The following is a 54,155-nucleotide window of genomic DNA, read 5'->3' as shown; positions in this document are numbered from 1 at the left end:
GATGTTCTCGTCGAGCGGCACGGCCGAGCCGTCCCACATGTGGGAGTTGAACAGCGGCTCGCCGCCGGCCTTCACCTGCTCCTCGCTCGCCTCGAGCACCGGCAGCAGGAAGCCGTCGAGGGCCTCCTTCGGGCAGTGGTCGGTGTGCACGGCCACGGTGGTGGGATAGTTCTTGGCGACGGTGCGCACGTACTGCGCCATCGCGATCGCACCGGTGGCGCGGCCCTTGACGGTGTGGCCGGCGAAGTAGTCGGCGCCGCCCGTGGTGACCTGCAGGATGCCGTCGGATCCGGCCTCGGCCAGCCCCTGCAGCACGGCGTTGATGGTCTGCGAGCTCGACACGTTGATGGCGGGGTAGGCGAAGCCGCCCGCCTTCGCGCGGTCGAGCATCTCGGCGTACTGGTCGGGTGTGGCGACGGGCATGTCTGGCTCCTCCGGTCGACGTCTGTCGCGTCTCACTCTACTCAGCGGTGGCCCGCCAGACACCGTGCCGGTGAGGCCCGGGCGCGGCGTGAGACATGACAGGAACGAAAGAATCGACGATCCTTCGCGAGCCGCGCGCCCGCCGCTCCGGTCGTCGCCGCATGCGTCCGCATAGGCTCGCAGCATGCAGACCGCCGACGACATGATCCCGCTCCGTCCCGACCGCAACATCGCCCTCGAGCTCGTGCGCGCCACCGAGGCCGCGGCGATCCGCTCCGTGCCCTTCATCGGCCGCGGCGACAAGGAGGCGGCCGACGGCGCGGCGGTCGACGGCATGCGCGCGTTCCTCGCGACGGTCGACTTCGACGGCGTCGTGGTGATCGGCGAGGGCGAGAAGGACAACGCCCCCATGCTCTACAACGGCGAGCACGTGGGCACGGGCGAGGGGCGCGCCTACGACATCGCGGTCGATCCGATCGACGGCACCTCGCTGACGGCCGCTGGGCGTCAGAACGCGCTCTCGGTCATCGCGCTGTCGGACCGCGGCACCATGCTCGACGCGTCGAGCGTCTTCTACATGGACAAGCTCGTCACGGGTCCCGCGGGGGTGGGTGTCGTCGACATCCGGCTGCCGATCGGCGAGAACATCCGGCGGCTGGCCAAGGCGCTCGACAAGCCCGTGGACGAGATGGTCGTCTCGGTACTCAACCGCCCGCGGCACGAGAAGCTCATCGATGAGATCCGGGAGGCCGGCGCCGGCACGCGGCTCATGTCGGATGGCGACGTGGCCGGCGGCATCAACGCGGCGCGCCACAACGCGCGCACCGACATGTGCGTGGGGATCGGCGGCAGCCCGGAGGGGATCGTCACGGCGTGCGCCATCAAGGCGCTCGGCGGGCACATCCAGGGCCGGCTGTGGCCCCGCGATGATGACGAGCGGCAGAAGGGCATCGACGCGGGTCTGAAGATGGACCACGTCTACGAGGCGGACGAGCTCGTCCGTGGCAACAACACGCTCTTCGTCGCGACCGGCGTGACCGACGGCCAGCTCGTCGCCGGGGTGCGCCGCAGCGGCGACTACGTCTACACCGAGAGCGTGGTGCTGCGCAGCCACTCGGGCACGCTGCGTCGCGTCTCGTCGGAGCACCTCGTCTCGAAGTGGCTCTGAGCGCCGGGCGCACAGGGCCGGCGCGCCGGGCGATCGTGACGGGGCTGTGACGGCCCCCTCGCCTCCGACCGTGGCACAATCGAAGGAGGCGGTCGAGAAGGGGCATCGCGTCCGCGATGTCGAGCGCCGGGAGCAGACGGATATGGCGACGCAGAACTCATCAGGTCCCGTCACGGGCGCTCAGGCGGTCGTGAAAGACGCCGTCGACCCAGCACGTCGGCCCGACGTGCTGCTGCGGGTCCGGCGCGAGCCGGGCGAGGAGCTCAGCCCGTGGTGGAACATCGGGGCCTTCGTTGTGTTCTCCGTCGCCGTGGTGAGCCTGCTCAGCTTCATCCCCTGAGCCGGCCCGTCGCGGATCCGCGCTGGCGCTGGGCCCCTAGAGGCGCCCCCGCACGTCGCCGAGATCCGCGGCGATCGAGCCCGCCTCGACATCCGCGTCGAGGTCGAGCAGCTCGGGTGCCGTGAGGGGTCGCGGCGTCGCCTCGAGCGGCGCCGGCGCCTCGGCCTGGCCGAGTTTGGAGCCGTCGATGCCGGGGAAGCGCCGCGCGGTGACGAGCACGCGGTTCTCGAGTGAGCCGACGAGCTGGTTGTACGCCTCCACGGTGCGCTCGATCGCGCGGCGCATGCCGTTCGCGTGCGACGCGAGTGACCCCAGGCGGTCGTAGAGCTGGTTGCCGAGCTCGAAGAGCGTGCGCGCCTCCTGCGAGACCTCCTGCTGGGTCCACGAGTACGCGACCGTCTTGAGCACCGCCCAGAGGTTGACCGGCGAGGCGAGCGCGACGCGCTTGCCGAACGCGTACTCCAGCAGCGTCGGATCCTCCGACAGTGCGGCCGACAGCACCGCCTCGGACGGGATGAAGCACACGACGAACTCGGGCCCGGCGTCGAGGCCCGCCCAGTACGACTTCTTCGCGAGGGCGTCGACGTGGGCCCGCACGGCCCGCACGTGCTTCTGCAGCAGCGCCTGGCGTCGCGCGAGCTCGTCGGCGGCGGCGGCGTCCGGGATCGCCGCCGCGTCGAGGAAGGCATCGAGCGGGGCCTTCGCATCCACGGCGATCGAGGTGCCACCGGGCAGGCGCACGACCATGTCGGGGCGGCCCGCCCCTGCGTCGGAGGTGATCGACGCCTGCAGGTCGAAGTCGACGCGGTGCAGGAGGCCGGCGGCCTCGACGATGCGACGCAGCTGCGTCTCGCCCCACACCCCGCGCGATGTCGTCGAGCGCAGCGCGCCGGCGAGCGACTCGGTCGTCGCGCGCAGCTGCTCGTCGGCGGCCTGCGCGGCCCGCAGCTGCTCGGCCACCTGCCCGAACTGCTCCTGACGCGCGCTCTCCATGGCGTCGACGCGCTCCTGCATGCGCCGCAGGCTCTCCTGCACGGGCGACAGCGCGCGCAGCACGGCGGCCTCCTGCCGCGCCCGCTCGGCCTCCTGCGCCCGCTCCGCGCGGGCGTGCTCGACGGCGTCGCGCCGCAGGTCTTCCGCGCGTTCCAGCGCCAGCCGCAGCCCGGCGAGCTCGGCGTCCCTCGCCGCGAGTGCGGCCGACGCGCGGCCGTCCGCGTGTCCCGCCCGGGCGGCGCGAGCGAGCCAGCCGAGGGCCGCCCCGGCGAGCAGGGCCAGCGCCACGAGAACCACCGTCGTCGCATCCATGCGTCCCATCCTGAAGGGGGCCACCGACACCGCGGTGCCGCCGAGCCGCCGGCGGCGGCGACACGCCGAGGGGCACGCGCGCTCGCGGCGCGCCGCCGGGGCTGGGCGAGGGACGCGCTGAGAATGGAGCCGTGGGTGTGGACTTCTGCGCGATCGACTTCGAGACGGCCAACTCCTCGCCCGCGTCGGCGTGCCAGGTCGGCCTGGCGCGCGTGCGCGACGGCGCCGTGGTCGAGACGGCCTCGTGGCTCATCCGCCCCGTCTCCGGCCACGACGAGTTCAACGTGTGGAACACACGCATCCACGGCATCACGGCCGATCACGTGGCCGACGCGCGGGGATGGCGCGAGCAGTTCCCGCAGCTGTGCGACTTCGTCGGTGATGACGTGCTCGTCGCGCACAACGCGGGCTTCGACACGGGCGTGCTGCGCAAGGCGACCGCGGTCTGCGGCGACCCGTGCCCGGAGTACCGCTACCTGTGCTCGCTGCAGGTGGCGCGCCGGGTCTACGACCTGCCGTCCTACAAGCTGCCGCTCGCCGCCGAGGCGGCCGGCTTCACCGGCTTCACGCACCACGATGCCGCGGCCGACGCGCTCGCCTGCGCCCACATCGTCATCGACGCCGCGCGCCGCCATGAGGCGTCGGACCTCGACGACCTCGCCGTGCGCATCGGCGTGACCGTGCGCACGCTCGAGGCCGTCCTCGAACCCGTGGCCTGACCCGGATCCGGCCGCGCGGGCCGTGACGCGCGCTCAGTCGCCCGCGGTGTGCACGCCCTCCGCGGCGTCGGCCGCCCGTACCTGGCGTTTCACCCACGGCGCCAGCAGGAACAGCGCCGCCGCGAACACGACCGCGACGACACCCGTCCAGCCGAAGTAGGCGGTGTCGGGCACGTCCTGCGTGACCTGCACCACCTGCGCCGTGATCGCCGTCCCGGCCGCCGGTGCGAGGAACCACAGCCCCATCGCCTGCCCGCGGAACGCGCGCGGTGCGAGCAGCGTCGTGGCGGCGAGCCCGACGGGGGAGAGGAACAGCTCGCCGAGCGTCTGGATGACGTACACACCGATCAGCAGCAGCGCGGGCGTCCGGTCGCCGCCCGCCACGGCGGCGCCGGCGGAGAGCACGAGGAACGAGGCGCCCGCCAGCAGCAGGCCGATCGCGAACTTGTACGGCAGCGCCGGGCGGTCGTGCGTCTTCAGCCACAGCCAGGCGAAGACGGGGGAAAGGATGATGATCGACAGCGGGTTGATCGATTGGAAGAACTCCGGTTGCAGACCCAGGCCGAACACGTTGAGTTCGGTGCGCTCGGCGGCGTACGTGGTCAGAGTGGTGGCGGCCTGTTCGAAGATCATCCAGAAGAGCATGGCGGCCACGAACAGCGGGATGTAGGCGAGCAGGCGATGCCGCTCGGGGTCGGTGACCTTGGGGGAGCGGTACATGACGACGAACGCAGCGACGGGGGCGACGAACGCGGCGTACGAGAGGGCGTCGACGAGCGTGGTCATGCCGAATCCGCCCGTCACAAGCGCGGCGATGACGGTCAGCAGCGCGAAACCGGCCAGCACGATCGCGAACAGCCGGATGACCTTCGGCCACTCGTCGTGCGCGATGGGGTTGGGTGCCACGTCGCCGGCCCCGCCCAGCGCGCGCCGCCCGCCCACATAGAACGCCACCGCGATCGCCATGCCCACCGCCGCCACGAGGAAGCCGGCGTGGTACCCCCACAGCCCGCGCACGAAGCCGACGATGAACGGCGAGAAGAACGAGCCGATGTTGATGCCCATGTAGAAGATCGAGAACGCCGAGTCGCGGCGCTCGTCGTCACGCTCGTAGAGCTCGCCGACCATCGACGACACGTTCGCCTTGAGCAGGCCCGTGCCCACCGCCACCAGCGCAACACCGAGGAACGAGAACGCCGCGCCCGGTATGGCCAGCACGACGTGTCCGCTCGCGATGACGACACCGCCGTAGAGCACGGCGCGCCGCGCCCCGATGATCCGGTCCGCCAGCCACCCGCCCGCGATCGTCAGCAGGTACACCCCGGTGCCGTAGATCGCCACGAGCGCCTGCCCGATGGCGGTGTCCAGGCCGAGGCCGCCCTCCGCCATCTCGGAGGTGAGGTACAGCAGGAGGATGGCGCGCATGCCGTAGTAGCTGAAGCGCTCCCACAACTCGGTGGTGAAGAGGGTGAACAGCCCCAGCGGGTGCCCGAAGAAGCGCCGGTCGTTCCGCACGCGAACAGCCGCGGTCTCTCCCGACCCGATGGGATCGGGGCGTGCGTTGGGCGCCGGCTCGGCTGCGGTCATGCCGCGATGGTCCCACCGCGGTTCCGAATGCGCGAGGGGGTTGCCGGGCGGGTTTCGCCCCTCGCGCACGTGCGGCGGGGCTGCAGGCGCGCCCGCCTAGACTGGACTCCCGTGGCCCTCACCATCGGTATCGTCGGACTCCCCAACGTGGGCAAGTCCACGCTCTTCAACGCCCTGACCAAGAACACCGTGCTCGCGGCGAACTACCCGTTCGCGACGATCGAGCCGAACATCGGGGTGGTCGAGCTTCCCGATCCGCGCCTGGACCGTCTGGCCGAGATCTTCGGATCGCAGAAGATCCTGCCCGCGCCGGTGTCGTTCGTCGACATCGCCGGCATCGTCCGCGGCGCGAGCGAGGGCGAGGGTCTGGGCAACCAGTTCCTCGCCAACATCCGCGAGGCCGACGCGATCGCCCAGGTGGTGCGCGGGTTCTCCGACTCGGATGTCGTGCATGTCGACGGCAAGGTCGACCCCGCCAGCGACATGGAGACGATCAACACCGAGCTGATCCTCGCCGACCTGCAGACCCTCGAGAAGGCCCTGCCGCGCCTCGACAAGGAGGTCAAGGGCAAGAAGACCGACGCGTCGGTGCTCGACGCCGCCAAGGCCGCGAAGGACGTGCTTGACGCGGGCAAGACGCTGTTCCAGGCGGGCTTCGACGTCACGCCGATCAAGGAGCTGGGGCTGCTCACCGCCAAGCCCACCCTGTTCGTCTTCAACGTGGACGAGGGCGTGCTCACCGACGCCGACCGGATGGCGGAGCTGGCCGCGCTCGTGGCCCCGGCGAAGGCCGTCTTCCTCGACGCGAAGGTGGAGTCGGAGCTCATCGACCTCGACGCCGCCGAGGCGCTGGAGCTGCTCCAGTCGCTCGGGCAGGAGGAGTCGGGCCTCGACCAGCTCGCCCGCGTCGGCTTCGAGACGCTGGGCCTGCAGACCTACCTCACGGCCGGGCCCAAGGAGGCCCGCGCCTGGACGATCCGCAAGGGCTGGACCGCGCCGCAGGCCGCGGGCGTTATCCACACCGACTTCGAGCGCGGCTTCATCAAGGCCGAGATCGTCTCCTTCGCCGACCTCGACCGTTACGGCTCGATGAACGAGGCCAAGGCCGCCGGCCGCGTCCGCATGGAGGGCAAGGACTACGTCATGCAGGACGGCGACGTGGTGGAGTTCCGGTTCAACGTGTAGTTCCGGTTCGACATCTGGGGCCGGCCGTGCTTCCTGACAGAGCCAGTCACTCGGCTTGGGTGAACCCGTAGCGCGCTGGATTGGCAAGAACCGTGTCGACCGTGAACATGGCCTGTTCGTCGTTCAGCGCCACACGCTTCAGGACTGCGATTGCCCGCTCGCGATCGCCCGCTGTGATCGCTTGGTCCCACGCGCCAAGCAGATTGGCGGCGGCAAGGCGCTCGTTCACGGTCATCCCGCCGAAGTCCTCACGCTCGCTCGTCATGAAAGCAACCTACGCTCTCGGCACCGATCGCAACGCCAGAGGTTGCTCGGTACCGGAACGTCGTGGAGTTCCGCTCAACGTGTGAATCGAGGCTCTCGCTGGGCCGAGTGAGCGCGCTACGCTGGTCTCAGCGTCGCGTGCCGGTCGCAGTCCGTGTCAGGCATGGAGGCGTGGGACCCGAAGGAGACTGACGTTGATGACGTCACTTCCTTCGCTCTCGTGTGACTGAGGGCGAGAAGACCAGGCTGATGGCCTGGAGTGATGAGTTGCGCCACGTGCACGCGCGATTGCGCAAGGCCTTGGTGGTTACGCAGGAAGCGGTCGCAAGCGGCACACCCGCCCGGCCTGCGAGCCGAGACCTGTTGCTGTTCTGCCATGGCTTCTGCAGCGCTCTCACCGGGCATCACGTGGGTGAAGATGGCGAGCTGTTCCCTGCCATCGCTGCAGAGCACCCGGAACTGCGCGAGACGTTGCGGAAGCTGGAGCAGGATCACTCGATGATCGCGCACCTGGTGGGCGCGCTGCAGATGGCGATCGATGTCGGGTCGTCGCCAGAAGATCTTGCACGGCACCTCGAGGGCATTTCGGCGATCATGGAGAACCATTTCCGCTACGAAGAGCGGCAACTGCTCGCCGTGCTCGAGGCGCTCGCCCTCGATGTCGATCCGGGCCTAGTGCTGGGACCACTCTGAGACGTTATCTGGTGACGCGACGTGGTGGAGTTCCGCTTCAACGTGTGATTCGTGTCTGTCCTAGGCGCTCGCAACGCAGCACGCAGGAGGTGCTCGGCCCCGTAGGGTGAGACCGTGGTCGCCGATGTCATCGTTCTGACTGGTCCTCCGGGCGCAGGCAAGTCGACCACTGCACGCGAGCTTGCCCGCCAGTACGACCGTGCCGTGCATCTGCATACCGATGACTTCTGGGGGTACATCGCAGCCGGCGCGATTCCTCCTTACCTGCCGGAGTCCGAAGAGCAGAACCACACAGTGATGCGAGTGATCCGGGACGCGGCATTCGCATACGCCGAAGGCGGATTCGTCACCGTCGTCGATGGCATCGTGGGGCCGTGGATGGTCAACTACTTCGTGCCGATTGCGAACGGGCAAAAGATCCCGGCGGTTCACTACGTCGTGCTTCGGCCGGGGCGCGATGAGACGCTTCGGCGGGCACAGGGGCGGACGGCGCCGGATGCGTTGGTCGATGCCGAGGCCATCGACTCGATGTGGAAGCAGTTCGAGCACCTCGGGGACTACGAGCGCCACGTCATCGACACGACGGAGCAGTCGTCATCCGAGACAAGAAGCGCTGTGGCGAATGCCATCTCGAGTAAGAAGTGCCTGCTCCGTCCGCGACCTTCCTGAACGCCGCAACGGCGTGTCCGTGCCGACGAGTGGTTAGCGCCACTACGAGCTCTCGTATCGAGAAGCGGGCCCTGCGGCACCAGCTGGAGGACATCAAGCCGCTGCAGTCAGCCTGAGCGCCGCTTGTCGGTTGCGTGGTCGAAGTGTGCGCCCCGTCGGATGGACGTGAACACCGTGACCGCGCGCGTCGGCGGCATGACGGAGCGATCAGCGCAGCCGATCGATGTGAGGTGAGAGATGCTTCAGGACGGAGCGGTGCACGTCTTCATTGGCACTGATCACGGCGCCGTCGGCGAGGTGCAGCGGTTCCCCGTTCAGCGCGGTGATGACACAACCGGCAGCCGCAGCGATGGCGATCCCCGCTGCGAAGTGCAGGTCATCGCGAAGCGGTCCATCGGTGACGTAGGCGGCACGGCGACAGGCGGCCACCCACGCAACGCCCAGCGTCGAGGACAGGACGCGAGGTGCGAACTCGGACCGGAACGCAAGGTCGATCACGAGCTGGGCGCTTACCGATTGCTCGTGGCGCGGCCGGTCCGCGTTGATTTCCACCAATCGTGACGTGTCCGTCGGATGGAGCGGATGGTCCTCGCCGTCTCGTCGGACAAAGGCGCCCCGTCCTCCGTCAGTCCAAAACACCTCGCCCGACACGGGTTCCGCGGAGGCTGCCACGGAGGTTCTGTCGTCGACGACGAGTGCCACGTTCACAGCGGCAAGTGGGGTTGAAGCGGCGAAATTAAGGGTTCCGCAGAGCGGATCAACAAGCCACCGCCGAGCCGCACCGTCTGCTCCGGCGTGCCCGAGTTCCTCACCCAGGACAGCGTCATTTGGCCGATGCGCGTGCAGGACGGCCCGAATCGCCTTCTCGGAATCGATGTCGGCCCGAGTAGCGAAGTCCGTCGCCGACTTGGCGATCCGTTCTGGTTCGCGCCCGTACGCACGTCGAATGACCGCAGCGCCTGCCTCTGCCGCTGCGATGCAGGTCTGTGCGTCTGAGAGTCGCATGTGGCGACCGTACTTCGCCGGCCCAGACGGTGCGGCCGGACACGGCGTCACATCGGGATAACGAGACGCACCCAAGCCCGGCACGGCGAGGTGATCGTGACGTTGGTTCTCTGCGGAAGGAGGCCGGCGAGATCGAGGCCGCCGTGCTCACTCGTCCGTGACGGGGCGGCGTCCCATGATCAGGGCGAAGATCGCCCCGGACAGGTTGTGCCAGACCGAGAACACGGCGGCCGGCAGCGCCGCGAGCGGCGAGAAGTGCGCGGCGGCCAGCGAGGCGGCGAGCCCCGAGTTCTGCATGCCGACCTCGACGCTGATCGCCCGTCGCTCGCGCTGGGTCATGCGCAGTCCCCACGCGGCGAGGTAGCCGAGCAGCAGGCCGAAGCCGTTGTGCAGGAACACGGCGAGGAAGACGAGCAGGCCCGCCTCGACGATCTTGTCGGCGCTGCCCGCGACGACGGCCGCCACGATCAGGGCGATCGCGATCGTCGACAGCCACGGAAGCGCGGGCTGCGCGCGCTCGACCCAGGTGCGCAGCAGGAGCCGGACCACCAGGCCGGCGACGACCGGCAGCAGCACGGTCTGCAGGATCGACATCATCATCGACGCGAACGGCACGGCGAGGAACTGCCCGGCCAGCCACAGGGTCAGCAGCGGCGTGAGCACGGGCGCGAGGAGCGTCGAGCAGGTCGTGACCGTCACCGACAGCGCGGTGTCGCCGCGCGAGAGGTACGTGACGACGTTCGACGCCGTGCCGCCCGGGGCGCAGCCGACGAGGATCACGCCGGCGGCGAGCTCGGCGGGGAGCTGAAGCGCGAGAGCGATGAGCCACGCGGTGAGGGGCATGATGAGGTACTGCAGCACCACGCCGATCGCCACCATCCACGGGCGCTTCAGGATTCGCGTGAAGTCGGGGAGGGTGAGCGTCAGGCCCATCCCGAACATCACCACGCCGAGCAGCCACGGCACCGCCTGCCCCAGCGGAGCGACGGCGTCCGGCAGCACGAACCCGATGACACCGGCGACGATCACGAGAATGGGGAAGACCGTGACGGCGAGCCGTGCGGCGCGATCGGCAGTGGGGGAGGCGACGTCCGGGACGCTCCGGGTGGTGCTCATCATTCATGACTATCAGATCCCGGCCGCGCGACGCGCAATCTGCACACTTCGCGCGTCGCGGTCGCGCTGTCGTTGAGCGAAACGCACGAGTGTGGCGCGCCGAGCGCCGCCGCCGCGAGAATCGACCCGTGACCTCGATCCAGACCCTCAGCGACTCAGACCGCCGCGTGATCGCTCGTTGGGCGGCCGCGTGCGCGCAGCGCGTGCTGCCGCTCTTCGACGGCGACGCCGACGCGCGATCGCTGCTCGAGGACGCGATCGTTCGCACCCGCGCGTACAGCGAGGGGCGCGGAACGGCCGCCGAGGAGATCCGCAAACGACTGGTCGGCGTGAAGGCCGCCGGTGCGGCGATGACGCCCGCCGGGGCGGCTGCGGCGCGCGCCGCCGGGCAGGCCGCGGCCGTCGCACACATGGGCGCGCACGCCCTCGGCGCCGCTGCCTATGCGGCGAAGGCGGTCTCGCTGGCGGAGCCGGGGAGGCCCGAGGCGGTGCAGGCGGAGATCCGCTGGCAGCTGGCGGATCTGTCGGACGGGGAGCGCGAGGTGCTGCGGCGGCTGCCGCCGCTGGGCGCGGATGGTGCCGGTCCGCTCGGTGCGGGACTGCTCTCCCGCGGCATCCTTGGGGCGACGATCCAGCGGATTCAGGCGGCCGTGGGGTCCGCGTCCGTCCCGTCCTAGGGTGGCTCAGTCGTCGGCGACCGGTTGTTGCGGTGCGGCGGACGGCGAGGCGGGACGGTGCGATCAGGTCGGGCGGCGCTCCGTCGCCAGGCCGAGGCTGACCGCGCCCTCGCATGACTGCAGAGCGCCTGCGTAGCGTCCAGCGACGAAGAACGGCTTGTTGCACGACGGCTTCGTAACGCGTCCCGCGGCCTCCTTCACGAGCTTCAGATAAGCGCGGATCGAGGCTTCGTGGCGCCCTTGCTCGCGCGAGGCGTCCGCCATAAGCGCGCGGCGAATCCGGCTGTGTCGATGCCTGCAGGAGCGACTCGGCCTCACGGATGCCGCCCCGCAAGGCCTCCAAAGCGTCGCGCGCCTCGTCGTCGCGGTGGACGTCACGGAAACCCTCGATGTCGTCGATGACGGGAAGGAGTGATTCCGGGTTGGTCTGCCAGCCCGAGTCGACCACGCAGTCAGATGTCGGAGAAGTCGTTGCCCCACTGGATTTCTGTGACGATGTCGCCGTCGAGCGTGAAGAGGAAGTACTCCCGCCCCACCTCGCCCGGTCGCGTCAGTGACCGCGTGCCCTCGACGTCGCGCGGCTCGGAGCCGAGGTAGTCAAAGACGCCGTCGCCGTCCGCGTCCCACTGGTCCCATCCGCCGGCGGCCAGCACCTCCTGTCGCGACGCGCCGACGGCGAGCCCGGCCCGCGTCCGGATCGGCACCCCGCCCACCGCGGCCTCGTCGATGGAGAGGAAGGCATGGCCGGCCTCATCGACGCCCACGCTCACGCCGTCGAAGTGCGACAGCCTGTACCAGACGGCGTCGCCGTAGGGCTCCTTCACTTCCTCCACCTGCGGGTTCGCACCCGTCAGTGATTCGAAGAGTGAGACGACGCCGGCGCCGTCCTCGAAGCCGATCTCTCGCGTGGAGGACCCGTCGTCGTATTGAATGACGTCGAGTGAAACGATCAACTCGGCGTCGGCCGCGGGAAAAGACGGAGTCGGGGTCTCGGGGCGAGGTGTGGTGACGTTCGGGGAGTGGGCGGTGGATGGCGCGTCCGCGTCGGTCGGTGCGAGTGAAGCGCAACCAGTCAGTACAGTCGCGGCGGCCACGAGAAGCGGTGCGTACGGGCGCATGTGCTCAACGTACCGGCTCGGCACGCCGTGATCGACCAGGAGCCTCGGCGGCGCCCCGGCCGGACGGTTTCCGGTTTCCGTCTTCCGGCGCGCGGGCGATGATGGGGGAGGCTGGTGAGTGGTCGGCCACGCGGCGTGGTTGCCGTCTTTTCAACGCGTCGCCCCCGAGGAGACGGGCGGCGTCCACGTTCCCGTGGGGTCGATCGCCGCGTTGATCGCGCGGCTGATGGCACCGAGCTGGCGGACCTGTGCCTCGCTGAGCGGTTCGAAGACGAGCCTCTCGACGAGGGCGTGGTGTGCAGGCGTCGACTGCTGCAGCAGATCGTGTCCGTCGTCGGTGAGTATGGCGAGCGAGACGCGACCATCGTCAGGGTCGACCTCGCGCCGCACCAATCCCCTCTTCTCCAGGCGCGTGACCGCGCGGGACAGACGCGAGAGCGTGCAGTTCGCGTAGCCGGCGAGCGTGCTCATCCGCAGCGTACGGTCGGGCGCCGTACCGAGGGCGAACAACAGTCCGTGCTCGAAGTGGGTCAGGTCGCTGTCACGCTGCAGCTGGGCGTCGAGGGCCGCAGGCAACCGTTCGAGGAGCGTGGCGACGGCCGCCCACACCTCCAGGCGTGCGGCGTCAAGGCCGGCAGGCAGCGAAGGGTGTGTCATGAGTCGATCGTACCGTTGCTTGCTCAGGAAAGTAACGTGGTCTAGGGTTACTTGCCCAGGCAAGTATCGGTACGCGGGGCGCCGCCGCGGGAACGGACGAGATGGATCTGCAGCTCGAAGGAAAGACGGCATTCGTGAGCGGGTCGACGCAGGGGATCGGCTTCGCGATCGCCTCGGCGCTCGCCAAGGAGGGAGTGCGCGTGATCGTCAACGGACGCACGCGGGACCGAGTGGAGGAGGCCGTGGCGAGGTTGCGTGCGGCCCATCCCTTCGCCAACCATGGCGGTCTCGCGGCGGACTTCGCGCGGCCCGAGGACGTCGCCCGTCTGCTCGACGACCTGGAACCCGTCGACATTCTCGTGAACAACGTCGGCCTGTTCGGCTTGGCGGACTTCGACGCGATCCCAGACGAGGAGTGGGCACGGTACCTCGACGTCAACCTCATGAGCGGGGTGCGCCTGTCGCGCCGCATCCTCCCGGGGATGCTCGAGAGGGGATGGGGTCGAGTGCTGTTCATCAGCAGCGAGTCGGGAGTGAACGTCCCCGCCGATATGGTGCACTACGGCGTCACGAAGGCGGCGATGATCGCCCTCGGCAACGGCCTCTCGAAGCTCACGAAACGCACGGGTGTCACCGTCAACACGGTGCTGGGTGGGCCGACGTACTCCGACGGCGTCGCTGCCACGGTGGAGTCGATCGCCGACATGGAGTCCGCCCCCGTCGAGACGATCAAGGCGGCGATCATCGGCCAGAACGCGACCACGCTCCTCGAGCGCTTTCTCGAGCCCGACGAGGTGGCCCACCTCGTCACATACCTCGCGAGCCCCCGGGCATCCGCCACCAACGGTGCGGCCATACGTGCGGACGGCGGTGTCCTCACCGCCATGCTGTAACGCCCCGGACGAACGTGCCCCTGCTCGGATGGCGCACCCCACGCGGAACGCGCCGAAGCGCTGGAAGGGGAGGGGCGACGCGAGCGCTTCGGCGGGCGAGTTCGCGGGCGTGAGAGTACCGTGAGGCGCAGGAGGCGCCATGTCGAGCGAAGAGCACATTGAGCCGGGATCGCCGATCGACCTTGCGATCGAGCGCGCGCTGCGCGAGGCGCACCTGCGCGCCGGTGGGACGACGGAGACGGTGACGGCCGCCGTGGTCGAGGACCGCGAGCCGAGCGCGATCGATTCGGGTGATGGCGCCGACGCCGATTAGCGGGCTTGGGCGCGATAGCGTCGTGCCGTGAAGAAGATCGGCCTCATCGGCGGGATGAGCTGGGAGAGCTCTGCTCTCTACTACCGACTGATCAACGAGGGCGTGCGGGATCGCCTCGGCGGTCTGCACTCGGCGCGTTGCGTCATGGGGTCCGTGGACTTCGCCGAGATCGAGCGCATGCAGACCGCGGGCGAATGGGCGGCCGCAGGAGAGTTGCTCGCGCGAGAGGCGCGCTCGTTGGAGGCGGCCGGCGCCGAGCTCATCGTGCTCTGCACGAACACGATGCACAAGGTGTCGGGCCACATCGAGAACGCGGTCGGCGTCCCGTTCCTCCATCTCGTCGACGTCACCGGGGAGGCGATCCTGGAGGCCGGGCTGTCGAAGGTCCTGCTGCTCGGTACCCGCTTCACGATGGAGGAGGCGTTCTACCGCGAGCGGATGGACGCGAACGCGGTGCAGACCATCGTCCCCAACGCAGACGGGCGGGCGACGGTGAACCGGGTGATCTACGACGAGCTCGTGCTCGGCGTCGTGAGCGACGAGTCTCGGCAGGCGTTCCGCGGCATCATCGAGGACGGCGTCGCCGAGGGAGCCGAGGGCGTCATCCTCGGGTGCACCGAGATCGAGCTGCTGATCGGGGAGGAGGACGTGTCCGTCCCCGTCTTCGCCTCGACGACCCTGCACGCCGCCGCCGCGGTCGACTTCGCGCTCGCCGGGGGCCGGCGTCGCTGAACCCCTGACGGTCCGGGATGGGAAGCAGCGAACGAGCGCTGAACGAGACGAGGGGCCGGTGCCACGACACCAGCCCCTCGTCGTGTCCGCGGATCAGTCGTCGGTGTCGCGCGACTCGATCGCGAAGTCGGTGGTGAGGTCGAGCTCGACCGTGCGGCCGTCGCCCGTGAGCACGGTGACGTCGTACGGCGTGCGCCCGTCGTCGCTGCCGAGCTCGATGATCGTGCCCTCCGTGTCGGCGAGCGCCGCCTCCACGAGCGAGGTGATCGTGTCGGCGTCGAGCACGTGCTCGGGGGTGCGGTCGTCGCCGTCGGCCGCCTCCGTGGCGACGACCTCGGCGGTGCCGTCGGGCGTGACGCGCACCTCCGACTCGTCGCCCGCGGCGGTCTCGAGCTGCACCTCCCACGTGCCGTCGCGCTCGGCGTCGATGCTCACGACGTCGCCCTCGGCTGCGGCACGCGCCGCCTCGGCGATGTCGACGATCGCCGGCGCGGTGTCACTGCCGTAGGGCGTCGCAGCCGCGGCGGAGTCGTTCGAGTCGGCCCCGTCGCGGTCGTCACCGTCGCGGTCATCGTCCGCCGACCCCGCGTCGCCCTCCTGCGAGGAGCTGGCCACGTGATCGTCATCGTCGTCGTCGACGTCGGCGAGCGCCGCGCCGGCCGCGACGCCGCCGCCGGCGAGCAGCGCGGCGGCGACCACGCCGCCGGCGATCCACAGGCCGCGCTTGCGGCGCGGTTTCGTCGGTGCGGAAGCCCGCTCGACGGCGGGTTCGGTCGTCGCCGGAGTGGCCGGCTCGGGGCTGGCGTGAGTCTGGGGTGTGTTGTCGTGATCGCTCATGATCCGATGGTGCATCGAGGGTGCTGAAGCGGGTCTGAAGCGTCCTGAAGACCTCTTCAGGACGCCGCCGGGAGCGTCATGGTGAAACGCGCGCCGCCCCAGCGGGACTCGTCCACCGCCGCGGTGCCGCCGTGTGCCGTGGCGATCCCCTGCACGATCGCGAGGCCGAGCCCGCTCCCGCCGGCATCGCGCGCGCGGGCCTCGTCGAGGCGCACGAAGCGCTCGAACACCCGCTCACGTTCGGCCGCCGGGATGCCCGATCCGTCATCCTCCACCGTCAACACCACCCGGCCGCCGTGCTGTCGGGTCGAGATCGCGATGCGACCCGCCGCGTGCCGGGAGGCGTTGTCGCAGAGGTTCCGCAGCAGCTGGGCCATCAGCCGCCCGCTCCCGGTCACGCGCGCCGCCCCGATGCCGGACGCGTCGACGTGAAGGCCCTGCGCGCGCAGTCGCGCGGCCTCGGCGAGAGCCAGGTCGTCGACATCGACGGTCTCCGCCGCCTCCTCGGCGCCCTCGCTGAGGCGGGCGAGCAGCAGCAGCGCGTCGACGATGCCCTGCAGGCGCAGCCCCTCCTCGTGCACGACCTCGGCCAGCTCGGTCACCGACGTGATCCCGGGGTGCGCCTGGGCGAGCTCCGCGTGCTGACGGATCGTCGCGAGCGGCGAACGCAGCTCGTGAGAGGCGTCAGAGACGAAGGCACGCTGCGCCCGCGCGGAGCGGTCCAGCCGATCCAGCATGGCGTTCATCGTGCGTGCGAGCGCCGCGATCTCGTCGGAGGATTCGGGCACGGGCACCCGCCGTTCCAGGTGCTCGGCGGTGATGCCGTCGACCTCGCGGCGGATTCGCGTGACGGGGCGCAGCGCACGCCCCGTGACGATCCAGGTTGTCGCGGCGACGAGCGCGACGACGACGGGCACGGCGACGGCGAGCATGACCGCGACCGTGGCGAGGGTTTCGAGTTCGTCGTCGATCGGAATGCCCACGACGACGTGGCCGGCGCCACCCGTGCCGCCCCCGCTCTCGACGCTCTCGGAGACGAGCAGCACGGCGTCGTCGTCGAGCATCACGACCGCGGGATCATCGACCGGCGGCAGCCGCAGGCCTTGCGCGTCTTCTGCGGCGGCGAGCACGGTGCCGGCACCGTCCACGACCTGCACGAGCTCGTCGTCCAGCCCCGACACTGCGTCGACGCCGTCCGACTCGACCGCCGAGACGAGCTGCTCGGCGCGGGTCTCCGCGCCACGCTCCGCCGTCGCGAGCACGTTCCCACGCAAGACGAAGAAGAACGCGACCGCGCCCACGGCCAGCGCCACCGCCACCACGATCGTCGCGCCGAGCGTCGTTCGCGCGCGCACCGACCCCCATGCCCGTTTAGCCGCCATCGGCCGCCAGACGATAGCCGACCCCGCGGATCGTCTCGATCGCCGCCCGGTCGAAGGGCCGGTCGAGCTTGCGGCGCAGATGACCCACGTACACCTCGACGATGTTCGGATCTCCCTCGAAGTCGTCGTTCCAGACCCCGGCGATCAGGTCGCGCTTGGACACGACGTCGCCCCGATGCCGGATGAGGTGCTCGAGCACGGCGAACTCGCGCGCCGTGACGGGGATCTCGGTGTCGCCGCGCCAGACGCGATGAGAGGCGGGGTCGACGCGCAGGTCGCCCGCCTCGTGTACGACGGGCCGCTCGACCGCGCCGCGGCGGATCAGGGCGCGCAGCCGCGCGACGAGCACCGCGAACGAGAAGGGCTTCGTCACGTAGTCGTCGGCCCCGTTCTCGAACGCCTCCAGCTGATCCCACTCGCCGTCCTTCGCCGTGAGCATGAGCACGGGCGTCCAATTGCCCTCGGCGCGCAGGGCCGCGCAGACCTTCCAGCCGCTCATGCCCGGCATCATCAGATCGAGCGCGATCGCGTCGTACGCCGTCTCGCGTGCGCGCCACAGCCCATCCACGCCGTTGTGTGCGACGTCCACGGCGAATCCCTCGGCCTCGAGACCGCGCCGCACGCCCTCCGCGAGACGCTCCTCGTCATCGACCACCAGGATCCGCATGCGCCCAGTGTGGCGGAGAAGCGCTGAACCCGGGCTGAAGCACGTGTGATGCGTCGCGCGGATCCGGCGCGGGGGTGACCGCGGCGGGCCGCGAATGCGACGATACGAACGCGCAGTCCCCAGGCGGGCGGGGGCGAGGAGAAGGCGAGGCGACGTGATGAGGCGATACGAACCGGGTCCGAGGCAGTTCCTCTTGGGCGACGGCGGCGGCCGGGAGCAGCAGTGCTCCGCCGACGACGCCCAGCAGGCGTATGACGCCTTCCGTGCCTTCTTCGATGAGCTGCGGGCCGACGGGGCGACGATGCTCTCGATCGAGGATCCGGCCGCGGAGGAGGGGCTCGCGCTGATGCTCGGCAGCGGAGTCGCCGTGCGGATCCGCGGAGGTGAGGACGCGCGGACCGAATACTCGCGTGTGGAACCAGCGAACCGGTTCGGCGCCTTCGCCATGCGGTTCTTCGAGGGCGGCTTCGACGGGCTGTCGTTCCTCGGGGAGTGGTACGCCGAGGCCGCGGAGCTCGACGCCTCGCCGGAGGATCGCGGCGAGCGGCGCGCCGCCGCCGCCTCGACCGAACGCGAGGCGCTCGACGAGGTCCTCGCCATCTGGCACGATGCTGGATACATCGACCCGAGCGATCGGTACTACGTGTTCTTCGACAGTCACACGCTGGCGGAGCCGCGGGCGGATCGCGCGGCGCTCCTGACGCTGATCGAGAAGCTCGGCCTGCAGCGCGTCGACCCGCCGGCCGGCGCGACCGAGGGCGAGGTGTGGGTGCTCCGCGACCCCCGGATCGACGCGGAGCTCGAGAGCCGGTCCTGACAGCCGTCGGCACCGAGCGGCACCGCGGGCCGTTGTGTCGCCGCGGGTTCGCGGCCACGATGTGCTCATGGGCACCCTCAGTTTCACCGCGACCGTCTCGCTCGACGGCTACGTGGCCGACGCGAGCGGCGACTTCGGGTGGTCGACTCCGAGCGATGAGGTCTTCCGCTTCCACGTCGAGCGGATGTCGGCGGTGTCGACGGAGGTGCTGGGCCGGCGCACCTACGAGCTGATGCGGTACTGGCTCACCGATCCGGACGACGGGTCGTGGAGCCCCGACGAGCACGAGTTCGCGCGGCGGTGGAGAGGGCTGGACCGGGTGGCCGCGTCCTCGACGCTGGAGCAGGGCGCCGTCGCCGCCGATGGCGCTCGCCTCGTCCGGCGGCTCGGACTCGCCGAGCTGGAGCAGATCGTGCACGATGCCGCGGGCGAGGTCGAGATCTTCGGACCCACGACGGCCGCCGCCGCGATCCGGGCGGGCGTGGTCAACGACTACCGGTTCTTCATCGTCCCGCAGACGATCGGCGGGGGCGTGAGCGCGCTGCCCGAGGGGGCGCAGCTGGATCTTCGCCTCGTCGAGCACCGGGTGTTCGCCAACGGCACCATCTACGCGCACTACACCTCGCCGGCCGCAGCCGACGCGTGGCGGACGCGATCAACCCGATGAGCGCAGGCCGCGGAGTGCCGCTTGGGGCCGATGGTGCCAGCGACGATCGCTGCTCGTCGTCCGAAGGGCAGCGAGCCTCTGAACCAGCGGCATGTGCGCCGCCGGTACCCGCAGCACGCCGTGGAGCAGCGTGAACGCGAGAAGGGCGATGAAGCCCGAGAGGAGCTTGTCCACGATCGACGTGACCACGTTGGCGGCAAACACCGAGGCCACGAACGGGACCTGCAGCGCCTCCAGGGAAAGCACCGCCTGCTCGGACGCGTGGCCGTGCCCGCCGTGGAACGCCGCGACGACGATGGGGGCCGCGACGAGAGAGCATGCGAGGGCCGTGAGCACGTTCAGCGAGACGAAGCGGGAGAGGCTGGCTCCCAGGTCGAGGCGACGGACGGCGTAGCCCCACACGAGAGCGCCGATCACGTTCACGGGAGTGAATGGGAGGGTGTGGAGATCTCCCGTGAGAAACCCCAGGCTGTTCGTCGCGACGGCGACCGCGGCGCCGTGCCAGGGCCCGAGGACGAGAGAGGCGATCGCCGTGCCCACCATGTCGAGGTAGACGGTGAGCCGAAAGAGCCCCGCGACAAAGAGGCCGAGGAGGTTCACGGCCACCGCGCACAGCAGGAACAGCAGCATGGCGGCGGAGGGGAGCGCCGCGGGGCCGCGATCGGCGAGGTCGGGGGCGGAAGGCAGCTGTGTCGCGGCGTCACCGGCGCCTCGACGGTGGGCTTCAGCCGCCCTGCGCGCTGCCTGGCTGCGCCGCACCCACGCTTGCGCCTCCTCGTCCGACGCGCCCAGGCAGAGCACGATGTCGCGCAGCAGGTCGGCGTCGAGCCGCGCTCTGCCGGTGCGGAACGCGTTGTACACCGTCGAGCGCGCCGGGGCGGCCGCTGCGGGGCGGATCCCGCGCTCCAGCCGGCGTTCCGTGATGCGACGCACGAGTTCGGCGTAGGAGACCGGACCGGCCTGCTCCCGGAGCGTCTGCAGGTCGCGGGCGATCTCATCGAAGGGGCCGGGGGACATGAGCTCCGAAGCGGTCCCGGGCTGCCTCTCGCGCGTCATCATTCCCCTCCCGTATCGGTGGCACGCCCACTGTCTGATCGCGATGCTCAGACTACTGAAGCTGCCGCGCTGTCCAGAGTTGTTCCAAAACGGCGGAGGGCCACCGCCCGACGCGCGGTTCGGCGCGTCGGGCGGCCACGATTGGTGGAATGCAGCATTCACCGATCTACACCACCGAACCCATGGTGACGCGCGCGCTCGCCGCCGAGATCCGCCACGACGCTTCGCGATTCCTCGAGCTTCTTTATGCTCGCAGCGGCGAGGCCACCTTCGGGCGGCTGCAGACGGTGACCTGTGAGGCCGAACAGAACATCGATGTGAAGCTGGAGTTCGACCGAGAAGGATCCAGCCCGTACAGGGTCGGCATCGAGGGCGCCTATCTCGCCAAGGGTTATACGGACGGCTGGGCCATCGGGCCGAAGACCGAGAAGGTCGGCGTGGAGGGCCTCGACGAACTCGCGCGGATCACGGCGGAGGTCTTCGACCGCTGGTATGCCGCTGAGACGGCCCGATGACCCCCCGCACCCGGCGCCGTCCGTTCGTGCTCGTCCTTCGAGTCGCGCTGTCCGCGGCGATCGCGCTGACGACGGTGATCCTCGACCAGCTCTGGATGAGGGCGGGGGACGGCATGGCGGTCCCCGGAGTGATCGTGGGCTCCGCCACGACCGTGCTTCTCCTGGTGGGGCCTCCTTTGCTCTGGAGCCTCGTCCCCTATCTGCTCCTGGTGGCCATCAACGTGCTCATGACGTTGCTGTTTGCGGGGATTGTCGCCGGCACCCCCGCGGCGGGCATGGGCACTGTGGTCGCACTGCAGTGGGTATGGGCTGCCCTCGGCCTGGCACTGCTCGTCGTCGTGCCGCTCGAGCGGCGCCAGCGCGAGAACGCGCGCTGGGACGCCTATGCCGATCAGCTGATGCACGAGCGCGCGGCGGCGGAGCAGGAGGCCGTCACGAGGGCGCGGCGTGCGGAGCTCGCATACGCCGCGGAGGTCGAGCGCCTCAAGAACGCGACCGAGAGGGCGAGTGCGCCGGGGGAGATGACCGGCTACGAGCCTCGAGTCCTCGAAGCGATCACGCTCGTGCGACCTGCGCACATGCACGGCGAGCCCGGTGCGGGGCTGAGCGGCTCAGGCTTCGAGGAAGCGCGCGTGAAGCGGGGTCAGGAGGGGGAGCTGAACCTCGCCAAGGCGCTCCAGATGCGCGGACTGCACGAGCGCTTCGCCTCGTTCTGGTCGGTGCACATGCCCGACGAAGCGATCGGGGCGAGCGCGGTCTTCCAGACCGACGTCGACTGCGTCCTCGCGACCGGCTCGACGCTCTGGCTGGTGGATGTGAAGAACTACCGCCAAGGAGGCGTCATCTGGAGGGTGGACCACCAAGCGGACGGAACCCCGTTCTTGTGCGCCATCGACCGGCAGACCGGGGGCTATGTCGGCCCCCGCGCTCGCGAGATGAGCCACAACATGCGGATGGCCGCGGAGCGATTCGCGACGCGCTTGAAGCGGTCGGGGCTGAGCCTCGACGTGAAGCCGGTCGTGGTGATGATGCCGCAGGATGACGGCTTGGGAACGATCGAGGACATCTTCTATCCCGGTGGCATCCCCGCGGTCGGCCTGCCGGTGCTGCTCGAATGGCTGAGCGCGGAACCCGCCTTCCAGCCGGAAGGCGATGAAGGCACTCTGCTGACCGCGATCCTCTCCTCGTTGCTGAAGGAGGAAACAGGATCCGCCATCATCCCCGACAGCTTCATGGGGCGGGACGCGGCCAACGCCGAGTACGCGAGGATCTTTGATAACGAGCGTCACGAGGGTGATCCCGGCGTCTCGTGACCCTAATGCGGGCCCACCGGAGCCTCGTGCGCCTCGTAGCATCGTGCAAGTGAAGGACGAAGTGCTGATCCGGCACTCACGCGGCGAAGAGGAGTACCCCGCGCTCGTGGAGATCTGGCGAAGCGCCGTCATCGCCACCCATGATTTCCTCGCCAAGGAGCACTTCGCGGCGATCGAGCGGCGCCTGGCGAAGGACTACCTGCCCCACGTGAGCCTGGTGGTCGCCGAGCGTGACGGGGCGCCGGTGGGGTTCGCCGGCACGGACGAGGGCAAGCTCGAGATGCTGTTCGTCCACGCGCAGAGCCGCGGCGCGGGAATCGGTCGGATGCTGCTGAAGCACGTCATCGCGGAGAACGGCGTGAACGCCGTGGACGTCAACGAACAGAACGAGCAGGCGGTGGGCTTCTATGCCCATGCAGGCTTCGCCGTGACGGGCAGGAGCGCCGTGGACGGCGAAGGCTGGCCGTACCCCCTGTTGCACATGCGTCTCACCGGTCGCGCCGACGGATGACCGTGCAGAGCGTCCGAGGCCTCAGCGCTGCGGGAGCGGCGGCCGCGCCCCGGGGGTGATCCGCCGCAGACAGGCGAGACTCACCGCCTCATCGACGCTGACGAGTTCCCAGCCCCGACCCTCCAGCACCTCGACGGCCGACAGCACGGTATCCATCATCTGGTTCCGGTACCGCGCCACGAGTTCCTTGCTGTGCCAGACGACCACATAGCGGAACGGGTACCCGTCGCCCGTCCAGCGACCCTCGAGCACGTCCTTGGCCGGGATCATCCGTGCCGGGCGCTTCTCATTCGCCATGGTCCCGACCCTATCGGCCGCTACCGCCGCGCACACGCATGCAACCGCGGGGTGCGCGTGCTCAGCGGCTCTCGCTCGCCGGCAGCGAGGCCTCGCGCACGCGGCGCTCCATCCGCTGGGCCGCGACGATGAGCTCCTCGGGGCCGACGATGCGGAAGGCGGCGTCGAAGCGCAGGATCGAGGCCAGCAGGCCCGTCCACGACCAGGATCCGGTCCTCACGCGGGTGCTGCCGGGACCGATCGGCTCGACCTCGCCGTCGTGGATCCAGGGGGTTACGTGCCGCGCCGGCAGATCGATCTCCACGGTCCCCACGCACGGCCACGCATCAGCGTTCGTCGCGCCCTTGAAGCGCGCGGACACGAACGATCGCGGATCGCCCGTCGGCACCGGACGCGACGCGAACGCGGGTCCGATGGGGCGGCGCGGCGCGAGGCAATCCAGACGGAAGATGCGCCAGTCCTCCCGGTCGAGGTCCCACGCGACCAGGTACCAGCGTCCGCCCTGGGCGACGAGTCCGTGCGGCTCGGTGCGGCGCGGCGGTCCGTCCGCTTCGCCGTAATCGAAGCGCAGGGTCATGCCGCGCCGCACGGCCTCGCTCACCGCTTCGAGCACCTCGGCGGCAACCGACGGCGGGGGTGCGTTGTCCTCGAAGCGGACGCCGTCGATGCGGTGCCGCAGGTGCGACGGCATGACCTGCTGCACGGTGGCGAGGGCACGCTGCGCGGCTTCCTCGATGCCGACACCGGTCGCCGCGGCGCTGCGCAGCGCGATCGCGATGGCGACGGCCTGCTCGTCGTCGAAGCGCAGCGGCGGCAGTTCGGCGCCGGCCTGCAGCCGGTAGCCACCGTCCGGCCCCTTCAGCGCGTGGATCCGGTAGCCGAGTTCGCGCAGCCGGTCCACGTCCCGCCGCACCGTTCGCGTCGTGACGCCCAGCCGGTCGGCTAGCGTCCGGCCCGGCCAGTCGCGCGGCACCTGGAGCAGCGACAGCAGCGTGAGCATGCGGGCGGTGGTCTCCATGACCCCAGTCTCTCGCAGTAGAGGACTTCCGCTGTCCTCTACCTTCGCGATGATCGCGAGGACGGCGAGACGCGCCGGACCGATCACGAGGAGCGACACACATGTCCCTTTCCACCACCACCCACCTCAACCTGCCCGGCACGGCGCGCGAGGCGCTCACCTTCTATCAGGGCGTCTTCGGCGGGCACATCCACGTCACCACCTACGGCGAGCTCGGCATGCCGCAGGACGCTCCCGACGCCGGCAAGGTCGTCTTCGGCTCGGTGCAGGCCGACAACGGCTTCCGCGTGATGGCGTACGACATCCCCGGCCGCTCGGAGCCCTTCGCCGGCCGCACCACCCGCGAGCACGGGATGACCCACACGGAGGCCCCCTTCTTCCTGTCCGTGCGCGCCGACTCGCTCGACGAGGCGCGCGGGTACTGGGACAAGCTCGCGGACGGCGCGACGATCATCGAGCCGCTCGCGGCGTCGGAGTGGAGCGCGGGCTTCGGCATGCTGACCGACGCGTTCGGCGTCACCTGGAGCGTCGACGTCGCCTCGAGTCGCGCCGCCTGACGCGACGGCCAGGAGCTCCGAGCGCGCCTCGGGGCTCCTGCCTCGCTCGACGCTGTAGCCTCGCGGCGTGAGTGGCGCGCAGGATGACAACCTTCGCGGGGAGCGGCGGCAGGGGATCCTGCTGACCGTCATCGGGCTGGCCTTCGTCGGCATGGGCGCCCTGCTGATGGTCGGCGGCGACACCTTGTTGGGCCTGATGTCGGTCGTCCTGTTCGGGGGCTGCGCGCTCGTCGGGTTCGCGCAGGCGGTGCGGCCAGGGGCCGGGCTACCCGCCTGGGTGGGCATCGCCGGATCGATCTGCTTCGCCGTGACGGGGCTGCTGCTGATCGTCGGGCACCTTGCCGCCGCGCCCCTGCTCGAGCCCGGCGGCGGCATGGCGCTGCCCGCCGGCATCCTCGCTCTCGGATTCTTCGGGCCGGGCGCGGTCGTGCTCATCGTCCGCGATGTGCGCCGGCGCCGGAAGCGCTGAAGGCGGATCAGGTCTGGCGCACGGCGGCGGCGGACGCCCCGCGCCAGGGGGCGCCGTGACCCGGCAGCACCCACGACGCCGGGTCGGGGTGAGCCGCTCGAGCGACGGATCGGCGCGGGCGGCAACGCAGGTGATCGCCTCGCTCCGCTGAGCGAACGTGGAGGCTCCCGGGCTGAGCGCATCCGCGACGGGTGCGGGAGGATGAGGGGATGACCGGACCCTTCCGCGGCCTCAGCGCGTTCCCGCTCACACCGTTGCGCGACGACCGCGTGGACGAGGTCGCCTTCGCGGGGCTCGTGGAGCGCCTCGCGGCATCCGACGTCGATTCCATCACGGCGCTCGGCTCCACCGGGGCGTACGCGTACCTCGACACGGACGAGCGTTCCCGCGCGGCACGGATCGCCGTGGAGCGGGCGGGGGACAAGCCGGTGTTCGTGGGCGTCGGAGCGCTGCGGACCTCGCACGTGCTGCGCAACGTCGCCGCGGCGGAGGACGCCGGAGCGGCGGGCGTGTTGCTTGCGCCGATGACGTACCTGCCCCTCACGGACGACGACGTGTTCGAGCTGTTCCGCGCCGTCTCCGAGCGCACGACGCTGCCCGTCATCGTCTACGACAATCCCAGCACCACTCGGTTCACCTTCACGAACGAGCTGTACGGGCGCATCGCGCAGCTGCCCGGGATCGCGTCGATCAAGATCCCCGGCGTGCCGACGGAGCCGTTCGCGGCGCGGGCGCACGTGGCGACGATCCGGGCCGTGCTCCCGCCGCACGTGACGGTCGGGGTCTCGGGCGACGCGTCCGCCGCGGGCGGCCTGCTCGCCGGATGCGACGCCTGGTACTCGGTCATCGCCGGCACCCTGCCCGAGGCGGCGCTGCGCATCTCCGACGCCGCGGCGGGCGACGACGCGGAGGCGGCGCGCGCCGAGTCCGACCGGCTCGCGCCGCTGTGGGAGCTGTTCGGCAGGCACGGCGGCAGCCTCCGGGTGATCGCCGCGATCGCCGAGCACCGGGGGCTCGTGCCGCCCGGGTGCCTTCCGTTGCCGATCCGTGGGCTGTCCGGGGAGGATCTCGCGGAGGTCATCCGAGTCGCCGACGCTCTCGGGCTGCGCTGACGCGCGGCCACGCGGCGGGGATGCCCGCGGCGCGGGTGACAGGATGGGCGGGGGCGCTCAGGCGCGGCGCGTCGCCGCCGCGGCCCGAAACTCGCTGCCCGCCCGCACTCGCTGTCGATGGAGGAATCCGATGACCCTTGCCCTGACGAACGCGCACGTGATCCCCGTGGTGGGGGAGCCCTACGACGGCACGATCGTGGTGGGTGACGATGGTCGTATCGCCGCGGCGGGGGCGGACGTCGCGGTCCCCGAGGGCGCGGAGGTGCTCGACCTGAGTGGCGCGACCGTCACGCCGGGGCTCGTCGACGCGCACGTGCACCTCGGCGTGCACCCGGAGGGCGATGGCCCCGGCGCGAGCGACACGAACGAGATGACCGGCCCGAACCAGGCGGCCGTGCGCACCATCGATGCGATCGATCCGTTCGACGAGGGCTTCGACGTCGCCCTCGCCGGCGGCGTGACCACCGTGGGCGTGAACCCCGGTTCGGGCAACCCGATCGGCGGCCAGGCCACCGTGCTGCGCACCCACGGGCGGATCGTCGACCGCATGGTGCTGCGCGCGCCCGCCGGCGTGAAGTCCGCCCTCGGCGAGAACCCGAAGCGTGTCTACGGCGAGAAGAAGCAGACGCCCTCCACGCGCCTCGGCAACGCCAAGATCATCCGCGAGGCGTTCGTCGCCGCCCAGAACTACATGCGCAAGCACGAGGCCGCGGAGGAGGGCAAGCCCGCCGAGGTCGACCTCACGCACGAGGCGCTCGCCGCGGTACTGCGCGGCGAGATCCCGTGGCGCCAGCACGCCCACCGGGCCGACGACATCGTCACGGCCGTGCGGCTGGCCGACGAGTTCGGCTACCGGCTCGTGATCGACCACGGCACCGAGGCGCATGTCGTAGCCGACTACCTCGCCGAACGGGGCGTGCCCGTGCTCATCGGTCCGCTCTTCACGACGAAGTCGAAGATGGAGCTGCGTGGCCGCTCGATCGCGAACCCCGGCAAGCTCGCCCAGGCGGGTGTCGAGATCTCGATCATCACCGACCACCCGGTCATCCCCATCAACTTCCTCGTGCACCAGGCGTCGCTCGCCGTGCGCGAAGGGCTCGACGAGCGCACGGCGATCGAGGCGATCACGATCAATCCGGCGCGTGTGCTCGGCGTGGATGCGGAGGTCGGATCGATCGAGCCGGGTAAGCGTGCGGACCTCGTGGTGTGGAACGGCGAGCCGCTCGACGTCATGGCGCGGCCCGCGCGCGTCCTGATCGACGGGCGCACCGTCTACGAGTACGACCGCGCCGCGCGCACCGAGAGCGTCGCGCCCCGCCACGCGGCCTGAGGGACTCGCTGTCACGTCGCTCAAGACGCTTGAACGTGCGACGAGCACCTGCGTAGCGTCGGCGGCATGACGACACTCACCTTCTCGACCGTGCTGGAAGCCTACGGCCCGGCTGCCGCCATCATCCTCACCGACCAGCAGGTCGCGCACCTCGGCGGGGCGAGGAACGCGCCGGTCGTCGTCACCATCGGCGACCGCACGGCCCGCCTGCGCCTCGCGAGGATGGGCGTCGACAACCTCATCGGTCTGAGCAAGGCCGCGCGTGCGGAGCTGGACGTCGAGATCGGCGACGCCGTGGAGGTCGTCATCGAGCTCGACACGGCCGAGCGCACCGTGGACGTGCCGGACGCGCTGCGCACCGCGCTCGCCGCCGACGCGGACCTGCAGCGGCGCTTCGATGCGCTGTCGTACTCCCGTCGGAAGGAGTTGGCCCGGTCCGTGGCCGACGCCAAGCAGGACGCGACGCGCGAGCGCCGCGTGCAGAAGGCGCTGGACGAGCTCCGCGGCTGAGACGACGACACGCCACCGCGTCTTCGCGCCGGCGCGTCGCCCCCTCGGGCACCGCCGCCCTGCCGGTTGTCGCCCGCGGTGTCAACCGGATGCGGCGGTCGCGGGGCGCGACGTATCGTGGGCCGCCGTTGATGGTCGTCGTGCCCGGTGCACTCCCGCGACGCGACGCGAAGCCGGCGGGCACGACCGCCGATCTACGGAAGGACGCGAATGAGTCACGACGCTCCCGACACCGGCACGATCGCCGGACGCCGGACGATCCGGAAGGCGATCGCCGCATCCGGCGTCGGAAACGCCACGGAGTGGTTCGACTACGGGATCTACTCGGTCTCCGTGGCGTACATCACGGCGAACTTCTTCCCCGGCGGCACGGTGTGGGCCCTCGCGACGTTCGCCATCTCGTTCCTCGTCCGCCCACTCGGTGGCCTCGTCTGGGGACCCCTCGGCGACCGGCTCGGCCGCAAGCGCATCCTCTCGCTGACGATCCTGCTGATGGCCGCCGGCACCTTCGCGATCGGCATCCTTCCCACGTACGACGCGATCGGCTGGTGGGCGCCGGCGCTGCTCATCTTCCTTCGGATGGTGCAGGGCTTCTCGACGGGAGGGGAGTACGGCGGCGCGGCGACGTTCATGGCCGAATACTCGCCCGACCGGCAGCGCGGCTTCTTCGGCAGCTTCCTGGAGTTCGGCACCCTGCTGGGCTTCGTGCTCGGCACGGCGCTCGTGCTGCTCCTGCAGATCGTGCTCGGCGAGGCCGCCATGTACGACTGGGGATGGCGCATTCCGTTCCTCATCGCCGGCCCGCTGGGGCTGGTCGGCCTCTACCTGCGCAGCCGGCTCGAGGAGACCCCCGTCTTCCAGGAGCTGAGCGACAACGACGAGCAGGAGCACAGCGCGGCGGCGACGTTCCGTGACCTCCTGCACTACTGGCGCCCGCTGCTCGCCATGGGCGGGCTCGTGATCGCGCTGAACGTGGCCAACTACACGCTCATCAGCTACTCGCCCACGTATCTCGAAGCTCAGCTGGGGATGGACGCCGACGCGGCGCTCGGGCTCATCCTCGTCGGGGAGCTGCTCATGATGGTGCTCATCCCGTTCGCCGGCACGCTGTCCGACCGCATCGGGCGCAAGCCGGTGTGGGCCATCTCGATGGCCGGCCTGTTCGTCGCGGCCGTGCCGCTGTACTTGCTGATCGGAACGGGCTTCCTCGGGGCGCTCATCGGCTTCGCCGCCCTCGGGGCGCTGTACGTGCTGCAGCTCGGCACCATCTCGGCGACGTTCCCGGCGATGTTCCCCACGCAGGTGCGTTACGCCGGGTTCGCGATCACCTACAACGTCTCCACCGCCCTGTTCGGCGGCACGGCGCCGCTGTTCAATGAGGCTCTCATCGAGGCGACGGGCAACCTGCTCATCCCCGCTTTCTCGATGATGGCCGCCTGCGCGGTGGGACTGATCGCCCTCATCTTCGTACGCGAGACGGCGAACGCCTCGCTGCGCGGCACGGATCTGCCCATCGCTCCGGGCGCGCGCCCCTGACTCCGGTGCCGGCCGCGCCGAGACGCGCGGCCGGTACCGACCCCGGCGGCGGATTGCAAGCCCTGGCGTCGCCCGGTGCCACGGGCGTAGCGTCGCGGCATGGCACTGGACACCATGCTCGCGGCAGACATCGAACAGCAGCTCAAGGCCATGGACGAGACCGAACGCGCGCAGTTCACGCTCGACCTCGTCGAGCTGGTGCATCGCTACGCGTCCTCCGGCGCGATGGGGGAGGCGCGCCTCGACGACAGCGAGGCCCGCGGTCTTGGTGAGGTCGTCGAGGCGGCGCGCCGTCACCTCGACGTGATGCGCCAGTCGCCCACGGACTGAGGGTCAGTCGCCGGCGTCGTCGCGCTCGCGGCGCACGCGCCGGCCCGAGACGCTCGCCGGTCGGAAGCGCAGGTGCAGCTCTCGCGTGCCGCCGGCCCACGGGATGACACGCGTCGGATCCTCGATGGCCGACACCTGGTCGGGGTCCATCGCCTCCACCGAGCCGTGCATGAGCACGCTCCAGCCCACGCCGCGGTTGCCGTCCTGGTGATCCACCTGGAACGACACGGGACCGTCGGCATGGGGCAGCGTGCTGAGGACACCGTCTGCGGTCGTGCGCACGACGATGTCGCTCCCGTGCAGCTGGTAGTTGACGGGAATGATCTGGATCTGGTCGTCGTGCAGGAAGCCGAACCGGCCGACCGACGCGACCGACAGCAGGTCGAGGCTCGCCTGCTCGCTCAGTGTGATGATCATCTGCGCCTCCTTCGCCGCGGACCACATCCCTCACTGCCCGCTCGTGCTCTCGCTGGTGGGTGTGCGAGCCCGGACGCGCCGGGGCTCGTGGCCGACGATACGCCAGCACGCGCGACGACGGCCGCCGATTCACGGGGAGTCGGCGGCCGTCGTTGACACATCAGGCGTGCTGCTCGGCGTGCTTGCCCTCGGCGATCTCCTCGACCGTCTTGGCGCAGAACGCAGGCAGATCATCGGGGGTGCGGCTCGAGACCAGACCCGCGTCGACGACGACCTCCTCGTCGACCCAGTTCGCACCGGCGTTCTGCAGGTCGGTGCGCAGGCTGGGGTAGCTGGTGATCGTGCGGTCGCGCACGACGTCGGCCTCCACGAGGATCCACGCGCCGTGGCAGATGACCGACACGGGCTTGTGCTCGGTGAAGAAGGATCGTGCGAACTCCACCGAGGCGCCGTCCATGCGCAGGTGGTCGGCGTTCACGACGCCGCCGGGCAGCACGAGGGCGTCGAAGTCGGCGCTCGATGCCTGTGAGACGGGCAGATCGACCGCCTGCGAGTGTCCGTTCTTCCCGCTGATCTCGCCGTCGGCGGGGGAGACGAGCACCGCCTCGGCGCCGTTCTCGGTGACGGCCTCCCACGGGCTGGTCAGCTCGCTGTCCTCGTATCCGTCGGTCAGCAGGAACGCGACGCGCTTACCGGTGAGTTCGGCCATGGTGCCTCCTCGTATCGTCGTTATGGGGTCACCGGCGACGTTACGGAGGAGGCGTCGCGGCGTCACGGGGGTTGCGTGCGCCCACGACCGTCGCTAGTTCGCGCCCGCCGAACAGCCGTCGCCGAGGCGGCGGTGTGGGCGCCACGATGAGTGCCAGCGTCCGCTCCCGGCGTTGAGTGGCGCGTGTGGGGGCTGAGTGCCGCGCCGACTGGCCTAGCCTGGCGCGATGGCATTCGAGCACCAGCACGGCGCCGACGACGACGCGACCTACGCGGCGCGGCGCCACACGGCTCCCGAGACGCCCGTCCTTCCGGCGCCCCTCACCCTGCTCGGCGGCTCCCGCGGCGCCGGCGTGTGTGCGAACGGGGTATGCGAAATCCCCGAGGGCTGACGAGAGTCGGCCCCCGGGGATCTGCGGATGGGATCAGTGCCCGGCGGGTGCGGCCGGCCCCTCCTGATCCGCAGGCTTGCGGATGAGGAACGACAGCGCCACGGCCACGATCGCGACGATCGCCGCCACGAGGAACGCCCCGCGGGCCCCCGGCGCGCCCGCGGTGGCCGCGTCCAGCCCCTCGGCCTCACCGGCGTGCAGCGCCGTGGAGTAGATCGAGATGAGCAGCGCGGTGCCGGTGGCGCCGGCCACCTGCTGCAGCGTGTTCAGCGCGGCGGACCCGTGCGAGTAGAACCGGCGCTCGAGCGAACCGAGAGACGCGGAGAAGAGCGGCGTGAAGGACGCCGCCAGACCGAGCGACATCGCCGTCTGCACCGCGATGAGCACCCACACGGGCGTGTGGGCCCCGAGCGTCGAGTACACGAACATCACGACGGCGATCGCGATGGTGCCCGGGACGAGCAGCGTCTTCGGGCCCCGCGCGTCGTAGATCCGGCCCATGAGGGGGCCGAGCAGACCCATCAGCAGTGAGCCGGGCAGGAGCACCAGGCCTGCCTGCAGCGAGTCCAGCCCCGCCACGTTCTGCAGGTACAGCGGCAGCAGCGAGAACGTGCCGAACATCGAGAACGCGACGACGGCCATCACCACGACGGCGACCACGAAGTTGCGCGACGTGAAGACCCTCAGGTCGAGCAGCGCGTCGTCCTTGCGCTGCAGCACCAGCTGACGCCACACGAACACGGCCAGCGCCGCGGCGCCGACCGCCATGACGACCCAGCCGATCGCCGCCGAACCGGCCGCGCTCTCGCCGTGGCCGCCGAACTGGCTGAGGCCGAAGACGATGCCGCCGAAGGCGAGCGCCGACAGGACGATCGACAGCACGTCGATGGGCGCGTGCGTGGTCTCGCCGAGGTTGAGCATCCACTTGGCGCCCAGCGCCAGGGCGATGATCGCGATCGGCAGCACGATGGCGAACAACCAGCGCCAGCTGAGGGTCTCGAGCACCGCGCCCGACAGGGTGGGGCCGATGGCGGGCGCCAACGAGATGACGAGGCCGACGCGGCCCATCATGCGGCCGCGGGAGTGCGGCGGCACGACGTTCATCATCGTGGTCATGAGCAGCGGCATCATCACGCCGGTGCCGGCTGCCTGCACGACGCGACCGATGAGGAGCACGGTGAAGCCCGGCGTGACGAGGCAGATGAGCGTGCCGAGCGTGAACGAGATCATCGCCGCGAGGAACACCTGGCGCGTGGTGAAGCGCACGAGCATGAAGCCCGTCGTGGGGATGACGACGGCCATGGTGAGCATGAAGGCGCTCGTCATCCACTGGCCGAGCTCGGGCGGCAGGCCCAGGTCCTCGTTCAGGTGGGGGATGGCGATGCCCATCGTCGTCTCGTTGAGGATCGCGACGAAGGCGGCGACGAGCAGCAGCCAGATCACCCGCATCCCGCGCGGGTCGATGGTGTCGGGCGCCTGAACGGCGCGAACGGTTCCGGTATCAGTCGTCAAGGAGTACTCCGTGCTGAAGAAGACAAGTCGCCCCGGGCCAGAGGATCCCAGACTCGTCCTCTCGCGGGCGACGATCAACCCTAACGGTGACTCGATCCGCCCGATTCCCGTTGTGCGAACATTTCACGTGCTCGTCAACTCGGTGGCCCCGTCGCACTCAGCGACGGCGTCGCACGCCGGCCCTAGTCTGAGCGGGTGAGCATGGGACGAGGCATGGGCGGCGCGCGCGGCATGCGCGGGGTCGACGAGGCGGCGCTGCGCCGGCAGAATGCCGAGGCGCCGAAGGTGCCCGACCTGGGCCGGCGGGTGGTGGCGCTGTTCGCGCCGTATCGCGGCCGCATCGCCGTCACGGCGCTGCTCGTGGTGGTGGGAGCGGCTCTCGGGGTCGTCCCGCCGCTGATCATCGAGCGCGTGTTCGACGAGGCGCTCTTCCCGCCGCAGGGCGGCGTGCAGATGGACCTGCTCGGCCGGCTCGTGGCGCTCATCATCGGCCTGTACGTGCTGAGCGCCATGGTCGGGGTGGTGCAGACGTGGTTCACCTCCAACGTGGGCAACCGGGTGACGGGCGACCTCCGGGTGCGCATGTTCGAGCACCTGCAGTCGATGGAGCTCGGCTTCTTCACCCGTACGAAGACGGGCGTCATCCAGTCTCGCCTGCAGAACGACGTGGGCGGCGTCTCGGGCGTGCTCACCAGCACGTTCACGAGCATCCTCGGCAACACCGTCACGGTGATCGCCTCGCTCGTGGCCATGCTCCTCATCGACTGGCGCCTCACGCTCATCGCGCTCGTCATCCTGCCGCCGCTGGTGATCGTGCAGCGGCGAGTGGGTCAGGTGCGTGCTCGGATCGCCTCGGAGACGCAGCAGTCGCTGTCGGAGCTGACGGCGATCACGCAGGAGACGCTGAGCGTGTCGGGCATCCTGCTGTCGAAGTCGTTCAATCGACAGCGTTCGGAATCGGCGCGGTACGCCACCGAGAACGCCAACCAGATCCGGCTGCAGGTGCGGCAGGCGATGAGCGGTCAGGGTTTCTTCGCGGTCGTGCACGTGCTCATGGCGTCGGTGCCGGCTGTCATCTACCTCGTCGCGGGCGTGATCATGCTCGGCGACCCGGGGGCGATCACCGCCGGCGCGGTCGTGGCGTTCACCACCGTGCAGGCGCGGCTGCTGCAGCCGCTCACGAGCCTCATGCGCGTCGCCCTCGATGTGCAGACCTCGGCCGCGCTGTTCGCCCGCATCTTCGAGTACCTCGACCTGCAGCCCGCCATCACCGACGCCCCCGGCGCGATCTCGGTGGCGCAGGCGCCCGGTCCGCTGGGGCGGATCGAGTTCCGGGACGTCACGTTCCGCTACCCCGACGCCGCCGGCGACTCGCGACCCACGCTCGACGGCGTCAGCTTCACGGCGGAGCCCGGCCAGCAGGTCGCGTTCGTCGGCCCCAGCGGCGCCGGCAAGACGACCGTGCTGTACCTGACGCCGCGGCTGTACGAGGCGTCCTCCGGCTCGGTGCTGTTCGCGGGGGCCGACGTGCGCACGCTGCGCCAGGAGTCGATCATCGACCACGTCGGCATCGTGTCGCAGGAGACCTACCTCTTCCATGCGACGATCCGCGAGAACCTGAGGTACGCGAAACCTGACGCCACGGACGACGAGATCGAGCAGGCGTGCCGCCAGGCCAACATCCACCACGTCATCGCCGGATTCGAGCGAGGCTACGACACGGTGGTGGGCGAGCGCGGCTACCGCCTCTCGGGCGGCGAGAAGCAGCGCATCGCCATCGCGCGCGTGCTGCTGAAGGACCCGCCCGTGCTCCTGCTCGACGAGGCCACGAGCGCGCTCGACACGGTGTCGGAGCGGATCGTGCAGGAGGCGCTCGAGGCCGCCGCCCGCGGCCGCACCACGCTGTCGATCGCGCACCGCCTGTCCACCGTCATCGACGCCGACGTCATCCACGTGGTCGAGGGCGGCCGGATCGTCGAATCCGGCACGCACTCGGAGCTGCTCGCGCGGGGCGGTCTCTACGCCGAGCTCGCCGCCGAGCAGCTCGCCTCCACGCGGGTGCTGGAGGCCGAGGAGGAGATCGACGGCCGCCGGGCCTGATCAGGGCAGCAGCAAGGCCACCTCGCGGCGGAAGTCCTCCAGCTCGGCCGCGTACGCGGGGTCGGGATGGTCGAGCGCATGCCCGCCGAGGCGGGGCACATCCATGGTGAGGATCGTGCGGGCACGCGCGAGCACGGCCGCCTGCGGGCCGCGACGGCGAAGCACCTCGAGCCCGGTCCGCATCGCGGCCAGGACGGCGCGCAGAACGTCGATGCGTGCCTCGCCCTGCGTGATCGACGATCCGTCGGCACGCACGCGCCACTGGACGACGGGATCCGCGACGGTGTCGATCCACCGCGCGCTCGTGTACAACTCCTGGGCAATCAGCTGGTCTTCGTACAGGCCCGCGGGGAACCGCACGTCGCCCCACATCTGCGATCGAGACACCTTCGACCACGCGACGATGTTGTTGACCACCTCCGGATGCTGCTCGAGCGTGACGCGGCGGCGCGACGGGGCCGTCGACGCGGCGACCCAGGGCTGTACGTCGCCGAGGAGGTAGCCCTCGGTGCCTGGCCGCAGCCGTCGGTAGGCGCCCACCGCGAGGTCGCTGCCGCTGTTCTCCAGCGATCCCACCAGCAGGGCCAGGGCGCGGGGCTCCATGACGTCGTCGGCGTCCAGAAAGCCCACGTACGGGGTGTCGACGAGTTCCAGGCCGCTGTTGCGCGCCGCGCCCAAGCCGCGCCGCGAGGTGTGGTGCACGGCCGTGAAGCGCGTATCCCACGCCGCGAAGCGGTCGAAGACGGTGCCCGTGCCGTCGTCCGAACCGTCGTCGACGAGGATCGCCCGCCAGTCCTCGCGCGTCTGGGCGTGCAGCGACGTCAGCGCCTCCTCCGCGTACCGGGCGACGTTCCAGCCCGCCACGATGACGGTGACGACCGGGCTCACGTCGGGGGACCGGTCTCGGCCAGTGCCACCTCGGCGTTGTAGCGGAACAGGCGTGCGGGGCGGTGCTTGCCGGTCCGGAACGACTCGGTGGGCACGAGCGCCTCCGAGCCCTCGATGAGGCGGCGGAAGTTGGACGGGTCGAGCCGGCGCCCCAGCACGGCCTCGTACACCTCGCGCAGCTCGCTCAGCGTGAACTCGTCGGGCAGCAGACCCGCCGCGATGCGGCTGTACGCCACCTTGTTGCGCAGCCGCCAGAGGGCGTAGGCGATGATCCGGTCGTGGTCGAACGCGAGCGTCGGGAGGTCGTCCACATCGAACCAGGCGACGTTCTCGGGCGCCGGGCGCGTGGACAGCTGGGCATCCACGAGGTCCTGGCGCAGCAGGGCCCAGTACGCGATCGAGACGACGCGCGTGGGGGAGCGGTCGACCTCGCCGAACGCGTACAGCTGCTCGAGGTAGCTCGCGCTGAGGCCGGTGGTCTCGTCGAGCGTGCGCGCGGCGGCGTCGTCGAGGCCCTCGTCCTCGCGCAGCCAGCCGCCCGGAACCGCCCAGTGGTTGAGGAACGGGCCGCGCGTGCGCCGCACGAGCGGCAGCATGAGCGCATCGGGGGCGTCGGGACGCGACCGCAGCGAGAAGATCACGGTCGAGACGGCGACGCGGATACCCTCACTCACGATACGAGGGTATCCGCGTCGGCGAATCGGACCGGACGGCCCGGGATCACTCCGCCGGGATGACGAGACCGTCGTAGGTCTCCTCGATCCACTCCTTCGTCTCGTCCGAGGTGAGCAGCTCGTAGAGCTTCTCGACCCGCGGGTCGTCCTGCAGCTCCGGGCGGGTGGCGAGGATGTTGAAGTACGCGCTGTCCTGGCCCTCGCTCAGCAGCTGCAGGTCGCTGGAGATGCCGGCTGCCGAGGCGAAGTTGAAGTTGACCACCGCAGCGTCCATCTGCTGCAGCGCGGCGGGCAGGGTGGCGGCGTCGATCTCGCTGAACTCGAAGCCCTTCGGGTTCGCCGTGATGTCGCTGATCGTCGTCGGCGCATCGGTGGTCTCGATCAGGCCGGCCGAGGCGAGCAGCAGGAGCGCGCGCGACTCGTTCGACGCGTCATTCGGCAGCGCGATCGTGGCCCCTTCGGGAAGGTCCTCGAGCGACTCGAAGGTCTCCGAGTACAGCGCCAGCGGCGGCAGGTAGACGGGACCGACGTTGACGAGGTCGTCACCGGCGTCCTCGTTGTAGAGGTCGAGGAACGGCCCGTGCTGGAACAGGTTGGCATCGTTCGCGCCCTGCGACAGCGCCGGGTTCGGCGTGTTGTAGTCGCTGTACTCCTGGATCTCGATCGTGAGGCCCTCGGCGGGAGCCAGCTCGTCGGCGACGAACTGCAGCAGCTCGCCGGCAGGCACGGCGGTCGCGCCGACCGAGATGCTGCCGAGGCCCTCTCCCTCGGCCTCGGAGGATCCGCCGCAGGCCGTCAGGCCCAGGGCGAGTGCGGCGACGCCGGCGACGGCGCCCGCGGAACGGATGAATCGGGACATGGTGGTGCCTTTCGGTGGGCGGGAACGGAGGATCAGGACGCGGCCTGCGCCGCGACGGCGGCGCGACCGGCGGAGCGCTCGTGGTCGAGGCGCTTGGCGAGCCACTCGCCGAGCGTCTGCAGCCCCTGCACGAGCACGACGAGCACGATGACGACGCAGATGATGTACTCGGTGCTGTAGCGCTGGTGGCCGTAGCGCACGGCGAGGTCGCCGAGCCCGCCGGCGCCGATGGTGCCGGCGATCGCCGAGAAGTTGATGATCGAGACGACGGTCGTGGCGAAGCCGCGGATCATCGCCGGCAGCGACTCGGGAACGAGCACCTTGGTCAGGATCTGCCAGCGGGTGCAGCCCAGCGCCTCGGCCGCCTCGATGCGGCCATCCGGCACCTCGCGCAGCGCGATCTCGGCCAGCCGCGCGAAGAACGGGATGGCGGAGATCGACAGCGGCACGATGGCCGCCGTCGAGCCGAAAGACGTCCCCAGCAGCAGGAACGTGAACGGAATCAGCGCGATCATCAGGATGAGGAACGGGATCGAGCGCGTGATGTTCACGACGACCGAGAGCACGAGGTTGATGGTCCGGCCGAGTGCGCGGCTGCCGAAGGGCCGCTCGAGCACGCCGCCACGATCGGTGGTCACGAGAAGCACTCCCAGCACGAGACCGAGCACGAAGGTGACCACCATCGTCGCGCCGACCATGTAGAGCGTCTCGAGCGTCGCCTTCCAGAGGTTGGCGAACAGCGTGGGCCAGAAGTCCGGCGATGTCACATCGATCACGCGGCGACCTCCTCGACGACGATGCCCTGGTCGCGCAGCAAGGCGATCGCCCGTGCCACGTCGGCGCCCTGGGGCAGCTCGAGGCGGGTGCGCCCCGACTGCACGCCGCCGATCGTCTCGATCGCCGCGCCCAGCAGACCGATGTCCAGTCCCTGTTCGCGTGCGAGCCGCGCGATCACCGGATCATGGGCGGTGAGCTCGGTGAAGGTCAGGTCCAGCACCGTCGAACCGGGCGTGACGGGGGCCTCTCCGAGCGGGAACAGCTGCCGCGCGATGACCGACCCGGGCGTGCGCAGGAGCTCTCGCAGCTGGCCGGACTCGACGATGCGGCCGCGCTGCATGAGAGCCGCCGACGTGCAGATCTGCTTCACGACGTCCATCTCGTGCGTGATGAGCAGGATCGTCAGCCCCAGCTCGCGGTTGAGTCGCTGCAGCAGGGCGAGGATGCTCGCGGTGGTCTCGGGGTCGAGCGCGCTGGTGGCCTCATCGCTGAGCAGCACCTTCGGGTTCGTCGCCAGTGCGCGCGCGATGCCCACGCGCTGCTTCTGACCGCCCGACAGCTGCGCCGGGTAGTGGCCGGCGCGGTCGGCCAGGCCCACGAGATCGAGGATCTCGGCGACGCGCGCCCGGCGCGCGGCCCGGCCCAGCCCCTGCGCCTCGAGCGCGAGCGAGACGTTGCCGGCCACCGTGCGGCGCGAGAGCAGGTTGAAGTGCTGGAAGATCATGCCGATCCCGTGCCGCGCCGCGCGCAGGGAGGCGCCGCTGAGGCCGGTGATGGGGGTGCCGTCGACCTGAACCGTACCCGAATCGGGCCTCTCGAGGCCGTTCACGGCGCGGATGAGCGTGGACTTGCCGGCGCCGGAGGTGCCGACCACGCCGAAGATCTCGCCGCGCTCGACGGTCAGCGAGACGTCATCGAGCGCGCGCGTGGGGCCGTAGCTCTTGACGAGGTGGGAGATGGTGATCATGTGCCTGTTCAGGCGGCGCGACGACGCCGGCGGCGTCCCCGCACCGCCGTGGTGTCGTCCGTCCTCCATTCTCACGGATGCACCGCGTGGGCCGGACCGCTGTGACCTTCTGTGACAAGAACGACCCGTATTGCGGGTGCCAACCCGGTATGTAGGATGGGGCGAAACGCACCCTCATCTCAAGGACGAGAGACATGGCTGATTGGCAGATCCTCACCGTGACGGCCGTCGCGATCCTCGCGGTCGTGCTCCTGATCGTGAAACTCCGCGTGAACCCCGTGGTCGCGCTCGTACTCGGCGCCGCGGGCCTCGGCCTGATGTCGGGGCTGGGCGTGACCGACACCATCGACACCGTCATGCACGGCTTCGGCGACATCCTCTTCGAGGTCGGCCTGCTCATCGGCTGGGGCGTGCTGATGGGCGCGCTGCTGAACGAGATGGGCGCGATCCAGCGGCTCGTGGCCGTGCTGTTCCGCGCGTTCGGCAAGCGCGGCGTGCCGTACGCCTTCGGCGTCACGCTCGGCACCGCCCTGCAGTCGATCTTCCTCGACGTGCTGCTCGTCATGAGCGCGCCCCTCGCCAAGCGCATCGCGCCGCGTCTCGGCCGCAACGGCGTCGGCAAGCTCTCCGCCGCGATGGCCATCGGCCTGGAGTGCGGCATCGTGCTCATGGTGCCCGGCGTGGCGGCCGTCTCGCTCGCCGGGCTGCTCAAGGTGCCGCTCGGCATCATGCTGCTGTGCGGCCTGCTCGTCATCGTCCCGACGATCCTCGCGGCCATCTTCACGATGAACGTGCTCTTCGACCGCGGCTTCTGGAAGCCCGAGAAGGACGAGCAGCCCCGCGACGACGACGGGCAGGACGAGGCGCTCGCCGAGGCGGGCGCAGAGCCGGCCTCGGCCAACGGCAGCCGCCCCCTCCCGATCGCCACGAGCACCGGCGGGGTCAGCCAGCTCACCAAGGTCGGCATGCTGCCGCGAGCCGGCGTGCGGCGCCAGCGGGACGGCGAGGCCCCGCTCGTCCTCCTGTTCGCGCCCATGCTGTTGTCGCTCGTCCTCATCGCGGGCGGAGCCCTGCTCGAGATGGCCGGCGTCGTGCACCCCGTCGTGGAGTTCCTTTCCGCGCCGGTGATCGCGCTGCTCATCGGTCTGCTCGGCACGAGCGTGGTCGCCCGCTACACGGTCGGCGGCGAGCGGGTGGAGAAGGGGCTGGCCACCGGTTTCCGTGAGTCGGGCCAGATCCTGCTGCTCACCGGCGCCGGGGGATCGCTTGCCGCCATCGTGGGCACGTCGGGCATGGGCGACCTGCTCGGCCGGTACTTCACCGCCTCGACGGTGGCGCCGCTCATCGTGGTGTGGGCCGTGGCGGCCGTGCTGCACGTCGCGGTCGGGTCGGTCTCGATCTCGGCCATCACGGCCGCCGGTATCCTCGCCCCGATCGCAGGCCAGATCGGCCTCAACCCCGTGCTCATCGCGCTGGCGGCCGGGGCCGGGTCGCTGTTCCTCGTGCACGTGACGTCGAACACGTTCTGGCTGCTGCAGTCGATGCTCGGCCAGACGACCGCCGGCACGTTCAAGACGTGTTCCATCGGCGTCTCCGTCGCGAGCGTCTACGCCCTCGTCTTCACGCTCATCCTCGGCATCTTCATCTAGAAGGACGGATCATGACCGATCGCACCGACCTGCCTCTCGCCGGCGTCCGCGTCGTCGAGCTCGGCAACTACATCGCCGCACCCACCGCGGGCCGCATGCTCGCCGACTTCGGCGCGGAGGTCATCAAGATCGAACGCCCCGGCACGGGCGACGAGCTGCGCAACTGGCGGCTCCACCGCGGCACGACGTCCATGCTGTACCGCACGATCAACCGCAACAAGAAGTCCGTCGTGCTCGACCTGCGCTCCGAGGACGGGCGCGAGGCCGTGCTGGAACTCGTGCGCCGCAGCGACATCGTGCTCGAGAACTTCCGGCCCGGGACGCTCGAGAAGTGGGGGATCGGGCCCGACGTGCTCGAGCAGGCGAACCCCGACCTCGTCCTGGTCCGGATCTCGGCGTTCGGGCAGACCGGCCCGATGTCGTCGCGCCCCGGCTTCGCCGCCGTCGCCGAGGCGTACGGCGGCTTCCGCGAGCTCGTGGGCGACCCGGATCGTCCGCCCGTGCGCGTGGGCGTCTCCATCGGCGACTCCATCGCCGGAATGCAGGCGGCGTTCGGTGCGTGCATGATGCTCTTCGCGCGCCAGCGCGGCCGTGACGGGGGCATCGCGAGGCGCACCGTCGACGTGGCGCTGAACGAGGCGATGTTCTCGGTGATGGAATCGCTCGTGCCCGACTATTCGGCGTTCGGCGACCTGCGCACGCGCACGGGCGGCCGGATGCAGGGCATCGCCCCGTCGAACGCATACACCTGCGGCGACGGCAAGTCGGTCGTGATCGCCGGCAACGGCGACGGCATCTTCGCCCGGTACATGCGGGCCATCGGGCGCGAGGACCTGGCCGAACGACCCGACCTGCGCAGCAACGCCGGGCGCTGGGAGGCGCGCGACGAGCTCGACGACGCGATCGGACGGTGGTGCGCGCAGCGTCCGGCCGCGCAGGCGCTCGAGGTCCTCGAGGCGGCGGGCGTGCCGGCCGGACCGATCTACACCGCCGAGGACCTCGTCGCCGACGAGCAACTGCGCTCGCGTCGCATGCTCCAGTCGTTCGACGTCTCCACGGGCGACGAGGTGATCCCCGATGTCGACTTTCCCGGCGTCACGCCGGTGCTCGGCGACGGACCGGTGGAGATCGCTCACCTGGGACCGGACCTCGGCGAGCACACGGACGAGGTGCTGGCGTGGCTGGAGTCGGAGCGAGAGGCCGAGCGCGTGGCGGGGGTGGCGCGATGACCGTGCGGTTGCGGGACGTGACGCTGCGCGACGGCCTGCAGCTGACGGGAGGCATGATGCCGACGGACGAGAAGGTCCGTCTCGTCCGTGAGCTCTTCGCGGCCGGCATCAGCGACATCGAGGTCGGATCGATGGCGCGTCCCGATCTCGTCCCACCCCTGGCGAACACCCTCGAGGTGGTCGCTCAGCTCACGCCGGAGGAACGGGAGCGCTGTTGGGTGTGGGTGGCCACGCCACGTAACGTGCAGCGGGCGGTGGACGCGGGCGTCACCCGCATGCAGTACTGCCTCTCGGTCTCGGACGCGCACAACACGGCGAACGTCGGGCGCACCACGGAGCAGTCCATGGCGGCGCTGCCGGAGGCGCTGGACATCGCCGGCGCCGCCGGGGCGGAGCTGCAGCTGTGCCTCGCCACGTCGTTCACCTGCCCGTTCGAGGGCGCGGTGGACCCCGAGCGCACGCTGGCGCTCGTGCGTGACCCGCGCGCCGAGCGCTGCACCGACACGGTGATCTGCGACACGCTGGGTCAGGCCGATCCGCGCACGGTGTCGGAGCTCGTCGCGGCCGCCGCCGCCGCACGCCCCGGGCACGGGGTCGTGTATCACGGCCACGACACGTGGGGACTGGGCGTGGCGAACACGCTGGCGGCGATCGACGCGGGAGCCACGATGGTCGACGGCGCGCTCGGCGGGCTCGGCGGCTGCCCGTTCGCCCCCGGCGCGGCCGGCAACACCTCGACCGAGGACATCCTGTTCGCCCTGAAGCCCGACTGGCTCACCCCCGAGCGCTTCGGCGACATCGTCGCGCTGGGGGAGCGGGTGACCAGCGCGCTCGGGGAGCGCAGCACGTCGCGCTCGGCCGCCGGTGCGCGGTCGACGGCGAAGGCGTTCGAGTGGGTGATCCCCGACTGAGGCCGCCTCAGCGCTCGTCGGGGTGGCGGCCTCCCATGGTGCGGGTGAGCCGCTCCGCGTGCTCGAGCAGGTAGGGCACCCAGTCCTCCAGCACCTCCCGGCCCATGCGGGCCGTGGGACCCATGATCGTGAGGGCGCCGAAGAGGTCGCCCTGCGCCGTGAAGATGGGGGCCGACAGCCCGCTGGAACCGGACTGTCGCTCGCCCGTCGTCATGGCGTAACCCTGGTCGAGCGTCTCCCGCACGACCCGCAGGAGCTCGTCGGGATCGGTGATGGTGTCGCTCGTCAGCGGCTCGAGTCCCCGCCGCAGCGCCTCGTCCACGAGGCCGGGCGTGAAGGCCAGCAGCACGCGCCCCGCCGAGCCGGCGTGCAGCGGCATCACCTGGCCGACGCGCATCGCGCGCCGGACGATCTCGCGGGTCTCCGCGAGCGCCACGCACACGCGGTGACCCTGCGACTCGCGGAACACCCCGACCGTCTCGCCGATCTCGTCGCGCATCTCGGTGAGCACGGGACGCATGATCTCGATGGCGTCGATGCCCTGCGTCGCGGGAGCGGCCCAGTACGACATGCGCACGCCGACGCGGTAGCCGCCGGCCGTGCGGTCCAGGAAGCCCTGGTCGACGAGGTTCGCCACGAGCCGCTGAGCGGTCGAGGCGGGAAGGCCCGTCCGCTCGCGGATCTGCGCCAGCGTGAGCTCCGGCTCGGCGAGACCGAAGGCGTCGAGGATGGCGGTGATCTTCGTCAGCACGAGCAGGTGCTGACCGCGCGGCTCCGGGGTCGTCATGGTCCCATCCTGCCGCGCGGCGACCCTTCCGCGACCGCGCCGGCCCGCGCAGCGCCCCCGCGGCGGTGTGCGGCCCGGCGTCATCTCCTCGAAACCTTCGTGCCGCTAGCATGGAGCCACAACCGAACACGGGCCCCACGACCTGTCGCGGGAGAGCTCCGGTCATGCACCGGGCACCGAAGGAGCAAGCCTCCCCGCCAATCTCTCAGGTACGCGTACCGCGCAGGCCGGGCCACTCTGGAAAGCGGAGCCCATGCTCCCGCCGACGGTGAAAGACGGGCGCGCCCGTCGAAACTCTCAGGCCGATGACAGAGGGGGAGTTCGCACGCCGCCGACCGGCGCGTGCCGGACTCAGGGAGCCCCCGATGGACGATTCCGCGGCACCACCGGCTGTACCCCCGCGCGAGAGCCCGCTGCGTGCCGAGCACGAAGCGCTCGGGGCGAGCTTCACCGACTTCGGCGGCTGGATGATGCCGGTGCGGTACGGGTCGGACCTCGCCGAGCACCACGCGGTCCGCACCGCCGCCGGACTGTTCGACATCTCGCACATGGGGGAGATCGTGGTGGCCGGTCCGCGGGCCGGCGCTCTCCTCGATCTCGCGCTCGCCGGCCGGCTCTCGACGCTTGCGGTCGGGCGTGCGAAGTACACGATGATCCTCGCCGAGGACGGCGGGATCGTCGACGACCTCATCGTCTACCGACTCGCGGACGACAGGTTCCTCGTCGTCGCCAATGCCGGCAACCGTGAGGTCGTCGCCGACACGCTTCAGGAGCGGGTCGGCGCGTTTTCGGCGTCCTCCGCCGTCACGGTGGAGGACGTCTCCGACCAGTACGCGCTTGTCGCGGTGCAGGGCCCGGCGGCCCAGGCGATCCTGGAGGCCACCCCGGGCATCGCCGAGCTCGGCACGCCGTGGGGGCAGCAGCGGTACTACGCGTGGACCGACGCCTCCTTCGACGGCGCGCCGCTGCTGATCGCGCGCACGGGCTACACGGGCGAGGACGGCTTCGAGCTGATGATCCCCGTCGGCCGTGCCGCCGCTCTGTGGAAGGCGCTGCGGGCCGCGGGCGAGCGGCACGGCCTGGTGCCCGCCGGCCTCGCCGCGCGCGACACCCTGCGCCTCGAGGCGGGCATGCCGCTGTACGGTCACGAGCTCACCCGCGACGTCGTGCCGGCCCAGGCCGGGCTCGGCCGCGTCATCCCGACCGACAAGACCGGCTTCGTCGGCGAGGCCGCGAAGGACCCGCGCCCCGAGGCGCCCGTGCTCGTCGGTCTCACCATGGAGGGCCGCCGCGCCGGGCGCGCCGGCTACGCCGTGCACCGCGGCGACGAGCGCGTCGGCGAGCTCACGAGCGGTGCCCTCAGCCCCACCCTCGGCCACCCCATCGCCCTGGCGTACGTCCGGCCGGACGCCGCCTCCGCCACCGACCTGACCATCGACGTCCGCGGCACGCGCGTCCCCGCCGTCGCTGCCGCCCTGCCCTTCTACCGGAGGAACTCATGACCGACCTCGCCGCCCTCACGTACACCGCCGAGCACGAGTGGGTCGCCGTCGACGGCGACATCGCCACGATCGGCATCACCGACTACGCCGCCGAGCAACTGGGCGACGTCGTCTACGTCGACCTTCCCGCGGCCAACGCCACGCTCACGGCCGGCCAGGTGATGGGCGAGATCGAGTCGACCAAGTCGGTCTCCGAGCTGTACGCGCCCGTCGACGGCGAGGTGATCGCGCTGAACGGCGAGGTCGACGCCGATCCCTCGCTGGTGAACCAGGACCCCTACGGCAAGGGCTGGCTCGTGCGCGTGCGGCTTTCGGGACAGCCGCTGACGGGTCTCATGGACCGCGCGGCCTACGAGCAGCTCACGGGCGGCGACAAGTGACCTCGGACTACGTCGCCCGGCACATCGGCACCTCGGGCGCCGATCGCCGCGCGATGGTCGAGGCGCTCGGCCTCGAGGTGAACGCGGAGGCCTCCGACCGGCAGACGACCGAGCCGCTCGTCGCCCAGGCGATTCCCGCCGCCATCCGCGCGGACGGCGCGACCTCCGGCGCCATCCCCGTTCGCGGCGCGAGCGAGGCCGAGGCGCTGGCCGAGCTGCGCGCTCTCGCGGCCAAGAACCGCGTGCTCGCGCCGATGATCGGGCTGGGGTACAGCGACACGATCACGCCGAGCGTCATCCAGCGCAACGTGTTCGAGAACCCGTCCTGGTACACGGCGTACACGCCGTACCAGCCCGAGATCTCGCAGGGCCGGCTGGAGGCGCTGCTCAACTTCCAGACGATGGTGGGAGACCTCGCCGGCCTGCCGGTCGCGAACGCGTCGATGCTCGATGAGTCGACCGCGGTCGCGGAGGGCATGCTGCTGGCGCGCCGCGCCGTCCGCGGCGGGTCGAACGTGTTCGCCGTCGACGCCGACGCCCTGCCGCAGACGAAGGCCGTGCTCGCCGTGCGTGCCGAGGCCGTGGGCATCGAGCTGGTGGAGGTGGACTTCGCCGCAGGCGAGACCCTGCCGCCCGCGCTCTTCGGGGCGCTGATCCAGTACCCGGGTGCCTCCGGGAGGGTATGGGATCCGACCGGCGTCATCGATGCGGCGCACGTCGCGGGCGGCCAGGTGGTCGTCGCCGCCGACGTCATGGCGCTCGTGCTGCTGCGCTCGCCCGGGTCGCTGGGCGCCGACATCGTGGTGGGTTCGACGCAGCGCTTCGGCGTGCCGCTCGGCTTCGGCGGTCCGCACGCCGGTTACATGGCGGTGCGGCAGGGCCTCGAGCGTCAGCTGCCCGGGCGCCTCGTGGGCGTCTCGGTCGATGCCGACGGGGCTCCCGCGTACCGGCTCGCCCTGCAGACCCGCGAGCAGCACATCCGCCGTGAGAAGGCGACGAGCAACATCTGCACCGCGCAGGTGCTGCTCGCCGTCATGGCCGCCATGTACGCGGTCTATCACGGCCCGGACGGGCTGCGGAGCATCGCCTCGACGATCGCGGTGCGCACGGGCGTCCTGGCGCAGCAGCTCCGCGCCGGCGGCGTCGAGATCCTCCACGACGACTTCTTCGACACCGTCCGGGCGCGCGTGCCCGGCCGCGCCGGGGCGATCGTGGCGACGGCGCGCGAGCGCGGCGTCCTGCTGCACCTCGTCGACGAGGACACGGTGGGCGTCTCGGTCGGCGAAGCGACGACGGACGCCGACGTCGCGGCCGTGCGCGACGCGTTCGGCGTCGCCGCCGACGCGCCGTTCGGGCGAGACCTCGGTGGTGCGGCGCGGATGGTGTCGATGCGCGACGCGGGCATTCCGCGCGAGCTTCTCCGTCGCGACGACATCCTCACGCACCCGGTCTTCCGCACGCATCGCTCGGAGACGGCGATGATGCGTTACCTCAAGCGCCTGGCCGACAGCGACTACGCGCTCGACCGCGGCATGATTCCGCTCGGCTCGTGCACCATGAAGCTCAACGCCGCCACGGCGATGGCGGCGGTGTCATGGCCGGAGTTCTCGCGCATCCACCCGTTCGCGCCGCGCGAGGATGTGGCCGGTTCGCTCGAGCTCATCCACCAGCTCGAGGGCTGGCTCGCCGACCTCACCGGCTACGACGCCGTCTCGCTGCAGCCGAATGCGGGGTCTCAGGGCGAGCTCGCGGGCCTGCTCGCCATCCGCGGCTATCACCGCTCGCGCGGGGACGAGCATCGCGACGTGTGCCTCATCCCGTCGTCGGCACACGGCACGAACGCCGCGTCCGCCGTGCTGGCGGGCATGCGGGTGGTCGTCGTCGCGTGCGACGAGCTGGGCAACGTCGACCTCAGCGACCTGCGCGCGAAGATCGCCGAGCACGCCGACGCGATCGCCGCGCTCATGATCACGTACCCCTCGACGCACGGCGTGTACGAGGCCGACGTGCTCGAGATCACCGCGGCCGTGCACGAGGCCGGCGGCCAGGTGTACATCGACGGCGCGAACCTCAACGCGCTGCTCGGCCATGCCCGCTTCGGCGACCTGGGCGGCGATGTGTCGCACCTGAACCTGCACAAGACGTTCGCCATCCCGCACGGCGGCGGCGGCCCGGGCGTCGGCCCCGTCGCGGCGAAGGCGCATCTCGCCCCGTTCCTGCCGAACCACCCGCTCGCGCAGGACGCCACGGAGGGGATCGGTCCCGTCTCCGCCGCGCCGTACGGATCGGCCAGCATCCTGCCGATCTCGTGGGCCTACATCCGGATGATGGGCCTCGAGGGCCTCACGGAGGCGACCGACGCCGCGGTGCTCGGCGCCAACTACATCGCCGCGCGCCTGGCGGAGCACTACCCGGTGCTCTACGCGGGCGCCGAGGGGCGCGTGGCGCACGAGTGCATCCTCGACCTGCGCCCCCTGAAAGCGGAGACGGGCATCTCGAACGACGACGTCGCCAAGCGGCTCATCGACTACGGCTTCCACGCGCCCACCATGTCGTTCCCCGTGGCGGGCACGCTCATGGTGGAGCCCACGGAGTCGGAGGACCGCGCCGAGCTGGACCGGTTCGTCGACGCCATGATCCGCATCAAGGCGGAGGCCGAGCGCGTCGCCGCGGGGGAGTGGCCCGCCGACGACAACCCGCTCGTCAACGCGCCGCACACCGCCGCGACGCTCGTGGCGGAGTGGGACCACGCCTACTCCCGCGAGGAGGCGGTCTTCCCGGCGGGCATCACGGCCGCCAAGTACTGGCCGCCGGTGCGCCGCATCGATCAGGCCTACGGCGACCGCAACCTCGTATGCGCCTGCCCGCCGATCGAGGCGTTCGCCTGACCGGCTAGAGACCGGCCTCGCGCAGAGCCGGCAGGATCCTCGTCATCATGAGCGGGGCGAGGTCTCCTGCCGGCTCCGCCGTGTCGGGCACCCAGCGGATCTCCTCGATCTCGGCGGCCGGGCGGATGTCTCCGATCGGCGGGTGCACGAACACCGTGCCGCGCACCGTCCATCCCGACTCGTTCGCGGCGGGGGCGTCGAAGGTGCCCAGCAGGGTCATGCGCGACGGATCGAGCTCCACCTGCAGCTCTTCGCGCAGCTCGCGCACGGCGGCGTCGAGTGCCGACTCGCCCGGCTCCGGCTTGCCGCCGGGCTGCATGAACGTCGTCGTGCCGCGCTTGCGCACGGCGAGGATGTGGCCCGACTCGGGGTGCCGCAGCACGACCGCGCTGACGGTCACCACGCGGGCGGCGTGGTCGAGCGCGTAGTGCGCGCTCACGCGGTCTCCGCCGCGGCCTCGAGCCCGGTGGTGGTCTCGAACCGCGCCGACCCCTCGTGCGTGAGGGCCACGAGGATGCGCTCGCGCATGTCGTCGCTCATCCGCTCCTCCGCGAGCCGGTCGATGGGGCACCACCACGCGCGGGCGTTCTCGCCGTCGGCGGGGTGCGGGTCGCCCTCGGTCCAGCGGCACCGGACGGTGATGTCGAGGTACTGCGCCAGGTCGCCGTTCGGGTACCGCATCGGGGGAAGCGCGTGCACCCACACCACGGCCTCCGGCTCGGCGACGACGCCCGCCTCCTCGAGCGTCTCGCGCACCGCCGCCACGGCGGGCTGCTCGCCCGGGTCGACGATTCCGGTGACGGGGGTGACGCTGCCGTTGTCGGCGCGCTCGACCAGCAGAACGGCGTCGTCCTTCACCACGACGGCCGTCACGCCGGTGAGCCAGAGCAGCTCGTGGCCGACTCTTTCGCGCAGTCGCAGGATGAAATCGGGCGTCGCCATGCCCCCAGCCTACGAGCCGTGGGTCGTCCCTTCTCGGCGCCCCTGCTGCGAGGCTTCGGGCGCGGGTCATACGCTGAACCGGTGAGCTTCGTCGACACCCCCGTCCTCCGCAACGACGTCGTGCGGCTGGAGCCGCTGGATCCCGCGCATGCCACGGACCTCGCGGAGGCCGTCGCGTTCGACAACCTGTGGCGCCGCGCGTGGTTCTCGCGCCTGCCGGCCCCCGAGGACGTGCCCGCCGAGATCGAGAAGCGGCTCGCACGCCAGGCGGCGGGCGAGATGGCGCCGTGGGCGATCGTCGATGCACGCACCGGGCGTGCGATCGGCATGACCTCGATCTGCGGCGTCTCACCCCACGACCGGCGGGCGGAGATCGGCTACACCTGGCTCCGCGCCGACGCGCAGGGCACCGGCATCAACGCCGCCGCCAAGCTGCTGCTCCTCACGCGCGCCTTCGACGATCTGGGATGCGTGCGGGTCGAGTTCTGCACCCACTGGCACAATCAGCGCTCGCGGGCGGCGATCGAGCGGCTGGGGGCCAAGCTCGACGGCGTGCTGCGCAGCCACACGCGCATGCCCGACGGGCACTGGCGCGACACCGTGGTGTACTCGATCCTCGCCTCGGAATGGCCTCAGGTGCGCCGCGGCCTCGAGGCCCGCCTGGAGGCGCGCGCCGCGCGCTGACGGCCCCGCAGCCCGGCGCCGCGCCTCACGCCGCGTGCAGGACGCGCGTGAGCACCGGGCGTGTGGCGAGCAGGGCGAGCCACACCAGCGCGATGCCGACGGCGAAGCAGCCGGCCACGACCGCGAGCGAGAGCGGCGCGACGATGAGGGCCATGCCGGTCAGCGGCAGCAGCAGCACCCCGGCGGCGGCCGACGAGGCGATCACGACGAACAGCAGGGGCGCCATCGTCGTGCGCGTCCGTGCTCGCTCCATCACCCGGCGCGGCATGCCGATGCGGTCGAGGCCGACGTACAGCTCTCGACGGTCGAGGATCGCCGCCGCCTGATTCACGCCCACCGAGCAGGCGACCATGAGGAACGACACGACGAGGGTGATGAGGATGCCCGTGCTGATGTCGGCGGTCAGGTGCGCCTCCGCGCCCGTGGCGGGGTCGACGGACGAGGCCAATGCCATGCCCGATCCGCCCACGACGGCGACGAAGCTCGTCATCGCCATGCCGCTGACCTGACGCCATGCCGCCTTGGGCGATTCCAGGATGCCGCGGGCGGCGATGAGCTTGGCCGGGGTCCTGGCGCTGCGCACCTGCATGCGGGCGAGGACCCCCACGGCCCACGGGCCTGCGGCGTTCAGCACCGCGATCGTGGCGGCGAACGTGCCACCCAGCGCCACGGCCATGAACACCATGCCGGGCATGGCGCCGAGGGCCTGCAGGATCACGTACGCGGCTGCCACGACGGTGACGGCGGCGACGACGCGGACGGCGCGCAGGCGGGGAGGATCCTGCCGCGTGCGCACGCCCAGCGGCGAGACATTGACGGCGCGCAGGCCGACGGCCGCGCTGGCGGCGGCAAGCAGCGCCACGGCGAGCACGACCGCCGCGAGGGCGATCGGTCCCACCCACAGGGCGGCGGCCCCGATGGGTGCGCCGCCGAAGGGGACGAGCCCGACGAGGGGCATGAGCGCGAGGTAGAGCACCACCCCGGCCAGGGCGCCGGCGAGGGCGACGGCCGTCGATTCGATGATCGTCATCGCGGTGACGACGGCGGGCGTCGCGCCCAGCAGCCGGAGGGTGGCGAGCCGGTCGTCGCGTCGCCGCGCCGACAGCCGTGCCGCGGCCCCGCCGAGCGCGAGCAGGGGCATCGCCATGAGCGCCAGCGCGACGACGCTGAGCAGCTGATAGAGGTCGGCGAGGGGATCGGTCCATCGCCAGAACATCAGCGTGCCCCCGAGCACGACGAGCAGGAGGGCGGTGGTCACGGCGAACGCCACCGCGGGCAAGACGATGGCCGCTGCGGACTGCGCGCTCGGTCTCCCCAGCAGCCACGTCAGGCGCGCGACGGGTGCCCGTCCGCGGGAGGGGGGCGCGAGCGGCGCGGGGGTCGCCTGCCTCACGGCGGTCGCGCCGGTCATCGCGCGGCTCCCGGCGCCGCGATCGGCGCGGGCGCGTCCGGCACCGCGCCGCCGTCGTCCGCCAGCCGCCCGTCGCGCATGCGCACCGTGCGGGTGCAGCGGGCCGCCACCTGCGGGTCGTGCGTGACGACGACGAGGGCGTGGCCCTGGCGCAGGGTCGAGTCCAGCAGCGCCGTCATGACCTCGGCCGACGTGGCCGAATCGAGGGCGCCGGTCGGCTCGTCGGCGAAGAGGATGCGCGCGCCGCCCGCCTGCGCACGGGCGATCGCCACGCGCTGCGCCTGCCCGCCCGAGAGCTGACCGATGCGGCGCTGCTCCATGCCCGCCAGCCCGAGCGCCGCGAGCCACCCGGCCGCGTGCGCCTCGGCCGCGCGCCGGTCGTGCCCCGCGAGCATGAGCGGCAGGGCGACGTTCTCGACCGCCGTCAGCTCGGGCACGAGCAGGCCCTGCTGGAAGACGAAGCCGAGCTCCTCCCGTCGCAGCCGGGAGCGGGCGGCCTCGCCGAGCTGGTCGACCCGCACTACCCCGGAGCGTGTCTGCAGCGCGACGGTGCCCGCGTCGGCGGGCACGATGCCCGCGAGCACGTGCAGCAGCGTCGTCTTCCCGGATCCCGAGGCCCCCATGATCGCGACGGCCTCGCCCGGCCGCACGGAGAGGTCGACCCCCGCGAGCGCCTGCGTCGGGCCATAGCTCTTGAAGAGCCCGCTGCCGCTGAGCAGGGGCACGGGCCGATCGTCGTGACGTGTGACATCCATGCCTCCACCCTCGCGGCCCGCGCGCCGCGCACGCGTCGGCCGCGGGGCTGATCCGCATGGTCCCGCGGTCGTATTCCTCGGCGGCCCTCTCGCCCCCTCGGGGGATCAGGGCAGATACGGGGCCGCGAGGGGGTAGCCGACGAAGGCGATCGTGTCGATCAGGGTGTGCGCGATCACGAGGGGCATGACGCGGCGCCATCGCAGGTACACCCACGCGAAGACGACCCCCATCGCCACGTTCCCGAGTGCCATGGCCGGACCCTGATACGCGTGGTAGGCGCCGCGCAGCAGGGCGATCGCCGCGATCGTCGCCCACGGCCGCCACCCCAGCTCGCGCAGGCGCTCGCCGAGGTAGCCGTTGAGGATGACCTCCTCGAGCAGGCCGGCGCGCACGGCCGACAGCAGCAGGAGGGGGATCGTCCACCATGCCGCGTCGAGCTCGGACGCCTGCACCTGCACGGTGAGTCCCAGCGCACGCGAGCCGGCGTACAGGGCGAGGCCGGGCACGCCGATGACGGCCAGCAGCGCGACGGCGAGCCCGAGGTCGCGGCCGACGCGTGCAAAGTCCAGTCCCATCCGCCGCAGCGCGCTGCGGCCGGGCTCCCACAGGAGGTAGACGACGAGCGCCACGAGAGCGAGATCGAAGAACACGTCGAGCACGCGGTAGAGGGCGTCCCAGAGCGCGTCGTCGGCGCGCGAGGGGTTGAGGGCCGCCGACTGGTCGGCGAGCGGTGCCCGCGTCAGCGCGCGCACCAGCGACAGCACGGAGTAGAGGGCCGACTGCCCGAGCGAGAGTGCCAGGACGATGCCGATCTCCCACCACAGCCGTGCGCGCGCCATTCCGTCAGCGTGCCACAGGCTGTCGGCGGGAACGGCGTGACGGAGGGCTCCCAGGCGCGCGTTACGGCGATGTAACAGTTCGCGATGCGAGTTTGTGCGGTCGTCCTCGCGTGCTTATCGTCATCGCTATCGCCTGCACCCCGAGTGGGCAGGCTCAACCCTTCCCTGGAGGAAACCCCATGAAGCGCAACAAGGTCGCCCTTTCGGGCGTCGCGCTGCTCGGCCTCGGCGGCATCCTGCTCGCCGGCTGCGCGAGCGGCGACGGTGGCAACGGCGACGGCGGCAGCGGTGCCGCCGGCGACGCGGTCATCACCACCAACGGCACCGAGCCGCAGAACCCGCTGATCCCGACCAACACCAACGAGGTCGGCGGCGGCAAGATCCTCGACAGCATCTTCTCGGGCCTGATCTCGTACAACGCCAACGGCGAGGTCGAGAACGAGGTCGCCGAGTCGATCACGGTCGACTCGCCGACGCAGCTCACGGTGAAGATCAAGGAAGGGCTGACCTTCACCGACGGTGAAGAGGTCACGGCCGACAACTTCATCAAGGCGTGGAACTACGGCGCCGCCCTCGACAACCAGCAGCTCTCGAGCTACTTCTTCGAGGACATCGAGGGCTTCAGCTGGGACGAGAACGTCGAGGAGCTGTCGGGCCTGCAGCAGGTGGACGACTACACGTTCACCATCACGCTCAACAAGCCGGCCACCGACTTCGCGCAGCGCCTCGGCTACTCGGCGTTCTACCCGCTCCCCGACGTGGCGTTCGAGGACATGGAGGCCTTCGGCGAGTCGCCCATCGGCAACGGTCCGTACAAGCTGGCCAGCGAGGACGCCTGGGTCCACGATGAGGGCATCTCGCTCGTCGTGAACGAGGACTACGAGGGTCCGCGCGAGCCGCAGAACGACGGCCTGGAGATCCGCTTCTACGCGTCGCAGGACGCGGCGTACGCCGACCTGCTCTCGGGCGAGCTCGACGTGCTCGACCAGATCCCCGAGGCGGCGCTCGAGACCTACCAGGACGAGCTCGGCGAGAACTGGGTCAACCAGCCCGCCGCGATCTTCCAGTCGTTCACGATCCCCGAGTACCTCCCGC

General features: G+C 71.0%; 60 protein-coding genes and 1 riboswitch (2 of these 61 only partly in view). Of the genes, 32 read left to right on the top strand and 28 right to left on the bottom strand.

Annotated features, from left to right (window positions below; genetic code table 11):
- A protein-coding gene (gene fbaA / locus N8N77_RS03045) for a class II fructose-bisphosphate aldolase (RefSeq protein ID WP_261164549.1) crosses the window boundary here: on the bottom strand, positions 1 to 423 show its 5' end (the start). 606 nt of this gene lie to the left of the window's left edge; 423 of the gene's 1,029 nt are visible here — the first part of the coding sequence; it begins with the start codon at positions 421 to 423; its stop codon lies beyond the left edge, outside the window.
- A 184-nt stretch (positions 424 to 607) separates the two neighbouring features.
- On the opposite strand from fbaA, the gene glpX reads away from it, so the two are divergent.
- On the top strand, positions 608 to 1,591 hold the full coding sequence (gene glpX, locus N8N77_RS03040) for a class II fructose-bisphosphatase (RefSeq protein WP_261164547.1): 984 nt from the start codon (positions 608 to 610) through the stop codon (positions 1,589 to 1,591).
- Between the two features lie 70 nt (positions 1,592 to 1,661).
- A complete protein-coding gene (locus N8N77_RS03035; RefSeq protein ID WP_261164546.1) occupies positions 1,662 to 1,931 on the top strand; it encodes a UDP-N-acetylmuramyl pentapeptide phosphotransferase in 270 nt (89 codons plus the stop codon).
- Between the two features lie 36 nt (positions 1,932 to 1,967).
- On the opposite strand, the gene N8N77_RS03030 is transcribed toward N8N77_RS03035, so the two are convergent.
- Positions 1,968 to 3,236, bottom strand: a complete 1,269-nt coding sequence (locus N8N77_RS03030) for a DNA recombination protein RmuC (protein WP_261164545.1) — start codon at positions 3,234 to 3,236, stop codon at positions 1,968 to 1,970.
- Positions 3,237 to 3,367: 131 nt separating this feature from the next.
- Between N8N77_RS03030 and N8N77_RS03025 the strand changes: the two genes are divergently transcribed.
- Positions 3,368 to 3,955 (top strand): 3'-5' exonuclease, encoded by a 588-nt coding sequence (locus tag N8N77_RS03025; RefSeq protein ID WP_261164544.1) that lies wholly within the window; start codon positions 3,368 to 3,370, stop codon positions 3,953 to 3,955.
- Between the two features lie 33 nt (positions 3,956 to 3,988).
- On the opposite strand, the gene N8N77_RS03020 is transcribed toward N8N77_RS03025, so the two are convergent.
- Complete coding sequence (locus N8N77_RS03020) at positions 3,989 to 5,542, bottom strand: peptide MFS transporter (protein WP_261164542.1); 1,554 nt, start codon at positions 5,540 to 5,542, stop codon at positions 3,989 to 3,991.
- Positions 5,543 to 5,653: 111 nt separating this feature from the next.
- Between N8N77_RS03020 and ychF the strand changes: the two genes are divergently transcribed.
- Complete coding sequence (gene ychF, locus N8N77_RS03015; protein ID WP_261164541.1) at positions 5,654 to 6,727, top strand: redox-regulated ATPase YchF; 1,074 nt, start codon at positions 5,654 to 5,656, stop codon at positions 6,725 to 6,727.
- A 46-nt stretch (positions 6,728 to 6,773) separates the two neighbouring features.
- On the opposite strand, the gene N8N77_RS03010 is transcribed toward ychF, so the two are convergent.
- Positions 6,774 to 6,992, bottom strand: a complete 219-nt coding sequence (locus N8N77_RS03010) for a hypothetical protein (protein ID WP_261164539.1) — start codon at positions 6,990 to 6,992, stop codon at positions 6,774 to 6,776.
- Between the two features lie 248 nt (positions 6,993 to 7,240).
- On the opposite strand from N8N77_RS03010, the gene N8N77_RS03005 reads away from it, so the two are divergent.
- Positions 7,241 to 7,684: a hemerythrin domain-containing protein gene (locus N8N77_RS03005; RefSeq protein ID WP_261164537.1), complete on the top strand. Its 444-nt coding sequence runs from the start codon at positions 7,241 to 7,243 to the stop codon at positions 7,682 to 7,684.
- 114 nt (positions 7,685 to 7,798) lie between these two features.
- Positions 7,799 to 8,353, top strand: a complete 555-nt coding sequence (locus N8N77_RS03000; RefSeq protein WP_261164536.1) for an AAA family ATPase — start codon at positions 7,799 to 7,801, stop codon at positions 8,351 to 8,353.
- Positions 8,354 to 8,560: 207 nt separating this feature from the next.
- Here the strand turns inward: N8N77_RS03000 and N8N77_RS02995 are convergent, their stop codons facing one another.
- Positions 8,561 to 9,358, bottom strand: coding sequence for an inositol monophosphatase family protein (locus tag N8N77_RS02995; protein ID WP_261164534.1), 798 nt, complete (start codon positions 9,356 to 9,358; stop codon positions 8,561 to 8,563).
- 147 nt (positions 9,359 to 9,505) lie between these two features.
- Positions 9,506 to 10,474, bottom strand: coding sequence for a bile acid:sodium symporter family protein (locus tag N8N77_RS02990; protein ID WP_396652766.1), 969 nt, complete (start codon positions 10,472 to 10,474; stop codon positions 9,506 to 9,508).
- Positions 10,475 to 10,602: 128 nt separating this feature from the next.
- On the opposite strand from N8N77_RS02990, the gene N8N77_RS02985 reads away from it, so the two are divergent.
- Positions 10,603 to 11,151 carry a putative immunity protein gene (locus N8N77_RS02985; protein WP_261164530.1) on the top strand — a complete coding sequence of 183 codons (549 nt, stop codon included), beginning with the start codon at positions 10,603 to 10,605 and terminating at the stop codon, positions 11,149 to 11,151.
- Positions 11,152 to 11,603: 452 nt separating this feature from the next.
- On the opposite strand, the gene N8N77_RS02980 is transcribed toward N8N77_RS02985, so the two are convergent.
- Positions 11,604 to 12,104 carry a hypothetical protein gene (locus N8N77_RS02980; protein WP_261164528.1) on the bottom strand — a complete coding sequence of 167 codons (501 nt, stop codon included), beginning with the start codon at positions 12,102 to 12,104 and terminating at the stop codon, positions 11,604 to 11,606.
- Between the two features lie 315 nt (positions 12,105 to 12,419).
- Complete coding sequence (locus tag N8N77_RS02975; RefSeq protein ID WP_261164526.1) at positions 12,420 to 12,926, bottom strand: MarR family winged helix-turn-helix transcriptional regulator; 507 nt, start codon at positions 12,924 to 12,926, stop codon at positions 12,420 to 12,422.
- A 134-nt stretch (positions 12,927 to 13,060) separates the two neighbouring features.
- Between N8N77_RS02975 and N8N77_RS02970 the strand changes: the two genes are divergently transcribed.
- From N8N77_RS02970 to N8N77_RS02960, 3 genes are all read left to right on the top strand, one after another.
- Positions 13,061 to 13,819, top strand: a complete 759-nt coding sequence (locus N8N77_RS02970; protein ID WP_314732503.1) for an SDR family oxidoreductase — start codon at positions 13,061 to 13,063, stop codon at positions 13,817 to 13,819.
- 139 nt (positions 13,820 to 13,958) lie between these two features.
- The gene (locus N8N77_RS02965; protein ID WP_261164522.1) at positions 13,959 to 14,132 is read left to right on the top strand and encodes a hypothetical protein; all 174 of its coding nucleotides are present in this window, start codon (positions 13,959 to 13,961) and stop codon (positions 14,130 to 14,132) included.
- A 27-nt stretch (positions 14,133 to 14,159) separates the two neighbouring features.
- Positions 14,160 to 14,864 carry an aspartate/glutamate racemase family protein gene (locus N8N77_RS02960; protein ID WP_261164521.1) on the top strand — a complete coding sequence of 235 codons (705 nt, stop codon included), beginning with the start codon at positions 14,160 to 14,162 and terminating at the stop codon, positions 14,862 to 14,864.
- 93 nt (positions 14,865 to 14,957) lie between these two features.
- On the opposite strand, the gene N8N77_RS02955 is transcribed toward N8N77_RS02960, so the two are convergent.
- The 3 genes from N8N77_RS02955 to N8N77_RS02945 are packed head-to-tail and all read right to left on the bottom strand — an operon-like array spanning position 14,958 to position 17,750.
- On the bottom strand, positions 14,958 to 15,701 hold the full coding sequence (locus N8N77_RS02955) for a PepSY domain-containing protein (protein WP_261164519.1): 744 nt from the start codon (positions 15,699 to 15,701) through the stop codon (positions 14,958 to 14,960).
- A gap of 56 nt (positions 15,702 to 15,757) precedes the next feature.
- Positions 15,758 to 17,083, bottom strand: a complete 1,326-nt coding sequence (locus N8N77_RS02950; protein ID WP_261164517.1) for a cell wall metabolism sensor histidine kinase WalK — start codon at positions 17,081 to 17,083, stop codon at positions 15,758 to 15,760.
- Complete coding sequence (locus N8N77_RS02945) at positions 17,073 to 17,750, bottom strand: response regulator transcription factor (protein WP_261164515.1); 678 nt, start codon at positions 17,748 to 17,750, stop codon at positions 17,073 to 17,075. Before N8N77_RS02945 ends, N8N77_RS02950 begins: the two co-directional genes overlap by 11 nt.
- Before the next feature lie 157 nt (positions 17,751 to 17,907).
- Here N8N77_RS02945 and N8N77_RS02940 point away from each other — a divergent pair, with 157 nt between their 5' ends.
- Both N8N77_RS02940 and N8N77_RS02935 read left to right on the top strand, forming a co-directional pair.
- Complete coding sequence (locus tag N8N77_RS02940; RefSeq protein ID WP_261164513.1) at positions 17,908 to 18,567, top strand: DUF6357 family protein; 660 nt, start codon at positions 17,908 to 17,910, stop codon at positions 18,565 to 18,567.
- Between the two features lie 67 nt (positions 18,568 to 18,634).
- A complete protein-coding gene (locus N8N77_RS02935) occupies positions 18,635 to 19,234 on the top strand; it encodes a dihydrofolate reductase family protein (protein ID WP_261164512.1) in 600 nt (199 codons plus the stop codon).
- Here the strand turns inward: N8N77_RS02935 and N8N77_RS02930 are convergent.
- Complete coding sequence (locus tag N8N77_RS02930; protein ID WP_261164510.1) at positions 19,223 to 20,290, bottom strand: hypothetical protein; 1,068 nt, start codon at positions 20,288 to 20,290, stop codon at positions 19,223 to 19,225. The two genes, N8N77_RS02935 and N8N77_RS02930, sit on opposite strands and share 12 nt — an antisense overlap.
- Before the next feature lie 149 nt (positions 20,291 to 20,439).
- Here N8N77_RS02930 and N8N77_RS02925 point away from each other — a divergent pair, with 149 nt between their 5' ends.
- From N8N77_RS02925 to N8N77_RS02915, 3 genes are read left to right on the top strand one after another with little or no spacing between them, the layout of a single operon-like run.
- Positions 20,440 to 20,805: a hypothetical protein gene (locus N8N77_RS02925; RefSeq protein ID WP_261164508.1), complete on the top strand. Its 366-nt coding sequence runs from the start codon at positions 20,440 to 20,442 to the stop codon at positions 20,803 to 20,805.
- Positions 20,802 to 22,118, top strand: a complete 1,317-nt coding sequence (locus N8N77_RS02920) for a nuclease-related domain-containing protein (protein ID WP_261164507.1) — start codon at positions 20,802 to 20,804, stop codon at positions 22,116 to 22,118. The genes N8N77_RS02925 and N8N77_RS02920 overlap by 4 nt, the downstream gene beginning before the upstream one ends.
- Positions 22,119 to 22,167: 49 nt before the next feature.
- Positions 22,168 to 22,629, top strand: coding sequence for an acetyltransferase (locus N8N77_RS02915; RefSeq protein WP_261164506.1), 462 nt, complete (start codon positions 22,168 to 22,170; stop codon positions 22,627 to 22,629).
- Positions 22,630 to 22,650: 21 nt separating this feature from the next.
- Here the strand turns inward: N8N77_RS02915 and N8N77_RS02910 are convergent, their stop codons facing one another.
- Entirely contained in the window at positions 22,651 to 22,926 is a 276-nt protein-coding gene (locus N8N77_RS02910) for a hypothetical protein (RefSeq protein ID WP_261164504.1), read from the bottom strand.
- Between the two features lie 61 nt (positions 22,927 to 22,987).
- The gene (locus tag N8N77_RS02905) at positions 22,988 to 23,944 is read right to left on the bottom strand and encodes a YafY family protein (RefSeq protein ID WP_261164503.1); all 957 of its coding nucleotides are present in this window, start codon (positions 23,942 to 23,944) and stop codon (positions 22,988 to 22,990) included.
- A 101-nt stretch (positions 23,945 to 24,045) separates the two neighbouring features.
- Between N8N77_RS02905 and N8N77_RS02900 the strand changes: the two genes are divergently transcribed.
- The 7 genes from N8N77_RS02900 (at position 24,046) to N8N77_RS02870 (ending at position 29,788) form a co-directional block, all read left to right on the top strand.
- Entirely contained in the window at positions 24,046 to 24,501 is a 456-nt protein-coding gene (locus N8N77_RS02900) for a VOC family protein (RefSeq protein ID WP_261164502.1), read from the top strand.
- 67 nt (positions 24,502 to 24,568) lie between these two features.
- A complete protein-coding gene (locus N8N77_RS02895; protein ID WP_261164500.1) occupies positions 24,569 to 24,970 on the top strand; it encodes a hypothetical protein in 402 nt (133 codons plus the stop codon).
- A 209-nt stretch (positions 24,971 to 25,179) separates the two neighbouring features.
- Positions 25,180 to 26,082 carry a dihydrodipicolinate synthase family protein gene (locus N8N77_RS02890; RefSeq protein ID WP_261164498.1) on the top strand — a complete coding sequence of 301 codons (903 nt, stop codon included), beginning with the start codon at positions 25,180 to 25,182 and terminating at the stop codon, positions 26,080 to 26,082.
- 130 nt (positions 26,083 to 26,212) lie between these two features.
- Positions 26,213 to 27,412, top strand: coding sequence for an amidohydrolase (locus tag N8N77_RS02885; RefSeq protein WP_261164496.1), 1,200 nt, complete (start codon positions 26,213 to 26,215; stop codon positions 27,410 to 27,412).
- Between the two features lie 66 nt (positions 27,413 to 27,478).
- Complete coding sequence (locus N8N77_RS02880; protein ID WP_261164494.1) at positions 27,479 to 27,922, top strand: YdeI/OmpD-associated family protein; 444 nt, start codon at positions 27,479 to 27,481, stop codon at positions 27,920 to 27,922.
- A gap of 210 nt (positions 27,923 to 28,132) precedes the next feature.
- On the top strand, positions 28,133 to 29,458 hold the full coding sequence (locus N8N77_RS02875) for an MFS transporter (protein WP_261164493.1): 1,326 nt from the start codon (positions 28,133 to 28,135) through the stop codon (positions 29,456 to 29,458).
- A gap of 99 nt (positions 29,459 to 29,557) precedes the next feature.
- Positions 29,558 to 29,788 carry a hypothetical protein gene (locus N8N77_RS02870; protein WP_261164491.1) on the top strand — a complete coding sequence of 77 codons (231 nt, stop codon included), beginning with the start codon at positions 29,558 to 29,560 and terminating at the stop codon, positions 29,786 to 29,788.
- A 3-nt stretch (positions 29,789 to 29,791) separates the two neighbouring features.
- Here N8N77_RS02870 and N8N77_RS02865 read toward each other — a convergent pair whose 3' ends face one another.
- The gene (locus N8N77_RS02865; protein WP_261164489.1) at positions 29,792 to 30,205 is read right to left on the bottom strand and encodes a pyridoxamine 5'-phosphate oxidase family protein; all 414 of its coding nucleotides are present in this window, start codon (positions 30,203 to 30,205) and stop codon (positions 29,792 to 29,794) included.
- 160 nt (positions 30,206 to 30,365) lie between these two features.
- Positions 30,366 to 30,914 carry a type 1 glutamine amidotransferase domain-containing protein gene (locus N8N77_RS02860; RefSeq protein ID WP_261164487.1) on the bottom strand — a complete coding sequence of 183 codons (549 nt, stop codon included), beginning with the start codon at positions 30,912 to 30,914 and terminating at the stop codon, positions 30,366 to 30,368.
- 226 nt (positions 30,915 to 31,140) lie between these two features.
- Between N8N77_RS02860 and N8N77_RS02855 the strand changes: the two genes are divergently transcribed.
- Positions 31,141 to 31,305, top strand: a complete 165-nt coding sequence (locus N8N77_RS02855) for a hypothetical protein (protein ID WP_261164485.1) — start codon at positions 31,141 to 31,143, stop codon at positions 31,303 to 31,305.
- 33 nt (positions 31,306 to 31,338) lie between these two features.
- On the opposite strand, the gene N8N77_RS02850 is transcribed toward N8N77_RS02855, so the two are convergent.
- Positions 31,339 to 32,817 (bottom strand): DHA2 family efflux MFS transporter permease subunit, encoded by a 1,479-nt coding sequence (locus N8N77_RS02850; RefSeq protein ID WP_261164483.1) that lies wholly within the window; start codon positions 32,815 to 32,817, stop codon positions 31,339 to 31,341.
- 201 nt (positions 32,818 to 33,018) lie between these two features.
- Between N8N77_RS02850 and N8N77_RS02845 the strand changes: the two genes are divergently transcribed.
- Positions 33,019 to 34,917, top strand: a complete 1,899-nt coding sequence (locus N8N77_RS02845) for an ABC transporter ATP-binding protein (RefSeq protein ID WP_261165596.1) — start codon at positions 33,019 to 33,021, stop codon at positions 34,915 to 34,917.
- On the opposite strand, the gene N8N77_RS02840 is transcribed toward N8N77_RS02845, so the two are convergent.
- The 5 genes from N8N77_RS02840 to N8N77_RS02820 form a co-directional block, all read right to left on the bottom strand.
- Positions 34,918 to 35,805, bottom strand: a complete 888-nt coding sequence (locus N8N77_RS02840; RefSeq protein ID WP_261164481.1) for a glycosyltransferase family 2 protein — start codon at positions 35,803 to 35,805, stop codon at positions 34,918 to 34,920.
- Positions 35,802 to 36,401, bottom strand: a complete 600-nt coding sequence (locus N8N77_RS02835) for an NrtR DNA-binding winged helix domain-containing protein (protein ID WP_396652796.1) — start codon at positions 36,399 to 36,401, stop codon at positions 35,802 to 35,804. The genes N8N77_RS02840 and N8N77_RS02835 overlap by 4 nt, the downstream gene beginning before the upstream one ends.
- A gap of 124 nt (positions 36,402 to 36,525) precedes the next feature.
- Entirely contained in the window at positions 36,526 to 37,338 is an 813-nt protein-coding gene (locus tag N8N77_RS02830) for a MetQ/NlpA family ABC transporter substrate-binding protein (RefSeq protein WP_261164479.1), read from the bottom strand.
- 32 nt (positions 37,339 to 37,370) lie between these two features.
- A complete protein-coding gene (locus N8N77_RS02825; protein WP_261164477.1) occupies positions 37,371 to 38,114 on the bottom strand; it encodes a methionine ABC transporter permease in 744 nt (247 codons plus the stop codon).
- Positions 38,111 to 39,082 carry a methionine ABC transporter ATP-binding protein gene (locus N8N77_RS02820; RefSeq protein WP_261164475.1) on the bottom strand — a complete coding sequence of 324 codons (972 nt, stop codon included), beginning with the start codon at positions 39,080 to 39,082 and terminating at the stop codon, positions 38,111 to 38,113. Before N8N77_RS02820 ends, N8N77_RS02825 begins: the two co-directional genes overlap by 4 nt.
- 194 nt (positions 39,083 to 39,276) lie before the next feature.
- Between N8N77_RS02820 and N8N77_RS02815 the strand changes: the two genes are divergently transcribed.
- Genes N8N77_RS02815 through N8N77_RS02805 form a run of 3 tightly spaced genes read left to right on the top strand, consistent with a single transcriptional unit; the run spans position 39,277 to position 42,871 of the window.
- Entirely contained in the window at positions 39,277 to 40,731 is a 1,455-nt protein-coding gene (locus tag N8N77_RS02815; RefSeq protein ID WP_261164472.1) for a GntP family permease, read from the top strand.
- A gap of 11 nt (positions 40,732 to 40,742) precedes the next feature.
- Positions 40,743 to 41,960 (top strand): CaiB/BaiF CoA-transferase family protein, encoded by a 1,218-nt coding sequence (locus tag N8N77_RS02810; protein WP_261164470.1) that lies wholly within the window; start codon positions 40,743 to 40,745, stop codon positions 41,958 to 41,960.
- A complete protein-coding gene (locus N8N77_RS02805) occupies positions 41,957 to 42,871 on the top strand; it encodes a hydroxymethylglutaryl-CoA lyase (RefSeq protein WP_261164469.1) in 915 nt (304 codons plus the stop codon). The genes N8N77_RS02810 and N8N77_RS02805 overlap by 4 nt, the downstream gene beginning before the upstream one ends.
- 7 nt (positions 42,872 to 42,878) lie before the next feature.
- Here N8N77_RS02805 and N8N77_RS02800 read toward each other — a convergent pair whose 3' ends face one another.
- Positions 42,879 to 43,658 (bottom strand): IclR family transcriptional regulator, encoded by a 780-nt coding sequence (locus N8N77_RS02800; protein WP_261164467.1) that lies wholly within the window; start codon positions 43,656 to 43,658, stop codon positions 42,879 to 42,881.
- Positions 43,659 to 43,796: 138 nt separating this feature from the next.
- Positions 43,797 to 43,889, top strand: a riboswitch (glycine riboswitch).
- A 134-nt stretch (positions 43,890 to 44,023) separates the two neighbouring features.
- Here N8N77_RS02800 and gcvT point away from each other — a divergent pair.
- From gcvT to gcvP, 3 genes are read left to right on the top strand one after another with little or no spacing between them, the layout of a single operon-like run.
- Entirely contained in the window at positions 44,024 to 45,160 is a 1,137-nt protein-coding gene (gene gcvT / locus N8N77_RS02795) for a glycine cleavage system aminomethyltransferase GcvT (RefSeq protein WP_261164466.1), read from the top strand.
- Positions 45,157 to 45,540, top strand: a complete 384-nt coding sequence (gene gcvH / locus N8N77_RS02790) for a glycine cleavage system protein GcvH (RefSeq protein WP_261164465.1) — start codon at positions 45,157 to 45,159, stop codon at positions 45,538 to 45,540. The genes gcvT and gcvH overlap by 4 nt, the downstream gene beginning before the upstream one ends.
- A 53-nt stretch (positions 45,541 to 45,593) precedes the next feature.
- Positions 45,594 to 48,428 carry an aminomethyl-transferring glycine dehydrogenase gene (gene gcvP, locus N8N77_RS02785; RefSeq protein ID WP_396652795.1) on the top strand — a complete coding sequence of 945 codons (2,835 nt, stop codon included), beginning with the start codon at positions 45,594 to 45,596 and terminating at the stop codon, positions 48,426 to 48,428.
- A 4-nt stretch (positions 48,429 to 48,432) separates the two neighbouring features.
- Here the strand turns inward: gcvP and N8N77_RS02780 are convergent, their stop codons facing one another.
- A complete protein-coding gene (locus N8N77_RS02780) occupies positions 48,433 to 48,867 on the bottom strand; it encodes an NUDIX domain-containing protein (protein ID WP_261164461.1) in 435 nt (144 codons plus the stop codon).
- A complete protein-coding gene (locus N8N77_RS02775; protein ID WP_261164459.1) occupies positions 48,864 to 49,370 on the bottom strand; it encodes an NUDIX domain-containing protein in 507 nt (168 codons plus the stop codon). Before N8N77_RS02775 ends, N8N77_RS02780 begins: the two co-directional genes overlap by 4 nt.
- A gap of 81 nt (positions 49,371 to 49,451) precedes the next feature.
- Between N8N77_RS02775 and N8N77_RS02770 the strand changes: the two genes are divergently transcribed.
- Positions 49,452 to 50,054: a GNAT family N-acetyltransferase gene (locus N8N77_RS02770; RefSeq protein ID WP_261164457.1), complete on the top strand. Its 603-nt coding sequence runs from the start codon at positions 49,452 to 49,454 to the stop codon at positions 50,052 to 50,054.
- Positions 50,055 to 50,079: 25 nt separating this feature from the next.
- Here the strand turns inward: N8N77_RS02770 and N8N77_RS02765 are convergent, their stop codons facing one another.
- The 3 genes from N8N77_RS02765 to N8N77_RS02755 form a co-directional block, all read right to left on the bottom strand.
- Entirely contained in the window at positions 50,080 to 51,465 is a 1,386-nt protein-coding gene (locus tag N8N77_RS02765; protein ID WP_261164456.1) for an FtsX-like permease family protein, read from the bottom strand.
- Positions 51,462 to 52,220 (bottom strand): ABC transporter ATP-binding protein, encoded by a 759-nt coding sequence (locus tag N8N77_RS02760; protein WP_261164455.1) that lies wholly within the window; start codon positions 52,218 to 52,220, stop codon positions 51,462 to 51,464. Before N8N77_RS02760 ends, N8N77_RS02765 begins: the two co-directional genes overlap by 4 nt.
- Positions 52,221 to 52,325: 105 nt before the next feature.
- Positions 52,326 to 53,060 carry a CPBP family intramembrane glutamic endopeptidase gene (locus N8N77_RS02755; protein WP_261164454.1) on the bottom strand — a complete coding sequence of 245 codons (735 nt, stop codon included), beginning with the start codon at positions 53,058 to 53,060 and terminating at the stop codon, positions 52,326 to 52,328.
- Between the two features lie 179 nt (positions 53,061 to 53,239).
- Here N8N77_RS02755 and N8N77_RS02750 point away from each other — a divergent pair, with 179 nt between their 5' ends.
- Positions 53,240 to 54,155 carry the 5' portion of an ABC transporter substrate-binding protein gene (locus N8N77_RS02750; RefSeq protein ID WP_261164453.1) on the top strand. Its footprint extends 710 nt past the window's final position, so 916 of the gene's 1,626 nt are visible here — the first part of the coding sequence; its start codon is at positions 53,240 to 53,242; the stop codon falls past the right edge of the window.

Origin of the sequence: Microbacterium sp. Marseille-Q6965 (assembly GCF_946151065.1) — a bacterium.
Taxonomy (GTDB): Bacteria; Actinomycetota; Actinomycetes; order Actinomycetales; family Microbacteriaceae; genus Microbacterium.
The sequence above is the reverse complement of the archived record's forward strand: the minus strand, read 5'-3'. Positions and strand labels throughout refer to the sequence as shown.

What these genes read in the sequence shown, in the direction of transcription:
- glpX (WP_261164547.1), top strand. Translation starts at nt 608, where the DNA reads ATGCAGACCGCCGACGACATGATCCCGCTCCGTCCCGACCGCAACATC.
- N8N77_RS03030 (WP_261164545.1), bottom strand. Translation starts at nt 3,236, where the DNA reads ATGGATGCGACGACGGTGGTTCTCGTGGCGCTGGCCCTGCTCGCCGGG.
- N8N77_RS03020 (WP_261164542.1), bottom strand. Translation starts at nt 5,542, where the DNA reads ATGACCGCAGCCGAGCCGGCGCCCAACGCACGCCCCGATCCCATCGGG.
- N8N77_RS03010 (WP_261164539.1), bottom strand. Translation starts at nt 6,992, where the DNA reads ATGACGAGCGAGCGTGAGGACTTCGGCGGGATGACCGTGAACGAGCGC.
- N8N77_RS03005 (WP_261164537.1), top strand. Translation starts at nt 7,241, where the DNA reads ATGGCCTGGAGTGATGAGTTGCGCCACGTGCACGCGCGATTGCGCAAG.
- N8N77_RS02995 (WP_261164534.1), bottom strand. Translation starts at nt 9,358, where the DNA reads ATGCGACTCTCAGACGCACAGACCTGCATCGCAGCGGCAGAGGCAGGC.
- N8N77_RS02990 (WP_396652766.1), bottom strand. Translation starts at nt 10,474, where the DNA reads ATGAGCACCACCCGGAGCGTCCCGGACGTCGCCTCCCCCACTGCCGAT.
- N8N77_RS02975 (WP_261164526.1), bottom strand. Translation starts at nt 12,926, where the DNA reads ATGACACACCCTTCGCTGCCTGCCGGCCTTGACGCCGCACGCCTGGAG.
- N8N77_RS02965 (WP_261164522.1), top strand. Translation starts at nt 13,959, where the DNA reads ATGTCGAGCGAAGAGCACATTGAGCCGGGATCGCCGATCGACCTTGCG.
- N8N77_RS02955 (WP_261164519.1), bottom strand. Translation starts at nt 15,701, where the DNA reads ATGAGCGATCACGACAACACACCCCAGACTCACGCCAGCCCCGAGCCG.
- N8N77_RS02950 (WP_261164517.1), bottom strand. Translation starts at nt 17,083, where the DNA reads ATGGCGGCTAAACGGGCATGGGGGTCGGTGCGCGCGCGAACGACGCTC.
- N8N77_RS02945 (WP_261164515.1), bottom strand. Translation starts at nt 17,750, where the DNA reads ATGCGGATCCTGGTGGTCGATGACGAGGAGCGTCTCGCGGAGGGCGTG.
- N8N77_RS02940 (WP_261164513.1), top strand. Translation starts at nt 17,908, where the DNA reads ATGAGGCGATACGAACCGGGTCCGAGGCAGTTCCTCTTGGGCGACGGC.
- N8N77_RS02935 (WP_261164512.1), top strand. Translation starts at nt 18,635, where the DNA reads ATGGGCACCCTCAGTTTCACCGCGACCGTCTCGCTCGACGGCTACGTG.
- N8N77_RS02930 (WP_261164510.1), bottom strand. Translation starts at nt 20,290, where the DNA reads ATGACGCGCGAGAGGCAGCCCGGGACCGCTTCGGAGCTCATGTCCCCC.
- N8N77_RS02925 (WP_261164508.1), top strand. Translation starts at nt 20,440, where the DNA reads ATGCAGCATTCACCGATCTACACCACCGAACCCATGGTGACGCGCGCG.
- N8N77_RS02920 (WP_261164507.1), top strand. Translation starts at nt 20,802, where the DNA reads ATGACCCCCCGCACCCGGCGCCGTCCGTTCGTGCTCGTCCTTCGAGTC.
- N8N77_RS02910 (WP_261164504.1), bottom strand. Translation starts at nt 22,926, where the DNA reads ATGGCGAATGAGAAGCGCCCGGCACGGATGATCCCGGCCAAGGACGTG.
- N8N77_RS02905 (WP_261164503.1), bottom strand. Translation starts at nt 23,944, where the DNA reads ATGGAGACCACCGCCCGCATGCTCACGCTGCTGTCGCTGCTCCAGGTG.
- N8N77_RS02900 (WP_261164502.1), top strand. Translation starts at nt 24,046, where the DNA reads ATGTCCCTTTCCACCACCACCCACCTCAACCTGCCCGGCACGGCGCGC.
- N8N77_RS02890 (WP_261164498.1), top strand. Translation starts at nt 25,180, where the DNA reads ATGACCGGACCCTTCCGCGGCCTCAGCGCGTTCCCGCTCACACCGTTG.
- N8N77_RS02885 (WP_261164496.1), top strand. Translation starts at nt 26,213, where the DNA reads ATGACCCTTGCCCTGACGAACGCGCACGTGATCCCCGTGGTGGGGGAG.
- N8N77_RS02880 (WP_261164494.1), top strand. Translation starts at nt 27,479, where the DNA reads ATGACGACACTCACCTTCTCGACCGTGCTGGAAGCCTACGGCCCGGCT.
- N8N77_RS02875 (WP_261164493.1), top strand. Translation starts at nt 28,133, where the DNA reads ATGAGTCACGACGCTCCCGACACCGGCACGATCGCCGGACGCCGGACG.
- N8N77_RS02870 (WP_261164491.1), top strand. Translation starts at nt 29,558, where the DNA reads ATGGCACTGGACACCATGCTCGCGGCAGACATCGAACAGCAGCTCAAG.
- N8N77_RS02865 (WP_261164489.1), bottom strand. Translation starts at nt 30,205, where the DNA reads ATGATCATCACACTGAGCGAGCAGGCGAGCCTCGACCTGCTGTCGGTC.
- N8N77_RS02860 (WP_261164487.1), bottom strand. Translation starts at nt 30,914, where the DNA reads ATGGCCGAACTCACCGGTAAGCGCGTCGCGTTCCTGCTGACCGACGGA.
- N8N77_RS02855 (WP_261164485.1), top strand. Translation starts at nt 31,141, where the DNA reads ATGGCATTCGAGCACCAGCACGGCGCCGACGACGACGCGACCTACGCG.
- N8N77_RS02845 (WP_261165596.1), top strand. Translation starts at nt 33,019, where the DNA reads ATGGGACGAGGCATGGGCGGCGCGCGCGGCATGCGCGGGGTCGACGAG.
- N8N77_RS02835 (WP_396652796.1), bottom strand. Translation starts at nt 36,401, where the DNA reads ATGCTGCCGCTCGTGCGGCGCACGCGCGGCCCGTTCCTCAACCACTGG.
- N8N77_RS02830 (WP_261164479.1), bottom strand. Translation starts at nt 37,338, where the DNA reads ATGTCCCGATTCATCCGTTCCGCGGGCGCCGTCGCCGGCGTCGCCGCA.
- N8N77_RS02820 (WP_261164475.1), bottom strand. Translation starts at nt 39,082, where the DNA reads ATGATCACCATCTCCCACCTCGTCAAGAGCTACGGCCCCACGCGCGCG.
- N8N77_RS02815 (WP_261164472.1), top strand. Translation starts at nt 39,277, where the DNA reads ATGGCTGATTGGCAGATCCTCACCGTGACGGCCGTCGCGATCCTCGCG.
- N8N77_RS02810 (WP_261164470.1), top strand. Translation starts at nt 40,743, where the DNA reads ATGACCGATCGCACCGACCTGCCTCTCGCCGGCGTCCGCGTCGTCGAG.
- N8N77_RS02805 (WP_261164469.1), top strand. Translation starts at nt 41,957, where the DNA reads ATGACCGTGCGGTTGCGGGACGTGACGCTGCGCGACGGCCTGCAGCTG.
- N8N77_RS02800 (WP_261164467.1), bottom strand. Translation starts at nt 43,658, where the DNA reads ATGACGACCCCGGAGCCGCGCGGTCAGCACCTGCTCGTGCTGACGAAG.
- gcvT (WP_261164466.1), top strand. Translation starts at nt 44,024, where the DNA reads ATGGACGATTCCGCGGCACCACCGGCTGTACCCCCGCGCGAGAGCCCG.
- gcvH (WP_261164465.1), top strand. Translation starts at nt 45,157, where the DNA reads ATGACCGACCTCGCCGCCCTCACGTACACCGCCGAGCACGAGTGGGTC.
- gcvP (WP_396652795.1), top strand. Translation starts at nt 45,594, where the DNA reads ATGGTCGAGGCGCTCGGCCTCGAGGTGAACGCGGAGGCCTCCGACCGG.
- N8N77_RS02775 (WP_261164459.1), bottom strand. Translation starts at nt 49,370, where the DNA reads ATGGCGACGCCCGATTTCATCCTGCGACTGCGCGAAAGAGTCGGCCAC.
- N8N77_RS02765 (WP_261164456.1), bottom strand. Translation starts at nt 51,465, where the DNA reads ATGACCGGCGCGACCGCCGTGAGGCAGGCGACCCCCGCGCCGCTCGCG.
- N8N77_RS02760 (WP_261164455.1), bottom strand. Translation starts at nt 52,220, where the DNA reads ATGGATGTCACACGTCACGACGATCGGCCCGTGCCCCTGCTCAGCGGC.
- N8N77_RS02755 (WP_261164454.1), bottom strand. Translation starts at nt 53,060, where the DNA reads ATGGCGCGCGCACGGCTGTGGTGGGAGATCGGCATCGTCCTGGCACTC.